The sequence below is a fragment of the Pallidibacillus pasinlerensis genome (genome assembly GCF_009996845.1).
GTDB lineage: Bacteria > Bacillota > Bacilli > Bacillales > Caldibacillaceae > Pallidibacillus > Pallidibacillus pasinlerensis.
Window position 1 is genome coordinate 1 of the sequence record NZ_JAACYS010000006.1, and the last position, 57,671, is coordinate 57,671.

46 protein-coding genes, 1 pseudogene and 3 riboswitches (1 of these 50 running past the window's edge) are annotated in these 57,671 nt (G+C 35.8%); of the genes and pseudogenes, 12 read left to right on the forward strand and 35 right to left on the reverse strand.

Features of this window, described 5'->3' with window-relative positions; all coding sequences use genetic code 11:
* A complete protein-coding gene (locus GW534_RS16880; protein WP_407670432.1) occupies window positions 1–153 on the forward strand; it encodes a VanZ family protein in 153 nt (50 codons plus the stop codon).
* Between the two features lie 685 nt (window positions 154–838).
* A pseudogene (locus GW534_RS02295) lies at window positions 839–1,970 on the forward strand (IS3 family transposase).
* Window positions 1,971–2,439: 469 nt separating this feature from the next.
* On the opposite strand, the gene GW534_RS02300 reads toward GW534_RS02295, so the two are convergent.
* The 3 genes from GW534_RS02300 to GW534_RS02310 are packed head-to-tail and all read right to left on the reverse strand — an operon-like array spanning window position 2,440 to window position 8,448.
* Entirely contained in the window at window positions 2,440–5,778 is a 3,339-nt protein-coding gene (locus GW534_RS02300) for a DEAD/DEAH box helicase family protein (RefSeq protein WP_161919445.1), read from the reverse strand.
* 18 nt (window positions 5,779–5,796) lie between these two features.
* Complete coding sequence (locus GW534_RS02305) at window positions 5,797–6,981, reverse strand: restriction endonuclease subunit S (protein WP_161919446.1); 1,185 nt, start codon at window positions 6,979–6,981, stop codon at window positions 5,797–5,799.
* A gap of 6 nt (window positions 6,982–6,987) precedes the next feature.
* Entirely contained in the window at window positions 6,988–8,448 is a 1,461-nt protein-coding gene (locus GW534_RS02310) for a type I restriction-modification system subunit M (RefSeq protein WP_161919447.1), read from the reverse strand.
* Between the two features lie 595 nt (window positions 8,449–9,043).
* On the opposite strand from GW534_RS02310, the gene GW534_RS16095 reads away from it, so the two are divergent.
* Together GW534_RS16095 and GW534_RS02315 are read left to right on the forward strand one after the other, a co-directional pair.
* A complete protein-coding gene (locus tag GW534_RS16095; RefSeq protein WP_162835916.1) occupies window positions 9,044–9,214 on the forward strand; it encodes a hypothetical protein in 171 nt (56 codons plus the stop codon).
* On the forward strand, window positions 9,211–10,689 hold the full coding sequence (locus GW534_RS02315; RefSeq protein WP_161919448.1) for a recombinase family protein: 1,479 nt from the start codon (window positions 9,211–9,213) through the stop codon (window positions 10,687–10,689). Before GW534_RS16095 ends, GW534_RS02315 begins: the two co-directional genes overlap by 4 nt.
* A 188-nt stretch (window positions 10,690–10,877) precedes the next feature.
* Here GW534_RS02315 and GW534_RS02320 read toward each other — a convergent pair whose 3' ends face one another.
* The 10 genes from GW534_RS02320 to GW534_RS02365 form a co-directional block, all read right to left on the reverse strand.
* Entirely contained in the window at window positions 10,878–11,522 is a 645-nt protein-coding gene (locus tag GW534_RS02320) for a hypothetical protein (protein ID WP_150200129.1), read from the reverse strand.
* 146 nt (window positions 11,523–11,668) lie between these two features.
* Window positions 11,669–12,250, reverse strand: a complete 582-nt coding sequence (locus GW534_RS02325; RefSeq protein WP_161919449.1) for a hypothetical protein — start codon at window positions 12,248–12,250, stop codon at window positions 11,669–11,671.
* A 27-nt stretch (window positions 12,251–12,277) separates the two neighbouring features.
* Entirely contained in the window at window positions 12,278–13,192 is a 915-nt protein-coding gene (locus GW534_RS02330) for a hypothetical protein (protein ID WP_161919450.1), read from the reverse strand.
* A gap of 26 nt (window positions 13,193–13,218) precedes the next feature.
* On the reverse strand, window positions 13,219–14,055 hold the full coding sequence (locus tag GW534_RS02335; RefSeq protein ID WP_161919451.1) for a hypothetical protein: 837 nt from the start codon (window positions 14,053–14,055) through the stop codon (window positions 13,219–13,221).
* Window positions 14,056–14,127: 72 nt separating this feature from the next.
* The gene (locus tag GW534_RS02340; protein ID WP_161919452.1) at window positions 14,128–14,373 is read right to left on the reverse strand and encodes a single-stranded DNA-binding protein; all 246 of its coding nucleotides are present in this window, start codon (window positions 14,371–14,373) and stop codon (window positions 14,128–14,130) included.
* Window positions 14,374–14,514: 141 nt separating this feature from the next.
* Window positions 14,515–15,303, reverse strand: coding sequence for a recombinase zinc beta ribbon domain-containing protein (locus GW534_RS16975; RefSeq protein ID WP_456093664.1), 789 nt, complete (start codon window positions 15,301–15,303; stop codon window positions 14,515–14,517).
* Window positions 15,304–15,341: 38 nt separating this feature from the next.
* The gene (locus tag GW534_RS16980) at window positions 15,342–16,079 is read right to left on the reverse strand and encodes a recombinase family protein (protein WP_456093665.1); all 738 of its coding nucleotides are present in this window, start codon (window positions 16,077–16,079) and stop codon (window positions 15,342–15,344) included.
* A gap of 291 nt (window positions 16,080–16,370) precedes the next feature.
* Window positions 16,371–17,747: a 23S rRNA (uracil(1939)-C(5))-methyltransferase RlmD gene (gene rlmD / locus GW534_RS02355; RefSeq protein ID WP_161919453.1), complete on the reverse strand. Its 1,377-nt coding sequence runs from the start codon at window positions 17,745–17,747 to the stop codon at window positions 16,371–16,373.
* A 201-nt stretch (window positions 17,748–17,948) separates the two neighbouring features.
* Window positions 17,949–18,887 (reverse strand): diacylglycerol kinase, encoded by a 939-nt coding sequence (locus GW534_RS02360; protein ID WP_161919454.1) that lies wholly within the window; start codon window positions 18,885–18,887, stop codon window positions 17,949–17,951.
* Between the two features lie 297 nt (window positions 18,888–19,184).
* Complete coding sequence (locus GW534_RS02365) at window positions 19,185–19,448, reverse strand: hypothetical protein (protein ID WP_161919455.1); 264 nt, start codon at window positions 19,446–19,448, stop codon at window positions 19,185–19,187.
* 308 nt (window positions 19,449–19,756) lie between these two features.
* On the opposite strand from GW534_RS02365, the gene GW534_RS02370 reads away from it, so the two are divergent.
* Window positions 19,757–21,205, forward strand: a complete 1,449-nt coding sequence (locus GW534_RS02370; RefSeq protein ID WP_161919456.1) for an NAD-dependent succinate-semialdehyde dehydrogenase — start codon at window positions 19,757–19,759, stop codon at window positions 21,203–21,205.
* 57 nt (window positions 21,206–21,262) lie between these two features.
* On the opposite strand, the gene GW534_RS02375 is transcribed toward GW534_RS02370, so the two are convergent.
* The 11 genes from GW534_RS02375 to GW534_RS02425 all read right to left on the reverse strand — a co-directional run bounded on the left by GW534_RS02375 (window position 21,263) and on the right by GW534_RS02425 (window position 33,131).
* A complete protein-coding gene (locus tag GW534_RS02375; RefSeq protein WP_161919501.1) occupies window positions 21,263–22,087 on the reverse strand; it encodes an aldo/keto reductase in 825 nt (274 codons plus the stop codon).
* Window positions 22,088–22,248: 161 nt separating this feature from the next.
* Window positions 22,249–22,620, reverse strand: a complete 372-nt coding sequence (locus GW534_RS02380) for a hypothetical protein (RefSeq protein WP_161919457.1) — start codon at window positions 22,618–22,620, stop codon at window positions 22,249–22,251.
* A gap of 256 nt (window positions 22,621–22,876) precedes the next feature.
* Complete coding sequence (locus GW534_RS02385) at window positions 22,877–23,140, reverse strand: hypothetical protein (RefSeq protein WP_161919458.1); 264 nt, start codon at window positions 23,138–23,140, stop codon at window positions 22,877–22,879.
* A 578-nt stretch (window positions 23,141–23,718) separates the two neighbouring features.
* Complete coding sequence (locus GW534_RS02390) at window positions 23,719–24,273, reverse strand: thioredoxin family protein (RefSeq protein ID WP_161919459.1); 555 nt, start codon at window positions 24,271–24,273, stop codon at window positions 23,719–23,721.
* Window positions 24,274–24,286: 13 nt separating this feature from the next.
* Window positions 24,287–25,027: a Bax inhibitor-1/YccA family protein gene (locus tag GW534_RS02395; RefSeq protein ID WP_161919460.1), complete on the reverse strand. Its 741-nt coding sequence runs from the start codon at window positions 25,025–25,027 to the stop codon at window positions 24,287–24,289.
* A 202-nt stretch (window positions 25,028–25,229) separates the two neighbouring features.
* On the reverse strand, window positions 25,230–26,657 hold the full coding sequence (gene gatB, locus GW534_RS02400) for an Asp-tRNA(Asn)/Glu-tRNA(Gln) amidotransferase subunit GatB (protein WP_161919461.1): 1,428 nt from the start codon (window positions 26,655–26,657) through the stop codon (window positions 25,230–25,232).
* 12 nt (window positions 26,658–26,669) lie between these two features.
* Window positions 26,670–28,127, reverse strand: a complete 1,458-nt coding sequence (gene gatA / locus GW534_RS02405) for an Asp-tRNA(Asn)/Glu-tRNA(Gln) amidotransferase subunit GatA (protein ID WP_161919462.1) — start codon at window positions 28,125–28,127, stop codon at window positions 26,670–26,672.
* 12 nt (window positions 28,128–28,139) lie between these two features.
* The gene (gene gatC, locus GW534_RS02410; RefSeq protein WP_161919463.1) at window positions 28,140–28,430 is read right to left on the reverse strand and encodes an Asp-tRNA(Asn)/Glu-tRNA(Gln) amidotransferase subunit GatC; all 291 of its coding nucleotides are present in this window, start codon (window positions 28,428–28,430) and stop codon (window positions 28,140–28,142) included.
* 205 nt (window positions 28,431–28,635) lie between these two features.
* Window positions 28,636–29,109, reverse strand: coding sequence for a YueI family protein (locus GW534_RS02415; RefSeq protein ID WP_161919464.1), 474 nt, complete (start codon window positions 29,107–29,109; stop codon window positions 28,636–28,638).
* A gap of 220 nt (window positions 29,110–29,329) precedes the next feature.
* The gene (pruA, locus tag GW534_RS02420; protein ID WP_161919465.1) at window positions 29,330–30,877 is read right to left on the reverse strand and encodes an L-glutamate gamma-semialdehyde dehydrogenase; all 1,548 of its coding nucleotides are present in this window, start codon (window positions 30,875–30,877) and stop codon (window positions 29,330–29,332) included.
* A 202-nt stretch (window positions 30,878–31,079) separates the two neighbouring features.
* On the reverse strand, window positions 31,080–33,131 hold the full coding sequence (locus GW534_RS02425; protein ID WP_246203865.1) for a peptidoglycan D,D-transpeptidase FtsI family protein: 2,052 nt from the start codon (window positions 33,129–33,131) through the stop codon (window positions 31,080–31,082).
* 327 nt (window positions 33,132–33,458) lie between these two features.
* Window positions 33,459–33,560, forward strand: a riboswitch (purine riboswitch).
* Window positions 33,561–33,711: 151 nt separating this feature from the next.
* On the opposite strand from GW534_RS02425, the gene purE reads away from it, so the two are divergent.
* From purE to purD, 7 genes are all read left to right on the forward strand, one after another.
* Entirely contained in the window at window positions 33,712–34,200 is a 489-nt protein-coding gene (purE, locus tag GW534_RS02430; RefSeq protein ID WP_161919466.1) for a 5-(carboxyamino)imidazole ribonucleotide mutase, read from the forward strand.
* A complete protein-coding gene (gene purK / locus GW534_RS02435; RefSeq protein WP_407670433.1) occupies window positions 34,187–35,335 on the forward strand; it encodes a 5-(carboxyamino)imidazole ribonucleotide synthase in 1,149 nt (382 codons plus the stop codon). Before purE ends, purK begins: the two co-directional genes overlap by 14 nt.
* Window positions 35,325–36,758: an amidophosphoribosyltransferase gene (gene purF / locus GW534_RS02440; RefSeq protein ID WP_161919468.1), complete on the forward strand. Its 1,434-nt coding sequence runs from the start codon at window positions 35,325–35,327 to the stop codon at window positions 36,756–36,758. The genes purK and purF overlap by 11 nt, the downstream gene beginning before the upstream one ends.
* 42 nt (window positions 36,759–36,800) lie before the next feature.
* Window positions 36,801–37,823, forward strand: a complete 1,023-nt coding sequence (gene purM, locus GW534_RS02445) for a phosphoribosylformylglycinamidine cyclo-ligase (RefSeq protein WP_161919469.1) — start codon at window positions 36,801–36,803, stop codon at window positions 37,821–37,823.
* A 16-nt stretch (window positions 37,824–37,839) separates the two neighbouring features.
* Entirely contained in the window at window positions 37,840–38,406 is a 567-nt protein-coding gene (gene purN, locus GW534_RS02450) for a phosphoribosylglycinamide formyltransferase (RefSeq protein WP_161919470.1), read from the forward strand.
* A 33-nt stretch (window positions 38,407–38,439) separates the two neighbouring features.
* The gene (purH, locus tag GW534_RS02455; protein ID WP_161919471.1) at window positions 38,440–39,978 is read left to right on the forward strand and encodes a bifunctional phosphoribosylaminoimidazolecarboxamide formyltransferase/IMP cyclohydrolase; all 1,539 of its coding nucleotides are present in this window, start codon (window positions 38,440–38,442) and stop codon (window positions 39,976–39,978) included.
* 113 nt (window positions 39,979–40,091) lie between these two features.
* Complete coding sequence (purD, locus tag GW534_RS02460) at window positions 40,092–41,363, forward strand: phosphoribosylamine--glycine ligase (protein ID WP_161919472.1); 1,272 nt, start codon at window positions 40,092–40,094, stop codon at window positions 41,361–41,363.
* Window positions 41,364–41,637: 274 nt separating this feature from the next.
* Here the strand turns inward: purD and GW534_RS02465 are convergent, their stop codons facing one another.
* The 11 genes from GW534_RS02465 to GW534_RS02515 all read right to left on the reverse strand — a co-directional run.
* Window positions 41,638–42,765: a CamS family sex pheromone protein gene (locus GW534_RS02465; protein ID WP_161919473.1), complete on the reverse strand. Its 1,128-nt coding sequence runs from the start codon at window positions 42,763–42,765 to the stop codon at window positions 41,638–41,640.
* Window positions 42,766–42,798: 33 nt separating this feature from the next.
* Window positions 42,799–44,814 carry an NAD-dependent DNA ligase LigA gene (ligA, locus tag GW534_RS02470; protein ID WP_161919474.1) on the reverse strand — a complete coding sequence of 672 codons (2,016 nt, stop codon included), beginning with the start codon at window positions 44,812–44,814 and terminating at the stop codon, window positions 42,799–42,801.
* A gap of 165 nt (window positions 44,815–44,979) precedes the next feature.
* The gene (gene pcrA / locus GW534_RS02475) at window positions 44,980–47,226 is read right to left on the reverse strand and encodes a DNA helicase PcrA (RefSeq protein ID WP_161919475.1); all 2,247 of its coding nucleotides are present in this window, start codon (window positions 47,224–47,226) and stop codon (window positions 44,980–44,982) included.
* A gap of 84 nt (window positions 47,227–47,310) precedes the next feature.
* Window positions 47,311–47,997 carry a heptaprenylglyceryl phosphate synthase gene (pcrB, locus tag GW534_RS02480; protein WP_161919476.1) on the reverse strand — a complete coding sequence of 229 codons (687 nt, stop codon included), beginning with the start codon at window positions 47,995–47,997 and terminating at the stop codon, window positions 47,311–47,313.
* Between the two features lie 201 nt (window positions 47,998–48,198).
* Window positions 48,199–48,528, reverse strand: coding sequence for a YerC/YecD family TrpR-related protein (locus GW534_RS02485; protein ID WP_161919477.1), 330 nt, complete (start codon window positions 48,526–48,528; stop codon window positions 48,199–48,201).
* Window positions 48,529–48,591: 63 nt separating this feature from the next.
* Complete coding sequence (locus GW534_RS02490) at window positions 48,592–49,608, reverse strand: DUF3048 domain-containing protein (RefSeq protein WP_312854621.1); 1,017 nt, start codon at window positions 49,606–49,608, stop codon at window positions 48,592–48,594.
* Between the two features lie 46 nt (window positions 49,609–49,654).
* Window positions 49,655–51,400: an adenine deaminase C-terminal domain-containing protein gene (locus GW534_RS02495; RefSeq protein ID WP_161919478.1), complete on the reverse strand. Its 1,746-nt coding sequence runs from the start codon at window positions 51,398–51,400 to the stop codon at window positions 49,655–49,657.
* Between the two features lie 157 nt (window positions 51,401–51,557).
* Window positions 51,558–51,770, reverse strand: a complete 213-nt coding sequence (locus GW534_RS02500; protein WP_161919479.1) for an NETI motif-containing protein — start codon at window positions 51,768–51,770, stop codon at window positions 51,558–51,560.
* A 90-nt stretch (window positions 51,771–51,860) separates the two neighbouring features.
* Window positions 51,861–53,150, reverse strand: a complete 1,290-nt coding sequence (locus tag GW534_RS02505; RefSeq protein ID WP_161919480.1) for an NCS2 family permease — start codon at window positions 53,148–53,150, stop codon at window positions 51,861–51,863.
* Window positions 53,151–53,308: 158 nt separating this feature from the next.
* Window positions 53,309–53,410, reverse strand: a riboswitch (purine riboswitch).
* Window positions 53,411–53,594: 184 nt separating this feature from the next.
* Window positions 53,595–55,115, reverse strand: a complete 1,521-nt coding sequence (guaA, locus tag GW534_RS02510; protein ID WP_210253465.1) for a glutamine-hydrolyzing GMP synthase — start codon at window positions 55,113–55,115, stop codon at window positions 53,595–53,597.
* A 223-nt stretch (window positions 55,116–55,338) separates the two neighbouring features.
* A riboswitch (purine riboswitch) is annotated at window positions 55,339–55,440 on the reverse strand.
* Between the two features lie 30 nt (window positions 55,441–55,470).
* Window positions 55,471–57,671 carry the 3' portion of a transglutaminase TgpA family protein gene (locus tag GW534_RS02515; RefSeq protein WP_161919482.1) on the reverse strand. Its footprint extends 16 nt past the window's final position, so the window shows 2,201 of its 2,217 coding nt (coding positions 17–2,217); the start codon falls outside the window, past its right edge; its stop codon occupies window positions 55,471–55,473.

Genomic DNA, 57,671 nt, shown 5'->3' on the forward strand with positions numbered 1-57,671 from the left:
ATTGAATTTGTTCAACTCGTTTTACATTTACTCGGATTAGGAACTAGAATCATAGATATAGATGATGTTATTCTGAATATAGTAGGAATATATTTAGGTTATTATGTAACAAAGTATTTAACTAAGAGCCTACCTATTACTCAAAAAACATGAGCTTATTTCTCAAGTGACGTGATTCTGAAGTACAAAACAGATACGTGGTAAAGGAGTGTGAATATTTGAGTTGGTAAAATACGCAATACTTTTACCACCGTATTTTTCTCTTTTTGTTGATTGAAGTTTATCCAGAAGATTATACACCTTACTTCGTAATAATACTCATAATGTTTTTTTGGGCAACCTACTATATTTGGGTTTATATAGACAAGAAACGCAAAGAGGATAACATCCCAAAACCTTCATTCAAAGACATGAACAAAAAAACTTAAATCAAAGTTCTCTTTGAATTTAGGCATAAAAAAAGACAAGCATCGCCGTCCCCTTTGTATCCTTACACTTTCAAGTGTTCTTCTACATAACGAACTGCCTGTTCATTGATTTATCGAATGTAATCCAATGCAGAAGTACTTACTTCTTCATCTTCAGCCACTCCAATTGGCAGATAGAATATGACATGAATGCCGTAGTAGTCATGGTCTACATCAAAAAAGACTCGGGTTGACTTGCAATCTACTACCTTATCTTCTTCAAAGAACTCCGATTTTAGGAAGTCTTCAAGGATTTTAGAGAGTCTTAATACAGCTAATTTCTCTACAAACTGGATAGGTTACACTGAGTTGGACAGATTCGTTAAGGTCATATATACTTAAAACTCAAAAAAGTCGGGAGCGAATTAATTATGACCAAAAGATCAAGAAGAACTTTCACGAAAGAATTTAAAGAACAAATTGTCCAACTGCACCTTTCAGGTAAACCTAGAAATAAAATTATCAAAGAATACGAACTAACACCATCTTCTTTTGATAAATGGGTTCGTCAGCATAAAACAAGTGGATCCTTTGAAGAAAAGGACAACAGAACCCCTGAGCAGGAAGAATTAATTAGACTACGTAAAGAAAATCAAAGATTGATGATGGAGAATGATATTTTAAAGCAAGCCGCGCTGATAATGTCTTGATGCGTAGATGTGATTCGGAATAACCGTCATAAATACTCGATATCAGCAATGTGCTCTTGTCTCAACTTCCAAGAAACACGTACTATTATGAGGCGAAAATTCGAGATAACCAAGATGATGAATTAACAGATTTAATTGTAAAAATTTTTAAAGATAGTCGGAACATTTATGGTCAAAGAAAAATAAAAAAGAGCTTCAAAAGCAAGGCTGGAAGGTATCACGTCGCCGTATTGGGCGAATCATGAAAGAACAAGGACTTGTCTCCAAATACACGGTTGCTCAATTTAAGCTTAGAAATACAACAGTAAATGAGTCCGAAGTTGGAAATGTGCTGAATCGTGAATTTAATCAGGACAAAGAATTGAAAGTGATTGTAAGTGATTTAACATACGTTCGAGTAAAGCAGAAATGGCATTATATTTGCGTTTTAGTAGATTTATATAATCGAGAAATTATTGGCTACAGTTCGGGTCCTCATAAGAACGCTGAACTAGTTCAACGTGCCTTTGGGTCAGTGAAATACAATCTAAATCGCCTCGAATTATTTCATACTGATCGAGGAAGTGAGTTTAAAAACCGTTTAATAGACCAAGCATTACAAACGTTTGGCATTAAGAGATCCCTAAGCGAAAAAGGAACACCTTATGACAATGCCGTTGCCGAGGCAACGTTCAAAACAATTAAGACAGAATTTGTTAGCGGTAGAGTATTTGATAGTCAACAAGAGCTTGATCTAGAGCTATTTGATTACGTAAATTGGTTTAATAACATACGAATTCATGGTTCATTAAATTACTTAACACCCAAGGAATTTAAAGAAAAACAACTGGTTAGAACGAATCCCGTTCAGTAAAGAGAGAATCCGGGAATGAGCATAAAAAATCCGAAAAAGCCACAGCGGTAGCTGCTTGCCATTTACTGTAGCGCCCGATTCTTAGTAGGCGATGGAAGGGGTCGGGGCCCCGCCAGCGAATACTTAGAATCGATTTGTCTGTGTTACAATTTGTCTGCAGGTGAGTCCTAAAGGCTGTTCTTTCGCATAACCTGCGTTCATTTCACTACACAGACAAAAGCGAAGTCAATGGTGGCGGACAAACTTATAGCCTTTTTAGACTTTCAATATATTTTAGTTTCACAAAATAAAAAGTTTGAGTTATGTACCTTAAAAAAATTGTTCAATTTTGTGTTGACATACCAGAGAACGCTATAAATGTTTCTTATGAGTTCCCTTAGCCCTATTAATTATCCTTATAAATAAAATAAGACACCTCGAACATATCATATATCCAAGGTGTCTCAATCATGTTTGTACATTTATTGAATCATGCCCCAGCAATATCTTCCGCATTTCGATTGATCTCATCAATAATGCCAATGATTTTTCTTGCATCGTCCATATTATCTTTGAACAATTCAACAATACTTCCAACTGATCTGAATGGTTCTTGTTGTAAGACTTTTTTATCAAGTGTTCCGTTTTTAATGACATAATCAACAATGTGTTTAACAAATCGAATTTGGTTTAGATTTAACCGCTCCTCTGAAAGAAACTCTGAAAATGCTGCATTGGCTGCTTGTGGGTCTAAACCGACTATTTGACGAACGAGTTTGGTAATCGGCGTGTCACCAAAATCTTTTTCGTAATCTTCTCTCGTTCCGAGTTCTTTCCAAAGTATATCTTCAAGCATTTTTACATCTTGGGCTGTTAGTGGTTTATTATGGTACAGTTTGTAAATCGCCATTTGGTCTTTATGTTCATTTAAATAATGTTCTACTTTCTTCCGGTAATTTTGTAAATCATTCACATGAAACATTGGAGTGTTTTCTTTTACTTCAATCACTTCATCTTGGAAGTTTGTATAATAAATCTTTTGTGTTTCTTTTTCGATAAACTTGATTAAATCCCTTAACGCTTCACGCACTTCATCTAATTCAAAGATATCAGCACTATCCCAAAATTCTTCTGTTAACACTTTATCAATGATGTGCTTTTGCTCCAATACTTGTGGGATTGTACCAAGTTTAGATAAGGCTTCTGCCGTTTGAATAACGCTACGAATTGGTTTTGTAGCATTATTCGCTTGTAATTTGGCCAATTCAATCGTATACATTAATAAATCAAAACGTTTAGCAAATTCATCATCTTGAACTGGGACAATGATCGGTGAGATATGTTCTTTAATTTCATTCGTATCAAGAACAGATAATGACACCCAATTGTCCTTATTTTTATATTTCTCCACATATTGCAGATGTTGTCTAACACGGAAATTGTCATTATCAAGGGCAAGAACGTCCCTTGTTACTTCATGGACTAATTCACTGCGATGGTTGATATATTCTTCTGTTTGATACTCAGTTCCTTGTAATTCACGGATAATATCCACTTTGGCATTGAATAGTTTTTCTGTGAGGCTTTTACCAACTTGAGTTTCCATTCCCTTTGGATTTTCACGGAAAAACTCAAAGTTTCCGCAATAGTCAAAGATTAGGAAATGCGTTTTATCTTGTCCAATTCCAAATAAATCTGGACAAAGCCGTGTTCCACGACCAATCATTTGCCAAAACTTTGTTTTCGAACGAACCTTTTTAAAGAATACAAGATTAACCACTTCTGGTATGTCCACACCTGTATCAAGCATGTCCACAGATACAGCAATTTGTGGCATTTTACTTTTATCTGAAAAGTCATCTATTAATGTTTGAACATATTTTATGCTATAATCAATGACTCTAGCAAAATCTCCACCATACTCAGGGAATAATTTATCAAACCGTTCCACAATCCGTTCTGCATGACGATGATTTTTCGCAAAAATAATGGTTTTGCCTAGCTTGTCTCCACCTTCTACATGAATGCCTTTTTCCATTAAGTCTATCAACACCATATCAATTGTATTGTCATTAAAAAGCCATTCATTCAATGCAGAACTATCAATATCTTCTATGAAATCTTCTTCATCAAATAGTTCTTCATATTTTTCTTTATCTTCTTCCGATAAATCATCGTAATGAATACCTTCTTCTAGAAACTTTGTCTTTGTTTCAATTGTTCGGTAATCAACTAAAAACCCATCTTTTACAGCTTGATCCAGCTCATAAGCATAAGTCGGAACACCATTTTCCATTTCAAACACTTCATACGTATTTTTATCAATCTCATCTTTTGGGGTTGCCGTTAAGCCGAGTAAAATTCCATCAAAATAATCGAAAATGCTGCGGTATTTTTTATAGATACTTCGATGCGATTCATCAATGATGATGAGATCAAAGTGTCCAACGGTAAATAGTTTTTTGCCATTTTTTCTTTTCGCCTCATCGATGGCATTCATCATCGTTGGATATGTAGAAAAGACGATTCGGCTTTCCTCTGGGTTATCCTTGTTATCTAAAAGATTGCATAAAGGTATACTTGGCAGTAAGTTATTAAAGTTACGATATGCTTGGTTTATTAAAGCTTTACGATCTGCTAAGAAGAGAACATTTTTCACCCAATTATGCCGAGTCAAAACATCGACAATTGAAATTGCTGTTCTCGTTTTTCCACTACCTGTAGCCATTACAAGAAGTGCTTTTCTTTGATTACGACTCAATGCATCACAAACAGATAAAATGGCTTCCTTTTGATAATATCGGTTACTAATATCATCATTTATTTGTACATTTGATAATGGACGTTTCATTTGCCGGCGTTCGATTAACAAACTTAATTCTTCTTTATTGTAGAAGCCAGAAACTTTTCGTGGCGGATACGGATCATGCCAAATATATGTTTCAAAGCCGTTCGTATAGAAAATCACTGGACGAATACCTGACATTTTTTCAATACAGTCAGCATAAAGTTTCGCTTGTTGACGACCAATTTTAGAATCCTTTGATGTTCTTTTCGCTTCAATTACGGCAAGAGGTTTACCATTATCACCAAATAAAACATAATCAGCGAATCCTTTACCTTCTTTGTTGGGCATACCTACTACTGGATATTCTCGAATGATATCTTTATTAAATTCCCAACCGGCAAGTTTCAAATCTAAATCGATATATTTTAGTCTTGTTTCAAATTCATTTAATTGATCTACTTGGAAATTATTTTCTTTCGTGTTCTGTTCACGTTTTTCTGTGACCTTTTTACGAAGATGTTGATTTTCCTTAATAATTTCTTCAAGTCTCCGGTCCTTCGCACTTAATTGTTCGTATAAATCTTGTAATTCTTTCGGACGGACCTTCTTTTCTTCTCCAACCGGAAGTAGGGATTCATCAAATTCCCCGGCCGTAAATTCATCAGAATAACAATAATCAATCCATGCGATAAATTGGAATAGATGATGAAGGGACAAAACCGCTTCATCTCGAGTAATCGGTGCATTGGTATGGACTGCTTGATTACCAAGTTTCACTACATACTTCATCAACGGTAATAGTTCTTCATCAATAATGCCTAAAAATTCTCGGTCGTGAATCAAACTGGAAAGATTATCTTGATAAGGAACTTTCAAAGCACTGTCATAACTGTATACCCACTTAACTGCCAGCTCCAGCGCACGTCGTGACTGAATCGCGCTGACAGCGGGACTTACAACTAAACCTTTTTCTGCTTCGAAACAGGCATCAGCAAAACTTCGATATTGCTTCTTTTCCTTTAGAAAGTTAAAGTTTGACACATTGCCACCTCCCTTAAATTAATGGTTAGGAACTTTATCTTCGGTAAATAACTCGCCTTTGAAAGCACGTTGCATTATAGAGTTATAAGCATTAACCATCTCATCCAATGATTTATTTAGCAATTTCTTTTTTTCATTTATTTCTCTTATAACTTTAGTAAAGTCTTTTTGCAATTTAATAGGAGGTACAGGTATTTCCATGTTTCTAATATTCTTCAAAGATAAAAATTTCTGTGTTCCTCCACGTCTATTTTTACTTAAAACAAAATCTAAATAATGCGAATCCAATAAATACTTTAGATAAATATTTATTATACAAGTATCTGGATAAAATTTTATTAAGGCCACATTTTTAATTGCAAAATTTGGCTCTACATTAACTATTACTGGATTACCTATAGTTCCAATCATTGGCATAATAATATCACCAATATCTACCTTGGAACGTTGATTAATTTTTTCATAATCTTCCTCAGATATATAGTTAACATTTGTTAAATCAATTTCTCCATCTTTTATATTTTTTGATGTAACTAATGGATAACCTTTTTGAATATATTTAGGTGAGTCATGAGTCCCATCTCTCACATCTGTTATTTCGCTTAATTTTTCTGTTTTCCATTTTGTATTAATTGGATCCCCAAACATCTCCAAAAACACACTTTGCGTTAATTGGTCTAATGCTTCGATTTGGGCTTTCCGTTTATCAATTAATTCTTGAGCTTTATCTAGTATTTGTACAATCCGCTTTTGCATTTCAATATCCGGTATTGGAATTACAATTTCTTTTAAATACTTAAAATGGCGATTATATCCTGTGTCTGGAATATTGATTGTGCAGAGATAATAATAAAGATATTTTGTTAGTACCTCTTTTTCTGAGAATCTATTTTTTAGCAATTTCACTCCGTCGGCTCCTATAAAAATAGGGAAGTCAATGTACTTTAATATTCTAGTGTGATCACCAAAAATTATTAATGGTGTGTTATCATACACCTCTTCTTTTAAATTAGTATATCCTGTAATGTAATCCTTTCCTTGATCAACTATAGGAAAATCTCCTGTCTCTAAATAATCTTCTTTCTTAACTTTTGTTGCTTTCCTTGTATCATCTATAAAAACATCATTAAATGTTAAAATGTCCCATTTTTTCTCATCAAGATTGCTTAAAGTTTTCCTATTTTGATATTTACTCCCTATCATTTTAATCTATCCCTTTATCATATTTTTAATTTCTTTAATACCACTTATAATTTCTGCTTCTATACTTTCTATTTTCCCTAGGATCTTTTCTGGTGCCTCATACTCCACTTCTTCATACTCTATCTCTTTATACTTATTAATCGACAAGTCATAGTCATTTTCCCTTAGTTCTTCAACCGGTACGAAGAAGGATTGTTCTGTCCGTTTCCTTTCTTTTTCTGCTTCTAAATTGTTAAATCGTTTAATAATGTCCGGTATATCATTCTCTTCAACTGGGTTACGTTTGTCGTCCAATGAAAATCCGTCTGCTTTCATATCATAGAACCAGACATTATCTGTACCACCTGCTCCAGTTTTCGTGAAAATCATAATCGCCGTTGAAACTCCTGCATACGGTTTAAACACTCCGCTCGGCATGGAGATTATAGCTTCCAATTTATGGTTATCAATGATTTCCTTTCGTATCGTTTTATGTGCTTTTGAACTTCCAAATAACACACCGTCTGGAACAATAACAGCAGCTCGACCGCCCGGTTTCAAGATACGAATAAATAAGGATAAGAATAATAATTCGGTTTTCTTAGTTTTGGCAATTTTCAATAAATCATTTGAAACTGCTTCATAATCTAATGAGCCTTTAAATGGCGGATTAGCGAGTACCAACGTATATTTTTCTTTATCTTTATTAATTTCAGAAAGGGAATCCCGATAATCAATATTTGGATTATCGACACCATGTAGCATCATGTTCATGGCACCAATACGTAGCATTGTCCGGTCCATATCATTTCCGTAGAACATGGTGTTATGGTAATGTTCTTTTAGTCCTTGAACAAGGAACATATCATTGTGATGTTTACGTAAGTATTCGCTTGCGGCTACTAAAAATCCAGCCGTCCCCATTGCAGGGTCAATAATAATATCCTCTGGTGTTGGTTTCATAAGTTCAACCATCATTTGAATAATGTGTCTTGGTGTACGGAATTGCCCGTTTGTACCAGACGTTGATAATTTGGAAAGTAGATACTCATATAAATCCCCTTGTACATCCCGGTCATCTAAAGGAAGATTGTCAATTCCTTCGACAATTTTTGCCAACATATTCGCTGTTGGGATTAAAAACATCGCATCGCCCATGTACTTGGAGTATGCTGAATTATCTTTCCCATGTAAATTTTTAATGAAAGGAAAAACTTCATCGGAAACAACACGATACATTTCTTCTGGCGATCCGAGCTGTTTAAAACGGTGCCAGCGCAAGTGTTGTTTATCTTCTGGAAAGATTCCTTCAAAAGGAATGCCTAAAATTTCCGCTTCCTTCTCTTTAATCGTTTCCGCTTCATCCAAACTTTTTATAAATAAAAGATAAGTAAATTGTTCAATAACCGTTAATGGATTTGTAATCCCACCTGTCCAAAACGTTTCCCATATTTTATCTACTTTATTTTTAATTTCCCCTGTAATCATATAACTTCCTCCTGCTGCATCTAATATATCTTCATTATACCTATTTATCTCATTTTATTAAAAGGGTAATCTTAGGGACCTATAACTATTTACCCAATTGATTAATCCAAAATATCTTAAAAAATTTTAAAATCCTATTAAAATACATTGAATCGATCAGTATAATGTTTCAGAACAAATCGGTTAATCAATTTTTTTTAAAAAAATCCTATTTCCTCTTCAAATATGAAAAAACGAAAATACAATGCTTTATGCAAAACGGAAAATACAAATAAAAAAGGAGAAGAAAAATGATTAACAACCAAGGAAATCTAAAGGGATTTCTTTATATAAGAGTGAATCATCCATCAAAACTTTCAACAGAAGAACATTCACAGCTAACTAATTTCTTATTTGAGTATAGAAGAAATCGTTACAATGGAAAGGGAAATACCTATAAACATCGCATTGAAGAATATTTGTACAAAGTCAAATAAATAGTGTAACCCAATAAAAAGCGAGATCCGCAGAGGTTACGTAACCATTCACATTGTTGGTTATGTAATTCTGCGGATTTTTTTATATTGAAAAATTATAAAAGGGAGAGCGATAAATCATGAATAGATCAGAAAACACCGTTGAGCGAATTTTTGCAGATACTTCGCTCACTTTCATGGATGTTATAAATTCCATTATTGATCATAAAATTGAAGAACTCGTCAATAATGCTAGTAAGGTAAACACTGCTACATCTCAAAAAGACGAGAAGGAGTATGATTCAAAATGAGATGTGCAGTATATGTTCGTGTTTCTACCGATAAAGAAGAACAAAAAGATTCCTTAAAATATCAGCAAGAACTGTTTTATAATTATATAGCGGAAAAAGGTTGGGATATTTACAAATTTTATATTGACGTTGAAAGCGGGACGACGGCAAAAAGAGAAGAACTTCAAAAACTTATTGAAGATGCTCAGAATAAGGAGTTCGATATCATTCTTGCTAAAGAGTTATCACGTCTTGCCCGCAATGGAGAGTTATCCTATAAAATCAAAAACTTATGTGAAAACCAAGGGATTCACATCATTACATTAGATAATGCAATCAATACATTAACAGGTAACACCCATATGTTTGGCCTTTATGCATGGATGTATGAACAAGAATCTCAAAACACGAGTAATCGTGTGAAAGAGACATTAAAAACTCGTGCAAAAAATGGACTTTTTAAAGGATCAAACCCTCCATATGGGTATGAAGTAAGAGATGGAAAACTGTATATCCGTAATGATGAGACACCAAAGATTGTTAAACGAATTTTCAAAGAATATTTGGAAGGAAACGGACGACAAAGTATTGCAAGACGGCTATATAACGAGGGAATTCCTACTCCTGCTCAAATAGCTGGAAAAGCAAACGCAGGAGATAAGTGGCATGATTCTACCATTAGATGCATCTTGACAAATCCCCATTACGTTGGGGATCTTGTTCAAGGAAGAACAACGACAGTAAGTGTAACAAGTAAAAGAAGAAAAAACGTTCCTAAAGAAAAACAGTTTATTATCAAAAATGCACATGAGCCAATTATATCTAGGGAAACGTTTGATGCTGTCCAAAATCAATTAGAGCAGAGAAGAAAATATATTACAGCACCCAAATTACATCTTTTTACTAATGTCCTCTTTTGCGCCGATTGTGGTACAGGTATGTGGTTCCGAAGCAATCGAGACGGATACATTTGTGGGGCTTATGCGCGTCATGGAAAAAAAGCTTGTACCGCCCACACAATAAAAGAGGATTTTTTAAAAGAAACAATTCTAAATGACATAAAATCCTTAATTCATCAAATTGACAAAGAGCAATATATAAAGAAGATGGAGAGAAAATCGAAAAGTACAAAATCGGATTCTCAAAAGAAAATCAATAAGATTAACAAACAGATGGATGTTTTAAAAAATCGAAAAAGGAAATTCATCAACCTGTTAGCTGACGGAATCATTACCAATGAAGAATATCAAGAGAGTATTGAAGCAACGAACAAGGATTTAACTGAATTAATGGAACAGAAAAATGAACTTCTTTCATTGATGGAAAGCGAGGATGTAATCGAAACAATTGAAAAGCTCAAAAAGGAATTACTTCAATTCCTACATTTCGATGAATTAACCGAGGATATTCTCCATCGACTGATTAATCGAATCGAGGTAAAAGAGGACGGTACACCAATAATTCATTACCGGTTTACCACACCAAAAATTGAATAGAGGCAAGAGAGAAACCTTATCTTGCCTCATTTTTTCATTTTAAAACGATCTGCGAAACGCACTCAACGTGCAACGAGCGGGGTGGATTGATGTCTTTTACATTGTCGGTAGTCGGAAACACGTCATCGGCACTTTTTGCACTATCGGTAGGCGGGAACATATCCACTGAATTTGCATTAAATAGAGACCTACAACATTCCCCAGAAAAAGTTGATTTGAGCGGTAAAGAAATAGAGAAGCGATCCTATGGCCACCACCTTGATTATTTGCTTTGGAGACTGATATAAAACAAAACTCGTGGCTATCCAGAGTATCAATTCCAAGCTATACTTAATATCAAAATACCAAAATCCAAATACAAAAGCCTGTCTTGAAATAAACATAAACACTATAGATGAAATAGAAATAGCAATTATGCCATTCCCTCTTGCATACCAACATATAAAAGCCATAAATGGTGAAATACAGGCCATTATTATCCAAATCATCATATATGATTTAGGAAAAAAGCCAGCTACAAAAACCGTGTATAAGTAATAGCTACCTACCATACCTACAAAAAACAAAAATACATTTATGGCAGACCTGATAGGTGATTTGCTATATACAGATATTAATACTCCAAGGAAAATCCAAACCCCCATGCGAGAAAAGAAGTTTCTTAAATCTAACACTTCTATAAAATAGGGTAATGAATTACTTAGGGTTGTTTCAAGCATCTTAGAAACTGAGCCTAAAATAACCCCTGCGATAAATATTAAAGTTGAATATAAAAATTTCCTTGATAGCGATATACTAATTGGTCTTCGAATTTTATTTAAGAAATCTTTCATTTATTCTCTCCCGAAAAAATCCTTATTTCATATTTTTCTATCAAACCACGGCATAAGATGTAAATAATTCGCTTTCTAAATAAGAATTTATGCCTAGTCTGAATAATAATTGTACACCCTTAAGCCACCTGAATTTGCTATGTATATTAGTATTTGCGCCTTTTCATATCATCTTCGTAGGCGGCTAGAATACGTTGATATTCTTTTGGGTCATCATTCTCACAGTCAAGTTTTATCACTCGATCCACGATAGGCTCTAAAGAATCCGGGTTGTACCAAGGTTCTTTAATTGTAAGATATATAATCTTTTTTGTCTTTTGACGTTGGGCCATTTCTTTCAGCATCTGAATCTCTTTTTCATTTTTTGTTACACTTTGAATTGGCCATATAATCATAAAGTCAAATGCATAATGATCGTATTTTTCACTATTACTTTTCGTGGTTAGATTATCAAAGTAAATTATAAGATTTGATAATTTCATTCCTTGTCCATATTTCTTCGGTACATTAACTTTATATAGTTCCGCCCATCGAAAAAAATTCTCCATTCCATCTTTTGTTGTATGAATTAAATTAATCAGCCCTTTCAAGTTTCCTTGAGCGTTCAAGGCTTTAAGAAGAGTCTGATGTTTTTCCTTGTCAGCAATACCCCGTAGCAATAATGTTTTATCTGTTTCATTGTTCAAGAAATCAATAATCTGATCATATGCATTTTTTACGTCGGACATATTATTCACCCCTTCATTTAAAAATCACTATTTGTTTTTTGAATATACCCAAAATAAAATGCTATCTGTTAGTCTCAAACAAAAGAGTGCATCTTCAATTGTTGGAGATTCAATAGTATTCTCATTCCTATGGGTTCCATAATCAGACATCATAGAATAAATCATATAAATCGTTTTTGTCTTTGTCAGCTTTCCATCTTTATTTTCATTAAAAAAATCTGCTAAATCTTCTTTTTTCAGATCTGATTTAAGAGCCCTATCTAAGTCAGCAACCGTTGCTGTTTCACTGTCTCCGCTAGTGTTAAATACACCTCTCATCCACTTTGCGAAATTTTCAGTCCCCTTATATTTTGAAAATATACTTACAATACTTGTCCTACATGATTCAATACAAGCTCCTGAATGCCCCTGTGTATAAGCATCAATAGCAGATTTGTAAGCATCATATACTTCTTTATGGTTATTTTTTATCCATGACTCAACAGAAAACATCTCACTTACTCTGGAAAAGTCGCTTTCCATACAAGCAGAAACTTTAACTTTATCAAATTCAATGGCTATACTTAACCCTAAAATTTCGTATAGTTTAGCTAGCTCTTCAAAATCTTCATTGCTATCTTCAGAAATCCATCTTACATTGAAGGATTTAGTTATTTCTTTTAGCAGATTGATAATATCTTCATGCCTATTTTCCTTATACAAATCCGAGAAAATACTATCTAAACCTAGAAACACATCGTATTCCTCGTTATTATTCTCAAATTTGTGTGCATAGCCTTGATTGTAGAAATACGGCACTAGGTAATCCATATATTTTTCATAAAGATCATTAAGTCCAACGCATTTTAATCTAGCCTTAAATTCTGAATTTTTCCTTATAAAAAAGCCTGGTCTACTAAGAATTTCCGCAATTTTTGAAAGAATTATTTCTTTATCATTCATTTTTTCACCCCATTAATGTTTAATATCTATTGCTTTTTCAAAGCAGGTAACACCATTTCTAAATACTCCTGCCAGTAATCATTATCGCCTTCCATGTCATGAAGCCAATAGTACATAAACAGTATTTCAAATTCTTGCTTTTTTCCTTTTGTAAAGGATTTTTTCGGCATCTTTCTATATAGTGAATCTAGGTTAAAGAGGTTACTTTTCTGCTTATAATCGTAATCGTACTTCCTCCAAGTATATTGACTCTTCTTTCTATGTGTTGACGGCCAAACATCCTCGTTGTCATAAAAACTATTTATCCAACTATAGGCAAAGGCAAGAAGATTAACCTGATACTTTGCCCAGGTTTTATCGATCCAATCAGTTATTTCTTCTGTTATTGATGGCATTCCGAAATTAAACCTTTGTTCGCTTTCTACCCTATGATAGTCTTTTATAAAAAGAAAAAGAAACTCTGTTTGGTCCTTAAGAAACGGAAACTTTTTAATTAGTTGCGAATAGCAATCATAGGAAGCATTTCTAAATTCACTATCAGTACTATACAGAAAGAAAAACTCATTCTCCTTCATGATGTTTCCAATGTACCTATGTATTTGCTTCCCATACTCATTATAAATACTAACAGCCCATTCTCTAACTTCAGGATCATACTCTCTTAGCTGCTTACGATATTTCTCTAATTTTTCATTATGGAGTACTGTTTTTTCCTCAGCTTCCGTTATATTCAGATAGTTGTTGAAATACTCAAATACATAATCAACACAGATTTTCATATTTTGTGCACGCGCATCAATGTCAAATTCATTGAGTTTATCTTCCTTTTTCCTTCGTGCAATGTATTCCTCAATGGTCAGCATTCTTTCACCACCTCTCGCATGTGATTTTGCTATTCTTAGGAAGATTAATATAAAGCCAATAAATCATTTCGGCTAGTATCTAGAGTTAATCTTTTTATATCTCTGCTGATTAGATGAAGTCTTTTCAATAGCCTTTATATTACCTTCCATTTTATTTACGTAGTTTAAAAATAAAGTCCCAAGCAGAAGTCGATCCTTTCTGGGTATTCTATTCCATACATAACCCTTGAACAGGTCTTTAACAAGAAAGACTTCACCTTCATTCAAGTTTTCAGTTTCCTTAATAGCTTCTTCTAGTAGCTCATTAACATCACTCATGTTGTCATCTCCTTATCAATAACAATATCAACAACATTGTTAATAAGATTATATGCCTTTTACCAATTCCAGTCAATAAAAAGAAAACCACCAATCAAGAGAATATATCTCCTGAATGGTGGTCATTTATGAAGGCTATGTTTATACATCTACTTCTACACCAGATTTAAATTCAATAGTTAGTTTATCATCATAGACCGTTATTTTCTCTATAAGTCTCCTTACTAGTTGCTCATCATACTCCTCAAGGAGGGTGGATTGTTCATTAAGGAATTTTTCCATCTCTTCTAGTCTTTGCTTGGAACCCTTTTTGCCTGCTTCTTCTGCTAAAGCCTTATGTCTTTCCTCTCTGAGCCTGTATATCTCATCGGCTATATCGTTATAATCTTCTTTGGAATTGGCCAGTCTCAAAAGGTCTTTTTGTAATTCCTCTAGCTTTTTATCTATCTCGGAAACAATATTATTGTCTGTTTCACTTATCACTGTTTCTATATTTTCCTTTAAGATTGTTAAAAAGCCATCCTTTTGCCCTATTAGTTTATTAATTGCATCCACCGTAGCAAGGCCTATCATATCCTCCAGCACGGTTCGGGAATGACAAGTTAACCCTGTATTCTCAAGTCTACTGACGCATCTCCAAACAATTGATTTTTTACCTCGGTTATTCCAATGAACTCTACGGTATATTTCGCCACACTCACCACAGAAGATAATTTGCGAAAATACATGATTTGAACTAAAGTTTCTTTTCTTTCCACTAGTACTTATATGTCCTCTACTTCTACGAACTAACTCTTCTTGTACCTGCATGAAAATTTCACGCGGGATAATGGCTTCATGGTTATTCTCTACATAATACTGAGGTACGATTCCGTTATTCACAACCCTCTTTTTTGTAAGAAAATCTACCGTATAAGTTTTTTGGAGCAATGCATCACCAATGTATTTTTCATTGCTTAATATTTTCCTTATAGTACTGGTATGCCACCTTTTTTCCCCGCTCCCGTAAGTATGCCATCAGCTTCAAGTCCTTTTTTGATTTTATCCATACTTGAGCCTTCAAGATACTCTCGGTAAATCCTTTTGACTATTTCAGCTTCCTCCGGTACAATTACTAATCGCTTATTTTCATCTTTGGTATATCCTAAAAACCTAGAACAATTGACCATTACCTCTCCCTGTTGGTATCGGTATTGATAGCCAAGCTTTACATTCTGGCTTAATGACTGGCTCTCTTGTTGCGCTAAGGATGCCATAATGGTAAGCATAATTTCACCTTTGGCATCCAGTGTATTGATATTTTCTTTCTCAAAATATACCGCAACATTTTTATCTTTAAGTTTTCTGATGTATTGTAGACAGTCCAAGGTATTTCTAGCAGATCGGCTTATTGATTTGGTAATAACCATATCAATTTTCCCAGCCATGCACTCATCAATCATTCGATTAAATTCGTCGCGATTTTTTGTATTTGTGCCTCTGATACCATCATCAGCAAAGATCCCTGCAAATTCCCACTCTGAATTCTTCTTAATAAACTCTGTATAGTGTTCAATCTGCACTTCGTAACTACTAGCCTGCTCATCACTATCTGTAGAAACTCGGCAATAAGCAGCGACCCGAAGTTTTGGTGTTTCATCTTCTTTTCGGCTGTTGCCTACACGTTTAATTGCAGGTATAATCATTACATTTTTATTAACTGCCATCTTGCTGCACCTCACTTTCTATTAAGATGTATACATATTCAGCTTGTGTAAAAGGATTTGTATACTTCTGAATTACTTGTCCTATGGTATCTTTTTAATTATCTATCCTGCCTTCTCAACCCCAATAAAAAATCTAACCTATCAACTCAACCCCTATCACTTTCATGGTAGTTGACATGTTTCCTCAAAGAATAAAAATAAGGGTTTCCCGACATTAACGTCCTCGACAAAGATGTCATGAGAAAAATTCAATGTCAGGAAACCCTTTATCTATAAGTGCTTAAAGTATCTTTATTTCTCAACCCTTGACATCAATACCACGCACTCCACATGTGAGGTATGCGGAAACATATCCACCGGCTGGACTTCTATTGTTTTATATCCCCCATCTTCCAAGATTCGTAAATCCCTTGCGAGGGTCGATGGGTTACAGCTAACGTAAACTACTTTTTTCGGTTTCATTTCAATAATCGTTTTTAATAATGATTCGTCGCAACCTTTCCTTGGTGGATCAACGACTAGGACATCGGCTTGAATCCCTTTTTCTGCCCATTTTGGAATGACCGTCTCAGATTCACCAACTTCAAATTCCACATTTGTCATCCCATTTAATTTTGCGTTTTTCCGCGCATCATCAATCGCTTCCGGTACAATTTCTACACCATATACTTTTTTCGCCTTTTGTGCTAAAAATAATGAAATCGTCCCAATTCCACAGTATGCATCAATCACTATTTCTTCACCAGATAAATCGGCATATTCTAATGCTTTATCATATAATACCTTCGTTTGGACAGGATTTACTTGATAAAAAGATAATGGTGAAATCCTGAACTTAACATCACCAATTTTATCGTAAATCACTTCTTCCCCCCAAAGTAGTTTCGTCTTTTTCCCTAAAATGACATTCGTCTTCTCTGAATTTATATTTTGTACGATGGATTTTACTTTCGGCAACCGCGCCACTAATTTTTCAACAATCTCATCTTTATTCGGTAACTTTTCCGTGCGCGTAATTAGGACGACCATTAATTCTCCAGTTTGCTTACCGTAGCGAGCCATTATATTTCGTAAAATTCCTGTATGATTCTTTTCATCATAAGCTTGGATTTTAAATTCGTTACAAACTTCTTTTACAACTTGAATTGCATCATTTACCTCTTTCATTTGAATAACACTTTCATCCGTTGGAACGATTTCATGGGATCTCGGCTTATAAAATCCAGAAATTAGTTTCCCGTTCTTTTCACCGACAGGCTCTTGTGCTTTGTTCCGGTAATGCCACGGGTTATCCATTCCGATAATAGGATGAACCTTTACATCCTCAAGCCCACCAATGCGAACTAACACTTGTTCAACATGATTTTGTTTAAATTTTAACTGCCCATCATAAGTCATATGATGAATTTGGCAGCCGCCATATTTATGTTCTTCCTCTTTCGGAATATCAACGCGAACTGGACTTCGTTCTATAATGTTAATTAGTTCGCCATGAGCATAATTCTTTTTTGCTTTAACGACTTTGACTGTCGCTTTTTCACCAGGTAACCCATTTGGAACAAATATAGGGTAACCATCCAATTTCGCTACTCCTTGTCCTTGATGAGTCAAATCTACAAATTCTATATCAATTAAGTCATTTACCTTTACAGGCGCTTTTTGCTTCATTTCATTCACCTTCATCTGTTAAAAATTCCGTTATGGTGTTATAGTCAACAACTTTCATTATACATTGTTTACTATTTTGAGAAAAAATCCTCTTTAAAAAACTACACAAAGTTGTAAAATGCACTAGGGTTTGTGGCTGATTTTTTTCAAAATAAAAAAGGGCTTACCCATCCACATAAGTGGTAAGGGGGAAGAGCCCTTTTAATTAGATTCCGTTTCCGATTCTAAATCAACGCGATCTTCTTTTCGCAACTGGTCAATTGGTGCAAAAATTTCAAAATGGCGATATAAATTTTTAAATTCAGCTGGGGTTTTTCCACCTAGTTCACCATCTAAATTTATAAGAACTTCATCTTCAGATGTTACTTTAATATAATTTGCCTTCGTATAAATAACATTTGGATCTTTAATATGCTCACCACGAAGAGCCAGCGTCGCTAATCGAACAAATTCAGCTAAATTTGTTTTCTTTAAAATTAATAAAGTAAAATAGCCATCATTAATGGAAGCATCTGGGGCAAGTTTTTCAAAGCCACCAACTGAATTTGTAAGAGCAATTAAAAATAACATTACTTCGCCTTCGTATAATTTACCATCATATTCTAAATGAAGATTGTATGGCTTTAATGAAGGCAACATCTCAATCCCTTTTATATAGTAGGCAAGTTGACCAAGCATCGTCTTTAATTTAATCGGAACTTCGTACGTCAATTCAGTAAGACGTCCACCACCAGCGATATTAATAAAGTATTTGTCATTCATTCGACCAATATCAATAGGTATAGATTGTCCATCTACAATGATGTCTGTCGCAGCAAAAATATCTCTTGGAATATGTAACGCCCTTGCAAAGTCATTCGTTGTCCCAACAGGAATTAAACCTAATTTTGGACGATACTCCTGTTCAGCTAATCCATTAACAACTTCATTAAATGTTCCGTCTCCTCCAGCTGCAATTACGAGATCATATCTTCTTTCTACAGCTGTACGAGCAGCCTCAGTCGCATCTCCTGGTCCTGTTGTTGCATGACATGATGTTTCATAGCCAGCTCTTTCTAATTTAGCTAAAACATCAGGTAAATGCTTTTTAAAAATTTCTCTACCCGAAGTCGGATTATAAATAATTCGAGCTCTTTTCATTAAACATCATCCATCTCAATTTAAATTTTTTTCTATAAAACATCATACTTCATCAGTAATTTCAAGGCAAATTTAATTTACTTTTATTACATTATGACCAAGAATTCTTTATTATTACACATTAAAAATTAGAATTTTCAATAATATAAACTTCTCGCTCTATTTTCGTTCAAAAAAATATGGGCATTTGCCCATACACCTGTTTGTTGGGACACATACACTAGGGTGAACACACATGAGGAGGTAAAAGTATGGAAAGACAGATATTAGGAGGCCCTTTTGGTTTTGGAAGTTTTCCTAGTTATGGTATGGGATACGCAGGATTTTATGATTTCGGAGGAGGATATGGTGGCAATCCATTCCAACAATATTACGGATATGGAGGTCAGCCATTCTATCATGGGCATGGGCATCACCATGGACACCACCATTACGGACATCATCACCATCATGGGCACCTTCATCACCATCATGGGCACCTTCATCACCATCATGGGCACCATCATCACGGACACCACCATGGACACCATCATGGATACGGAGGTTACCAAACCCAACCATGGTTCGGTCCACGTGAGGAGTACGGTCCAGCACCCTATTAGGAATTAATATAACGTTCGTGCAAAGTAAAGACTCTTACTTTTTTAAATATGATAATACTTCATTTTTACCCTTCGTAAACTACATCGCCCAGTTAGGAAACTGGGTGATTTTATTTTAAAGTGTACAGTGTTTTTTACTCTTTACATATGCACTCAATTAACTCAACAGTTTTATATTCAACAATCTAAAATTCGAGATTCTAACTCCATGCTAGTTTTTATAAAATTTAGTATAATGAATTATATAACAAGTATGGGGGTGGGATGATGGCAGCTCGTACTGTTTTATTAGATCGAATGTATGTAAATGGAGAGTGGGTAAAAGCAATTTCAAACGAGAGCTTTGCGATAACAAATCCAGCAGACGGTGAACATATCGCTTCCGTTCCTAACGGTGACAAGGAAGATGCAATTTTAGCAGTAGATGCAGCTTATGACGCTTTTAAAAAGTGGTCCCAAAAAACGGCAGATGAACGTAGTCATCTTTTACGTCGCTGGTATGACAATATTTTAGATAGTAAGGATGAAATCGCAGAAATATTAACCCTTGAACAAGGGAAACCATTAAAAGAAGCTCTTGGTGAAGTTACCTATGCTGCAAGTTTTATTCAATGGTATGCAGAAGAAGCAAAGCGGGTTTACGGGGAAACGATTCCTGCATCTGCAGTTGATAAACGATTACTTGTGTTAAAGCAACCTGTTGGGGTCGTTGCAGCAATTACACCTTGGAATTTCCCTGCTGCAATGATTACACGAAAAGTAGCACCGGCTTTGGCGGCTGGCTGTACTGTTGTTATTAAACCAGCAGAACAAACTCCACTTACGGCCTTGAAATTAGCAGAAGCTGCAGAACGGGCCGGTTTTCCAAAAGGTGTTATTAACATTGTTACAGGTGATGCTCAAGAAATTGGTGATGCATGGTTAAAAGATTCGCGCGTCCGTAAAATCACCTTTACTGGATCAACGGAAGTAGGTAAACTTTTAATGCGCGGAGCAGCTGACAATGTGAAGAAAGTCTCGCTAGAGTTAGGTGGGCATGCACCATTTATTGTATTCCCAGACGCAGACATCGATGCGGCTGTTCAAGGTGTCATGCAGTCAAAATTTAGAAATAATGGGCAAACTTGTGTATGTGCAAACCGAGTTTACGTCCACTCATCCATTGTCGATGAGTTTGTTCGGAAGTTTGCTGAAGAAGCGAAGAAGTTAACGGTTGGTTTTGGTTTAGAACCAGAAACTCAAGTGGGACCATTAATTGATGAACAAGCATACATAAAAGTAGAGTCCCATATTCATGATGCCGTAAGTAAAGGCGCAAACATTGAATGCGGTGGTCGTCGTATCGAGGATTTAGAAGATGGGTATTTTGTTGAACCGACTGTTTTAAGTAATGTGACTGAGGATATGCGCATTATGAAGGAAGAAACCTTTGGTCCAGTTGCGCCAGTCATTACTTTTGATGATACTGAAGATGTAATTGAACGGGCAAACAATACTCCGTACGGACTTGCTGCTTATTTATTTACAACAAACTTAAAAACAGCAGTAACTGTATCAGAACAACTTGAATATGGAATTGTCGGTATTAACGATGGACTTCCTGCTGTCGCACAAGCACCATTTGGTGGATTTAAGGAAAGTGGACTTGGTCGTGAAGGTGGACACCACGGTATTGAAGAGTTCCTAGAAGTAAAGTATGTTTCAATTAAACTTTGATTTCATAGAAAAACGCAAAGACTCGCTGAAAAAGCGAGTCTTTTCTATGGCTACTTTTTATACTCGATGGTAAACATTAGGGTCATTATTAATTCGAACGTTCCGGTCAAGGGTTGAAATTTTCTCCATATCTTCATCTGTTAATTTAAAATCAAAGACATTGAAGTTTTCTTCAATTCGTGATGGTGTTACTGATTTAGGAATTACAATCGTATTGTTTTGTAAATGCCAGCGTAAGATAACTTGTGCAGCAGTTTTATTATGCTTTTCTGCGATGTTTGTAATCACTTCATCATTTAAAACATCTCGTCCATTCATCAATGGACTGTATGCTTCGATGTAAATATTGTGTTTAGCGCAAAATTCTTTCAATTCTTTTTGCTGTAAGTATGGATGGCATTCAACTTGGTTCACGACAGGAACAACTTCACATTCTGCGAAGATTTTTTCCAAATGCTCAATATTAAAGTTTGATACACCGATTGCTTTAACACGTCCATCTTTATACAGTTTTTCTAACGCTTTATATGTTTCTATGTATAAACCGAAATCTGGACATGGCCAATGAATTAAATATAAATCGACATAATCTAGTCCTAAACGATCAATACTTTCTTCAAAGGCTTTTAGTGCTTTTTCATAACCGTGATCTGCATTCCAAAGTTTAGTAGTAATAAATAGTTCTTCTCGTGGAACTTGTGAATTAGCGATTGCTTTCCCAACGCCTGTTTCATTTTGATATACCGTTGCTGTATCAATCAAACGGTATCCTACCTCAATTGCTTTTTCTACAGCTGGTGTTGCTTCTTCGTTTGGTACTTGCCATACTCCAAATCCAAGCTTCGGCATGTGTACCCCATTATTTAATGTTACATATTCCATCGCTGTCATCCCTTTCAATTTGTTCAAATTTAGTATAACAAAATGGGAAGGTGATGATAAATTTGATGCATTAGGGGGAAGGAGAAATTTAAGCACGTTCGATCACATTTCTGACTAGTCTCTGCATCTATTTGTCCACGAAAACGCCTGTCGATGACATTTCATGTATTCCTTCTTCGCTTTTTGTCTTCGAGAACGCCTGTCGATGACATTTCATGCATGCCTTCTTCGCTTTTTGTCTTCGAGAACGCCTGTCGATGACATTTCGGACATGCTTTCTTCTCATTTTGTCTTCGAGAACGCCTGTCGATGACATTTCGGACATGCTTTCTTCTCATTTTGTCTTCGAGAACGCCTGTCGATGACATTTCATGCATTCCTTCTTCGCTTTTTGTCTTCGAAAACGCCTGTCGATGACATTTCGGACATGCTTTCTTCTCATTTTGTCTTCGAGAACGCCTGTCGATGACATTTCGGACATGCTTTCTTCGCTTTTTGTCTTCGAAAACGCCTGTCGATGACATTTCGGACATGCTTTCTTCTCATTTTGTCTTCGAGAACGCCTGTCGATGACATTTCAGACATGCCTTCTTCGCTTTTTGTCTTCGAGAACGCCTGTCGATGACATTTCGGACATGCCTTCTTCTCATTTTGTCTTCGAGAACGCCTGTCGATGACATTTCGGACATGCCTTCTTCTCATTTTGTCTTCGAGAACGCCTGTCGATGACATTTCGGTCATGCCTTCTTCTCATTTTGTCTTCGAAAACGCCTGTCGATGACATTTCGGTCATGCCTTCTTCGCTTTTTGTCTTCGAAAACGCCTATCGATGACATTTCGGTCATGCCTTCTTCGCTTTTTGTCTTCGAGAACGCCTATCGATGACATTTCGGTCATGCTTTCTTCCCATTTTGTCTTCGAAAACGCCTGTCGATGACATTTCATGCATTCCTTCTTCGCTTTTTGTCCACGAGAACGCCTGTCGATGACATTTCGGTCATGCTTTCTTCTCATTTTGTCTTCGAGAACGCCTGTCGATGACATTTCGGTCATGCCTTCTTCGCTTTTTGTCTTCGAGAACGCCTATCGATGACATTTCGGACATGCTTTCTTCTCATTTTGTCTTCGAGAACGCCTGTCGATGACATTTCGGTCATGCCTTCTTCTCATTTTGTCTTCGAGAACGCCTGTCGATGACATTTCGGACATGCTTTCTTCTCATTTTGTCTTCGAGAACGTCTGTCGATGACATTTCGGTCATTCCTTCTTCTCATTTTGTCTTCGAAAACGCCTGTCGATGACATTTCGGACATGCTTTCTTCTCATTTTGTCTTCGAAAACGCCTGTCGATGACATTTCGGACTAGTCTCTGCATCTATTTGTCCACGAAAACGCCTATCGATGACATTTCGGTCATGCCTTCTTCGCTTTTTGTCCACGAGAACGCCTATCGATGACATTTCTAACGAGTCCTCACTTCATTTTATCCGCGAGAATCTGGAACAATGACATTCCAACCAATCCTAAATCAAAATTTATCCACGAAACAGCATTCACACATCACAATCAAAAAAAGCTCCCTCAACTAAACATTGAAGGAACTTCATTCATTTGAGTAGTAACACTCGCTACTATTTAACTAATCTCTCCACAATACTATCCGCAATTCTTTCCCACAGCTCGTCATCTTCTAGGAATCGCTTCGTCATTTTGCGGTACATATCTTTTTGTTTATCTGCAAAGTCTGGAGCATCTTTATCCGGCAGAGCTGCGCGTTCTTCATCAACAAATGCTTGAACTTCCGGCGCGCGGGGCCCCCACACAGCTACTTCATTTCCAGCTTCATCTATAAATATATAAATTGGAATCGAGCGAGATGTCCCATTCGTTAAGTATTGATCCATTAATTCTAAGTTTTGATCACGCAACAGATAACGTACTTCAATATCAGCAACTTCAGCAATTTTCATTAAAATTGGATTGTTGACCATCGCATCACCGCACCAATCTTCTGTCAGTGCAATTGCCCGCAACTTTCTATTACGTAACCCTTCTAGCTTTCCAACATGCTCAGCTTTCAACTCAAATCGCTCATAAATTGACAGCATTTTTTCCTTGTTTCTTGTCATCTGTTCAACATAATCGTTATAGCTCATCGCTTTTTCAAACCAATCATTTAACTGCATCCATTTTCACCTCTTAATTCCGATTTGCAAATATTTTGTACAACAAACGGAGAATTTCTAAATACAGCCATACTAAAGTGATCATTAATCCAAAGGCACCGTACCATTCCATATATTTCGGTGCACCAACTGCAGCTCCTCTTTCGATAAAATCAAAATCTAAAACGAGATTTAGCGCTGCAATAAAGACAATCACTCCACTTACTATTATACCTAAAGTTCCCGTTTCATGAATTAATGGGACTTGGATACCGAAAAAACCTAATATTAAACTTAATAAGTATGTTAAAAAGACACCTAAAGTTGCTGCCGCTACTCCTAAGCGAAAATTATGGGTTACTTTAATAAGACCACTTTTATATACGAGGAGCAGACCAAATAAAATCGAAAAAGTTAAAGAAACCGCCATGAAGGTAATTCCTTGAAATTGAGCTTCGTACATCGCCGAAACCCCACCAATCACAAACCCTTCTAAAATTGCATAAATCGGTGATAAAACAGGGGCCAATCTTTTTACGAAAATAGTAATTAACGCAACAATTAAACTACCCAAAACACCAACGGTAATATAAAGGCCAACATTTTCACCAGCAAAATATTGGGACCATGTAAAAACTGCACTTACAACAATTAAAACGAGTAAAATAAACGTTTTATTAACGGTTCCCTGTATAGTCATTGTATTACCGCCATATGCATGACCTGTATAAGACTCAAAAGTTTTATCCGTTAAACTTGGGTTTCCACTTCGCATCGTTCTCCTCCTTTTATAACTATACATACGATTATTTCAATCAATAGTTTCAAAAACTTGATCTCTCAAACAACATTCGCATTGACCACTAAAAAACTTCTCTATTATCCATTCTATTATTTTCTATAATTTTACATTCAATTTTTAAAAAATAAAAGGGTAACCAGAAGTCACCTTGACTTCGATTACCCTTCTTACATTTTTATCGCTTTTTAATTTCTTCAAGTAAAATTTTATTAAGTAATGGTGGGTTGGCTTGTCCTTTTGTTTTTTTCATTATTTGACCAACTAGGAAGCCAATAGCACGGTCTTTACCGTTTTTAAAGTCTTCAATAGATTGTGGGTTGTTATCCAACGCTTCTGTAACAAGCGCTAATAATGTAGCCTCGTCAGAGATTTGAACTAATCCTTTTTCTTTTACGATTTTCTCTGGATCTCCGCCTTTTTCCACTAGTTCACTGAAGACTTTCTTCGCCATTTTTGAAGAAAGTGTGCCATTATCAATTAACTTAATCATCCCAGCTAAACTTTCTGGAGTAAGTGCAATTTCATGCAATTCTTTTTGTTCCGCATTTAAGTATGCAGACACATCTCCCATTAACCAGTTTGATGCTTGTTTTGCATCCGCTCCAGCAGCAACAGTTGCTTCAAAGAAGTCGGACATTTCTTTTGTCATCGTTAAAACTTTCGCATCATATTCTGGTAAACCTAATTCTTCAATATATCGTTTTTTCCGTGCATCTGGAAGTTCAGGAATCGATGCTCGAACACGTTCTTTCCATTCATCATCAATGTAAAGTTCAACAAGGTCTGGTTCCGGGAAGTATCGATAATCATCCGATCCTTCTTTTACACGCATTAAAATCGTTTCTCCAGTTGCCTCATCATAACGGCGTGTTTCTTGGTTAATGACACCGCCAGCAAGCAATACTTTTTCTTGTCGTTTAATTTCATACTCCAATCCTTTTCGAACAAAGTTAAAGGAGTTTAAGTTTTTCAATTCTGTTTTCGTGCCGAACTTTTCTTGACCGATTGGGCGAAGGGAAACGTTAGCGTCACAACGTAAAGATCCTTCTTCCATTCGAACATCGGAAACACCTGTGTATTGGATAATAGCTTTTAATTTTTCTAAATAAGCGTATGCTTCTTCTGGTGTACGAATATCTGGTTCTGATACGATCTCAATTAAGGGTGTTCCTTGACGGTTTAAGTCAACTAAAGACCCGTCTTCTGTATGAATTAGTTTTCCGGCATCCTCTTCTAAATGTAAACGATTGATACCAATTCGCTTAGTCTTGCCGTTCACTTCAATTTCTATCCAACCATTCCTACCAATTGGTTGTGCATCTTGCGTAATTTGATACGCTTTCGGGTTATCCGGATAAAAATAGTTTTTTCGATCGAAACTTGATTCTGTCGCAATGTCCATATTTAATGCCATTGCCGCTTTCATAGCAAAATTAACTGCTTCTTTATTTAATACGGGTAAAACTCCTGGATAACCCCAGTCAATCACATTCGTATTTGTATTTGGTTCTGCTCCGAATTGGTTCGGGGATGGTGAAAATACCTTCGATTTCGTTTTCAATTCTACGTGTACTTCAAGTCCAATTACCGCTTCAAAATTCATTTATTTCACCCCTTACAATTGTGGTTTTTGTTTATGGAAATCTGTCGCTTGTTCAAAAGCATGGGCTACGCGATAAACTGTACCTTCATCGAAATGTTTACCAATGATTTGAAGGCCAATTGGTAATCCATTATTAAAGCCACATGGTACAGAAATACCTGGAAGACCAGCAAGGTTGACTGGAATTGTTAACAAATCGTTAACATACATCGTGACTGGGTCGTCAATTTTTTCGCCAATCTTGAATGCCGTCGTTGGATTTGTTGGTCCAATTACGACATCATAGTTTTCAAATACTTTTTCAAAATCTTGTTTAATTAATGTACGAATTTGTTGAGCCTTTTTATAGTAAGCATCATAATAACCTGAGCTTAAGGCAAACGTTCCGATCATAATCCGACGTTTCACTTCGTCACCGAAGCCTTCAGAACGTGATTTCTTATACAATTCCATTAAATTTTTTGCATCTTTTGCTCGATAACCATAACGAATACCGTCAAAACGGGCAAGGTTTGCCGATGCTTCAGATGAAGAAAGAATATAGTATGCAGATACTCCATATTTGGAATTTGGTAATGATACTTCTTCCCAGGTCGCACCTAATCCTTCTAACACTTTCAATGCTTCAAGTACCGCATTACGTACGGATTCGTGAACACCTTCACCTAAATATTCTTTCGGAACGGCAATCTTCAAGCCTTTTACATCACCTGTTAATTGCTCCACATAGTTTGGTACTGGAACATCTGCTGAAGTGGCATCATTCGGATCAACACCAGCAATTGTTTGTAAAATATAAGCATTATCTTCTACATTACGTGTAATTGGTCCAATTTGATCTAATGAAGAAGCAAATGCTACTAATCCATAACGGGATACACGACCATATGTTGGTTTCATTCCTACAACGCCACAGTATCCTGCAGGTTGGCGAATAGATCCACCCGTATCAGAACCTAGTGAAAATGGAACTTCACCAGCTGCAACAGCTGCTGCAGAACCACCTGATGAACCTCCAGGAACATATTCTAAATTCCATGGATTGTAAGTTTTATGGAAATATGAAGTTTCAGTGGAGCCACCCATTGCAAATTCATCCATATTTAATTTACCAATCATAACAGCTCCAGCATTATGTAATTTATTCATTACGGTCGCATCGTAAATTGGATCAAAGTTTTCTAACATACGGCTTGCACAAGTCGTACGTACATCTTTTGTTATGATATTATCTTTAATTCCAATCGGCATTCCGAATAGAATATTGTTCGCTTCTTCTGTACTAAGTTTTGCATCTAACTCTTTTGCTTTCGCACGAGCATTTTCTTCATCAACAGTAATGAATGCTTTAACTTTGTCCTCAACTTCGTGTATACGTTTAAGGGATTCATCAACTAAATCTGAAACTGTAATTTCCTTTTTACGTAGTAACTCTTGTAAATCTTTTAATTTATGATCAAATAGTCCCAAAGTTTTCCCTCCTTACTCGATAATCGATGGAACACGAATTTGTCCATCTTTATGGTCTGGTACATTTTTTAATAATTCTTCTCGTGGTGTGCCTGGTTCAGATACATCCTCACGCATTACATTTTTCATATTTAAAACATGTGACGTTGGTTCAACATTTGTCGTATCTACTTCGTTTAACTGTTCTGCAAAACGAATAATCTCATCTAACTGAGTTGTAAATTTTTCGATTTCCTCTTCTTCAAATGTAAGACGAGATAAGTCCGCCACACGTTTAACATCTTCTTTTGAAATTCTTGACATTTAATTCACCTCCAAAGTAATTAAACAACGGAATCTGTTACAATACAATTGCTTAAAGCAAAACTAATTTATATTTTACCATGTTTTGACTAATTTCAGAAATACTGTTGTCAAATTCTTTTATATTATTACATAAAATAAGTTTACTCCACCTCCAATATAAAAAAAGAAGATCGCTGATGTAGACCTAGCAATCTCCTCCGCATTATTTTTTCAATTTACCTTTTGAAAAAAGTTTTTTCAAAATCCGCTTTGTTCGCGGTTTTGTTGTTGTTTTTTTCGGTTTTGTCGATTCGATTTCTACTTTATCTTTTACATAAATTTCTTCTTTTTCAATTGCATAATTATCATATGTTAAAACTAAACCAATATCTGTATTACTTTCTTTATTTTCTACAATCGTAAATGGAATATTATTTTCGTTAGCAACCTTAATGTATTTTCTTAAAATCTCATAAGAAATTGTTCCATTTAAAAGCAATTTTGTTTTTGGATGTTCTTTCATTTCCTTTTCGACTTCGTTATATATTTTTGACTCAAATATTTGATCCTTTGTCAAAGCAATAACGATTCTTTCACGGATTGTACCTAAAAATTTTCTCCGTTCTTCAGGGTTAATTTCCTTTTTTCCATGTATCCCCTGTTCTAAATACTCTTCCAACGTTGACTTTTGTGACATTTAATTATTCACCCTTATATCATATTAATTCTATTGTAGTATATGCAAAGTATCGTTTCAATAAGCTTTTCCATACGGAAAATTCATGCTTCTAAGTAAAAATTTCCTTTTATAAAAAAATTTCACGCTCATAATTAAAAAATAATACATCTAATTTAGTCAATAACAAAAGCAGGCTGATTTCAACTCATAATTTCAGCCTGCCCATTAATTTCATTTTTTAAAACTGTTCCGCAATCGACTTTGCCTGCATATGAAGAAGTAAGTAATCTGGCCCCCCTGCTTTTGAATCCGTTCCTGACATATTGAATCCGCCAAACGGTTGGTAGCCAACAATTGCGCCCGTACAACCACGGTTTATATATAAGTTTCCAACATGGAAATCTTCTTTTGCTTTTTCAATATGTTCACGATTATTGGAAATCACAGAGCCAGTTAAACCGTACTCCGTATTGTTCGCAATCTCAATAGCTTCATTGAAACTTTTCGCCTTTGCAAAGGCAACGACCGGACCAAATATTTCTTCTTGCATAATTCGTGCTTTTGGATGGACATCAGCAAAAACCGTTGGCTGAACAAAGTAACCTTTTGAATCATCACCTGTGCCGCCGACAATTAATTTTCCTTCTTTTTTACCAATTTCGATATACTTTGTAATCTTGTCAAACGCTGCTTGATCGATGACTGGTCCAACAAAAGTTTCACGATCTAATGGGTCACCGACAACTAATTCATTTGTCCGTTGTACGACCCGATCCAATACTTCATCATATACATCTTCTAAAACAACCGCCCGTGAACAAGCTGAACATTTTTGACCTGCAAACCCGAAGGCAGATTTTACTATTGAATCAGCTGCTAAATCTAAATCGGCTTCACTGTCCACTACGATTGTATCTTTCCCACCCATTTCGGCAATAACACGCTTTAACCAAATTTGTCCTGGGTGAACGATGGAGGCCCTTTCATATATACGTGTACCAACCTCTCGAGAACCTGTAAAACTAATAAATCTTGTTTTCGGATGATCAACTAAATAATCCCCAATTTCTGAACCGCTACCAGGAATATAGTTAACAACCCCTGCTGGTAAACCTGCTTCTTCTAATACTTCTACAAACTTTGCAGCAATAACAGATGTTGCGGATGCAGGTTTCAATAACACTGTATTTCCGGTCACAATCGGCGCAACTGTTGTACCTACCATAATTGCAAAAGCAAAGTTCCAAGGTGGAATAGTTACACCGACTCCAAGAGGGATATAACCATATGTGTTACGTTCACCTGGTCTTGATAAAACTGGTGCCCCATCTTTTATTTCTAGCATTTGTCTGCCGTAGTACTCCATAAAGTCAATTCCTTCTGCAACATCGGCATCGGCTTCATGCCAAGGTTTTCCCGCTTCTTTCATTAGTAATGCACTAAATTCATGTTTTCTTTTCCGAACGATATGCGCTGCTTTAAATAATATTTCAGCTCGCATTTCTGGTTTTGTTTTACGCCATGTTTCAAAAGTTTCTAGCGCCACTTGTATGGCTTCTTCCGCATGTTCTTTCGAAGCTTTAGAAACATAACCAATAATTTCAACTTTATTCGCAGGATTCGTTGAAACAATTTTTTCTTCCGTTTCTATTCGATTTCCACCAATGACTAAATCATACGATTCACCTAAATAACTCTCTACCTTTTTTAAGCCTTCTAAAAAGGCTTCCTGATTTTCCTTCTTTGAGAAATCTGTAAAAGTTTCATGTGCATATGGTTTTACCATGTCATATCCCCCCTGCAGAAAGTTTTGAATAAAAAGATTATTCAAATCTATTTTAGCTTTTTTACTTAGAATCTTCAATGAATTATAGATGTTGTAAAACAAACTAAAAAAAGGAGAGACCATTATAAAACTATTAATCAGCTAAACTTTATATGACGCTAATAGTCTCTCCTTATCATTCACCTTGTATTATCTATTATATTTACTCAAAATACGCGCTAAATACCCGTTGAGCAACATGCGCACCAATAGTGTAGCCATACGGTTGACTTCCATAAAAGGCATGCGGAACAGTAACAGAAATTGCAACTTCTGGATTATCAAATGGTGCATAACCAACAAAAAGTGAATGACTTGTATCGACACCATTTTTAAAACGATTGTCATCTACGTAACGAGACTCGGCAGTTCCTGTTTTCCCTGCCACAGGTAAACTAGCAAGATATCTCCGAGCTGTTCCTTGCGAGCCATGGGTTACTTGCCAAAAACCTTGTTGCACTCGTTCAATCCATTCCTGTTTCATATCAAGGCGATTTAATAACGTCGGATGAAACTCTTGAATAACCGGACTTTCCCCATCCTTATCCAAATCTGCCTCACGAATTTCTTTTACTAATATCGGCTTCATGCGATTCCCGTCATTGGCAATTGTTGCGACATAAGAGGCTAACTGTAAAGGAGTGTACGTATCAAATTGACCAATGGCAATATCAAGAAAAGCAGCTTGTTCTCCTGGATCTTTTTTTGCTTTCAATCCTTCAATTTCTTCTTTAAAACCAATACCTGTTTTTGTTCCAAGTCCGAATTGACCGAAATAATAACGAATAGTTTCAATTTTTTCTGGGTTTAATGAGAAGCGACTGCCCGGTACAAAGTATCCATCCATAATATCTAAGGCGATTAACCACATATAAACGTTTGATGATCTTTCAATGGCCTTCAAATCATCCATCACACCTAAAGCATTGCCCCCATAGGAAGACTTTGGTTCTTTCAGACCTGGAATATCCATCGGCTTATCCTCTTTTTGGTCTCCAGGTTTAAGTACTCCGGTTTGATAGCCAGTTAGTACCGTTGCACCTTTCACTGTAGAACCTGCCTCAAATGCTTGCGTAAAAGTTCCATGGGAAAACTCTTCAAAGGATTGTGTTTCCCGATTATATCTTTTTCCAGCTAGAGCAAGAATTTCACCTGTTTTAGGATCCATGGCAACGACAAACATTCGATCTAATGTATCGGTTCTTGGATGTTTTATTGCCCGCAACAGTTCTTCTTGAATAATTTGCTCCACTTTCTCTTGGAATTCAATATCAATTGTTAATATTAAATCTCTCCCGCGTTCTTCTTCAGATATAATTTCAGAGCTAACAAAATTTCCGCGATTATCAGTTATAACCTTCTCTTGAATTTTTACACCACTTAAAACATCTTCATAAAGTTCTTCTAAATAACTAGCACCATATCGATCATTCAATGCATAGTCTTTCGTTGCAAAATAATCAAGTTTTTCAGTAGGAAGCCCTTCTTTCGTTCGTCCAAGTACACTTCGGAACACTTGTCCAAACGGATAATCCCGTTGCCAATCTGTTGTAATTGAAACACCTGGCAAATTTTCTAGGTTTTCGCTGACACTGGCAAACTCTACTTCCGTTACCCCTTCATTTTTAATTATTGTTGGGGTAAAAGCGATGGCAGACCTCAATTGTTGATATATCGCTGCAACATTCCCATTTATAGGATCAATATCTTCTTCCGTTATTCGTTCGAGTATTAACTGATATAAGTCTCGATCTGATAACTCTTTTTTTCTAACTAACTCTTCTTCTTCTTTCGTTATTTTTTCGTTCCCGTCATTATTTTGGATAATCCATATTTCTTTTTTTACCCATTCGGGAACTTTGTTTATATCATCTTCATTCATTTGAATATATCCGGAAAGTTTTTCAGCTAAATTTAGTAGATCTTTCGGTTGTGGATTTTTTGGAGGTGTATATGTAATCGCCTTTAGAGGTTTATTATTAACTAACAGATTACCATTTCGATCGAAAATTTCTCCCCTCGGAACAGGATGATAGACAATATTATCATCCGTCCGTTTAATTTTGTTAATATAACTTTTTCCCTCGACCATTTGCACATAACCTAAGCGAAGAATTAGAATTGAAAATAGAAAGAAAACGACTACAAATAATAGATTCGCTCGCAATAACATTTTACGACTTTGTCTTCTCTTCCTTCTTTCCATTTCAACCATAGGCACTCTTCCTTTTTATAGTATTCATTATAACTATTAATATGCAGTACATATTAAAGTATGATAGAATATCTCAAAATATGATCCCATGATTTATTAAACTACTATATTCTACAAACATCCGTGTTTCCCTTTTTATCTACCTTATTTTTCAGAAATATTAAAAAACAGTTGATTTTTTTTCTTTTTCTTTCAGCATTTTTTACTATAACTTTACTTAGCAAACAACTCTCGCCCCTAAAACACGAACATTATTTAATAACTTGTAATTATTTGTTCGATTTTTTTATTGACAATGACTTGTTTCAATTGTTAAGATGTAGATACAAAATCAAATACATTTTCTCTCATATATTTATGGGAATACGGCCCATAAGTCTCTACCCGATAACCGTAAATTATCGGACTATGAGAGAAAGTAGGAAACCATAAACCGATGAATGTACAACTTAATTTTGTACAAAATAGGAATATCATTGTCTTCTACAGGTTTGGACTGCTTTCTCTCAATTAATTTAAGCAGACCAAGCCTTTTTATATTTCTTTTTTAAACGTAGAAAAATAGAAAAGGGGTTTAATTATGAAACCACAAGTTGCCGTAATTATGGGCAGTACTTCTGATTGGGAAACAATGAAAAATGCTTGTGATATACTAGATCAATTTGAAGTTCCATATATTAAAAAAGTTGTTTCAGCCCATCGCACTCCTGATTATATGTTCGAATTTGCAGAAAATGCTAAAAAGCAAGGATTAAAAATTATAATTGCTGGCGCAGGCGGAGCAGCTCACTTACCTGGTATGGTTGCTGCAAAAACAACTCTTCCTGTCATTGGTGTGCCGGTACAATCAAAGGCTTTAAATGGTTTAGATTCTTTACTTTCAATAGTACAAATGCCCGCTGGAATACCAGTAGCAACAGTTGCCATCGGAGATAGCGGAGCAAAAAACGCTGGTCTTTTAGCAGTGCAAATGTTAGCTGCCTTTAATGAAACTCTCGCTGAAAAATTAGAACAATTTCGTGAAGAAAATAAAAATCGTTCGATAGAAAGCAGTGATCAACTTGTCTAAAGTTATTCTTCCTGGGCAAACAATCGGGATTATCGGTGGCGGTCAACTTGGCAAAATGATGACTTTATCTGCTAAAGCCATGGGATATCGAGTAACCGTCCTAGATCCAACTCCTGATTGTCCTTGTGGTCAAGTTGCTGATGAGCAAATCGTTGGAGCTTATAACGATTTATCAGCAATAGAACAGCTCGCTAGAAAATGTGATGTAATCACATATGAATTTGAAAATATCGATGCTGAAGCACTTGAGTGGCTTACAAACAATACTTACGTCCCTCAAGGAACTGAAATTTTACGAATTACACAAAACCGAATTTACGAAAAAGCAGCGATTCAAGAAGCCGGGGCTCCCGTTGCTCCTTATCGTGTTATTGAAAAAAAGGAAGATCTTGAATTAGCTATTGGAGAATTACAACTTCCTGTTGTTTTGAAAACTGCCACTGGTGGCTATGACGGCAAGGGGCAAGTCGTGATTAAAACAATTGAAGACGTTAAGCAAGCTTTACCACTAATTCAACACGGTGCTTGTGTACTTGAAAAATGGATTGCATTTAAGAAAGAACTTTCTGTTATTATTACGAAAAATTCAAACGGTGATGCGACCGTATTTCCAGTCGCTGAAAATATTCATAAAAACAATATTCTTCATATGACCATTGCACCAGCTCGAATTAATGATGCAATTAAAGAAGAGGCAATACGGGCAGCAAAACAAATTGCCGATAAGTTGGAACTCGTTGGTACATTAGCTGTGGAATTGTTTCTAACTGAGGATGACAAAATATTTATCAATGAATTAGCGCCAAGACCACATAACTCTGGTCATTTTTCGATTGAAGCATGTATTACATCACAGTTCGAACAACATATTCGAGCTGTTTGCAACTTGCCTTTAGGCTCAACTGAAATTGTTAAACCTGCTGTAATGGTCAATATTTTAGGTCAACACGTTGAACCACTTTTGACGAACTTAAATAATTTTAAAGAATGGAAAATTCATTTATACGGAAAAAGTGAAGCGAAACATAATCGTAAGATGGGACATATTACTCGTCTATGCGAGACACATGAAGAAGCTTTAGCTGAAATAGACAATGACATGACGTTCGGAAAGGAGCAATCCCATGCTAACTGAAATAAAAGGGCTTAACGAAGAATGTGGCTTATTTGGTATTTGGAACCATGATAATGCCGCCCATATTACGTATTATGGCCTTCAAAGCCTGCAACATCGTGGGCAAGAAGGTGCAGGGATTGTCATTAATGATGGTAATAAATTAATTGTAAAAAAAGGAGAAGGTCTTGTTACTGAGGTCTTCTCCAAACAAGTAATCGACGAAATGCCCGGACATAAGGGCATCGGACACGTTCGCTATACAGTAAATGGTGACCGTAGCTTTGAAAACATTCAACCACTATTATTTCACTCCCATACTGGAAACCTTGCTTTAGCACTGAACGGAAGCATTATTAACGCAGGGCGTATGCGAGCTTTACTTGAAGCACAAGGGAGTATTTTTCAAACTACATCGGATACAGAACTTCTTGCCCATTTAATTAAAAGAAGTAAACATCCGAACTTTATTAGTAAGGTGAAAGCTGCATTAAATAGTTTAATTGGGGCTTATGCCTTTTTAATTATGACTGATAACGAATTAATGGCTGCACTTGATCCAAATGGCATACACCCTTTATCCATCGGTAAACTAGGTGAATCATATGTAATTGCTTCGGAAACATGTGCTTTTGACATTATTGGTGCTGAATTTATTCGTGATGTCGAACCCGGTGAACTGATCATTATTAATGACGAAGGTATCCATTCTGAAATGTTTGCACCAAAGGAAAAAATGGCATTGTGTGCAATGGAGTATGTTTACTTCGCAAGACCAGATAGTAATCTTCGTTCTCTGAATGTTCATACAGCTAGAAAAAACTTAGGTAAACAACTAGCAATCGAAGCTCCAATTGAGGCCGATGTTATTACAGGTGTACCGGACTCAAGTATATCTGCTGCAATTGGCTACGCTGAACAATCTGGTATCCCTTACGAACTCGGTTTAATCAAAAACCGCTACGTTGGCCGTACCTTTATCCAACCAACGCAACAATTACGTGAACAAGGTGTAAAAATGAAATTATCTGCTGTTCGTGGTGTTGTAGATGGTAAACGAGTCATAATGGTCGACGATTCGATTGTACGGGGTACAACTAGTAAACGAATAGTTAAGTTGCTTAAGGACGTTGGTGCAAAAGAAGTTCACGTAGTAATTTCTTCACCACCAATTGAACACCCTTGTTTTTACGGAGTTGATACAACGAGTAAAGACGATTTAATTGCTTCCGGAAGAACCGTTGAAGAAATTAGAGAAATAATCGGTGCTAATTCATTAACCTTCTTGAGTGAAGAAGGCATGTTAAAAGCACTCAAACAAGATGATTCAAGTAAACTTGAAGGAGCTTGCCTCGCTTGTTTCACTGGTGAATATCCAACTGAAATAAACATTGATGAGCCAACTGTAGCTACTACTATTAATAAAGTTTATCGAATTTATTAAAAATTTCTCATGAGACCTTATGCATTGAATGGAGGTAAAAAAATGGCGAACGCCTACAAACAAGCCGGAGTTGATATTGAAGCCGGGTACGAATCCGTTAAACGAATGAAAAAACATGTTGAACGAACAAAACGTGCGGGTCTATTAAGTGGTCTTGGCAGTTTTGGTGGAATGTTCGATCTATCCAGTTTAAATATGAAAGAACCAGTGCTCATTTCTGGTACAGATGGTGTCGGTACGAAATTAATGATTAGCTTTTTAACGGGAAAATACGACACGATTGGTATTGATGCTGTTGCAATGTGTGTAAACGACATTGTTGTACACGGCGCAGAACCAATATTCTTTTTAGATTACCTTGCTTTAGGTAAAGCCGTTCCAGAAAAAGTAGAACAAATCGTAAAAGGTGTTGCTGATGGCTGTGAAATGTCAGGCTGTGCTTTGATTGGTGGCGAAACAGCAGAAATGCCAGACATGTACAGTGATGACGAGTTTGACATTGCGGGCTTCGCTGTTGGTGCTGTTGAAAGAGCAAATATCATTACAGGAGAAAAGATCCAAGAAGGCGATGTTCTAGTTGGATTATCATCCAATGGTATTCATTCCAACGGATATTCCCTTATCCGGAAAGTATTTTTAAAAGACAGTAATTATAAACTTGATACTTACATTCCAGAACTAAATTGTACCCTTGGTGATGAATTATTACGTCCGACAAAAATTTATGTAAAACCAATTCTTGCTGCTTTAAAACAATTTAATATTAAAGGCATGGCTCATATTACTGGTGGTGGTTTTATTGAAAATATACCACGTATGTTACCTGAAGGGTTAGGAGCAAGTATTCAAAAAGGGTCTTGGACTATCCCACGAATTTTCCAACTTTTAGAAATAGAAGGAAATATTGAACACGATGAAATGTATAACATTTTCAATATGGGAATCGGTATGGTCCTTGCAGTTCAACCTGATGAAGCAGAAAATATTGTGCAATTTATGAAGCAACAAGGTGAAGAAGCGCAAATTATTGGTAAAGTTACAAATCAATCTGGTGTTACCATTTAACCCTTTGGAGGAAATCATGAAAAAGATAGCCATTTTTGCATCAGGAAATGGGAGCAATTTCCAAGCTATTGTCGATGCTGTAAAGTCTGGAGACTTAAAAGCAGAGATTTCATTACTCATTTGTGATAAACCGGAAGCTTACTGTGTTGAACGAGCAGAGAAGGAAAATATTCCGTGCTTTACCTTTTATCCAAAGGAGTTTCAAAATAAAGAAGCTTACGAACAAGTAATTTTGAAAAAACTTGAAGAATATGAAATTGATTTTATTGCCTTAGCTGGTTATATGCGGCTTGTTGGACCAACTCTATTAAATCAATTTGAAGGGAAAATCGTTAATATTCACCCTTCCCTTTTACCAGCCTTTCCTGGAAAGGATGCCGTCGGTCAAGCGCTAGCAGCTGGCGTTACAAAAACTGGAGTAACTGTCCATTTTGTTGATGAAGGAATGGATACAGGGCAAGTGATTGAGCAACGATCGGTTGATATTGACGAAGGAGAAACCCATGAGTCTTTACAACAAAAAATTCAACGAGTTGAACATCAACTTTTCCCTGACGTTTTAAATAAACTATTAAACTCTTGATTATATCCAATTTTATTATGGGGGGCTTTTACATTGACTAAAAAACGCGCACTTATTTCCGTATCTGATAAAACTGGCATTGTCGATTTTGCAAAAAAACTTTTAGAACTTGACTTTGAAATTATTTCAACTGGTGGAACTTATAAAGCATTGGAAGAAGCTGGAGTTCCAGTTATTGGAATTAGTGAAGTTACAAACTTCCCAGAAATTTTAGAAGGTCGTGTTAAAACATTACACCCAAATATTCATGGTGGTTTACTTGCAAAATTAGGTGATGAAAACCACGCAAAACAAATCGCTGACCTTAATATTAAACCTATTAACCTTGTTTGCGTAAACCTATATCCATTTAAACAAACAATTGAAAAACCTGATGTAACGGTTGACGAAGCTATCGAAAATATCGATATAGGCGGACCATCCATGTTGCGTTCGGCTGCGAAAAACCATCAGTATGTAACGGTTGTAGTAGATCCTGCCGACTATGCGACAGTGATTGAAGAGTTTTCTACAGAAGGAAATACAACTTTTGCAACTCGTCAAAAACTTGCTGCAAAAGTATTCCGACATACAGCGGCATATGACGCATTAATCGCAGAATACATGACTGAATTAACTGGTGAAGAATTACCAGAAAAACTAACTGTAACATATGAGTTAAAACAAGCTCTTCGTTACGGTGAAAACCCACACCAAAAGGCTGCGTTTTATCAAAAACCTCTAGGTTCTAAGTTTTCTATTGCTAATGCAACACAACTTCATGGAAAAGAACTTTCCTATAACAATATTAACGATGCAGCTACTGCATTACAAATTGTAGCGGAATTTGATGAACCAGCTGCAGTGGCGATTAAACATATGAACCCATGTGGAGTTGGTACTGGTTCAACGATCTTTGATGCATATGTAAAAGCCTTTGAAGCAGATCCTGTTTCAATTTTCGGTGGTATTGTAGCGTTAAACCGTGAAGTTGATAAAGCTACAGCTGAAAAGCTACATGAGATCTTTTTAGAAATTATTATCGCTCCTTCCTTCAGCGAAGAAGCTTTAGAAATATTAAAAGCGAAGAAAAACATCCGTCTATTAACAGTTCCATTTGATGAAATAGATGAAAAAGAATTACGTTATACATCCATTGAAGGTGGAATGCTCGTTCAAGATTATGATCGCCATACACTTGAACATGCAAATGTTACAGTTCCTACCAAACGTCAACCAACAGAAGAAGAATGGCAAGCTCTGAAATTCGGTTGGAAAGTTGTTAAACATGTTAAATCTAATGCAATTGTAGTTAATGGAAAAGACCAAACATTTGGTGTTGGTGCAGGTCAAACAAACCGTGTTGGTGCAGCGAATATTGCTTTAGAACAAGCAGGCGAAAAAGCAACAGGTGCGGTTTTAGCATCAGATGCCTTCTTCCCATTTAACGACACAGTGGAAACCGCTGCAAAAGCTGGTATTACTGCTATTATTCAACCAGGCGGGTCCATTCGCGATGAAGACTCCATAAAATTAGCCGATGAATATGGCATTACTATGGTATTTACTGGCGTTCGCCATTTCAAACATTAAGATTTTCTTACTTAGGAAGGTGTCAAGATTGGCACCTCCTTTAACAATAATTTTTCAACCTTTGATTCGTATTTGTGTATTCTTTCTCATATTAATATAGGGATGGTGTAAAAATGAAGGTTCTAGTTGTTGGTCGCGGTGGTCGCGAACATGCGATTTGTCAAAAAGTTAGTGAGAGTCCCCTTGTTGATACGGTTTATGTAGCACCTGGAAATCCAGGGATGTTAAATTGTGCCACACTAGTTAACATCGATGAAAGTAACCATGAAGATTTAGTCAATTTTGCAAAAGCAGAAAATATCGGGTTAACAATTATTGGCCCAGAAGCACCGCTTCAAGCAGGTCTAGCAGATAAATTTAATGAAGCAGGATTAAAAGTATTCGGTCCAAGCAAATTAGCAGCGGAAATTGAAGGTAGTAAGTCTTTTGCTAAAGATTTAATGAAAAAATACAATGTTCCAACTGCTGCATACGAAGTATTTACCGATTATGAAGCAGCAAAAGCATATATTATAGAAAAAGGCGCACCAATTGTTCTTAAAGCTGACGGTTTAGCAGCGGGAAAAGGTGTAGTTGTTGCTACTGAATTAGAAGAAGCTTTAGATGCTTTGGAAGATTATTTTATCAATAGTAAGTTCGGTGACGCAGCTTCTAAAGTCGTTATTGAGGAGTTTTTAGAAGGTGAAGAGTTTTCTTTAATGGCACTTGTTAACGGTACGACTGTACTTCCACTTGAAATTGCACAAGATCATAAACGTGCCTTTGATGGTGACGAAGGTCCAAACACAGGTGGAATGGGGGCATATTCCCCAGTTCCTTTTATCGGTGATGAGGTCGTTCAAACTGCCATTGAAACAGTTTTACATCCAGTTACAGAAGCAATGATTAAAGAAGGACGCACTTTCACAGGTATTCTTTATGCAGGATTAATTTTAACTGCTGATGGACCGAAAGTGATTGAGTTTAACGCTCGATTTGGTGACCCTGAAACACAAGTTGTTTTACCGCGAATGAAATCAGATTTAGTTGATATAATTTTACGTTTATTAAATGGTGAAAAGCCGGTTATTGAATGGGATACAGAAGCCATGCTTGGAGTCGTGATTGCAGCTAGTGGATACCCTGAAAATTATGCAAAAGGTTTTGTGCTAACAGATTTAGAAAATGTGACGGAACCATTGACAGTATTCCATGCAGGAACTGAATTAAACGAAGAAGGACACTATACCGCAAATGGTGGACGATTATTCTTAACGGCTGTAAAAGCTCCTTCTATCGCTAAGGCACAAGAAAAAGTTTATGCTGAATTAGAAAAATACCATTGGGATCAAACATTTTATCGAAAAGATATTGGGCATAAAGCTGTAAAACATGTGTTAAATTAATAGATTAATTTTTCAGTTGAAACCGAGTATATTTATGCTCGGTTTTTCTTTTGAAGTCTCAGTAATTAGATAAGGTGTTAAGCGTTAGGTTGAACGATGTTTTCAACTTCATATAACAAAAATAGCGTTCTTTAACGCAATGAGTCGTTTTAAAACTACTTAGTAAAAAAGTCGTTTTTTTCATTTCCCAATAAAAATGGGGAGATCTGCCTCTTATCAAGGCCTATCTCCCCTACATATTACTAATAGTTACCAATGCTGTTTAATAAAACACTTAATAAATGTGCACAAACGGTTCTTTCATATCCGGTTTTTTCAAAATAAGTGCTTCTTGACCGGCAACTGATTTCACATTAATCTCTACAATAACGTAGTCTGGAAAAGCTTCCACCACTAATCCAGCTATGTATTGTGTAAACCCAATTACTTCCGTTTTTCCATAAAATTGGAAGTCAATATCAATTGAGATTTTTTGTAACTCATCATTAATATATAATCCTCTTCCTACTACACCATTATGGTTTGGATAGTACATACTAACATCTTCTTTAAAGCGAGAAAAACGCTCTGCATCATCACGATTATAATTGGTTGCATCATTTGAAGGGAAAAGTACATACTTTTCATTTACATTATTCCACTCCAATGATTTACCACCGCTTTTAACCGTAGCATATGCAAAATAGCTTCCCGGAATTATTGACGTTCTTGGTTGTTGCTTAAATAAACCAATCGTAACCGGAACTTCTTCTAAACCTTCAACTCCTCTAAGAAGATGTATCAATTCTTCAGCAATTCGTTTTCCTTCTTTTTCAATCGTACTGTCTGAAATTGGTGTTTCGAAATTATTACCTTCGATACGAAAATAATCTACTGAATTTAATGCTAGGCCAATAGAAATTCCTGCTAACTTAACTTTATCATCTTCTTGAATAAGGAAATTATGTTCTAAAATATGGGCTAAATATCTCGGCGCTTGCTGTCTCGCTTCTTTCCTATCTTCAATACTAGCTTCACTGCCAGGATCAGCAATAGTTGGATTTAAAGCTTTTATCCATTCAGAAATTGTTTCTCTTTCTAAATACTGACCTTCTTGGAAAATATATTTATCGGTACTAAAAGTCTTTTGTGAAATACGTAAAAGCCCCTCTTCAAATTCATCACTATCAAATCTAGAACTCATATTGCTAGTAATTTGACCTCTTGCACCTGAAGGTTTAAAAGGAGTCAATGTCCGATAATAATCTTCCGAAATTTGAAATTTAGGAACAATCGCCCTTTCTTCATTATTATTATTGTTGTTATTATCTTCTTGAACAACCTCATCCTGTGAACCAAAATTAGGTAAACAACCCGATAGTAAAAAAAGGGTAGAAACTACTAACAAAAGTATCTTCTGCACTATTACACCTCCCTTTGCCATAAAAATTGGCATTTACATATTCACGTCTTTTATAACTTCAACTAACTGATCTTCATTCCACACTTCGATACCGAGTTCCTGTGCTTTTTTCAACTTTGAACCCGCATCCGCTCCAGCGATAACGACATCTGTATTTTTACTTACACTTCCTGTTACTTTTGCACCTAGAAGTTCCAGTTTTTCCTTCGCTTCACCTCTTGAATATTGTTCAAGCTTCCCAGTTAAAACAATCGTTTTACCTGCAACTGGTGACTCTATTTCTTCACTAGAAGTAACTTTCGGTCCTTTATAAGATACGTTAACTCCTAGGTCCTTTAATTCCTTAATTAACTCTTTTACCTCTGGTAATTGGAAAAATTGGACAACGGACTTCGCCATTTTTTCGCCAATCTCATTAATCGATTGTAATTCTTCTTCTGTCGCTTCCATTAAATGATCAATATGTTCATATTGTTCCGCTAAAATTCTTGCCGCCTTCGCTCCGACATGACGGATACCTAAACCGAACAATAAACGTTCTAATGAATTCCCTTTAGAAGCTTCAATTGCGTTTAATAAATTATTGACTGATTTATCACCCATACGCTCTAATACAATTAACTGGTCATATTCAAGTTTATAAAGATCAGCAACATCTTGAACGAGATTGTTATCAAACAACTGTGTAATTACTCTTTCGCCTAAGCCATCAATATTCATCGCGTTTCGAGACACGAAATGAATGAGACCTTCTCGAATTTGTGCCGGACATTTTGGATTTAAACAACGAAGTGCCACTTCCCCATCTAAACGGACTAACTTACTGCCACATTCCGGACATTCTGTCGGCATTGTAAATGGCTCCTCATTGCCTGACCGCTTTTCAGGTAAGGATCGAACCACTTCAGGAATAATATCGCCAGCTTTTTTGATAATTACATAGTCACCAACACGAATATCTTTTTCTTTTATTAAATCTTCGTTATGTAAAGAAGCACGTTGCACTGTTGTTCCGGCAACACGAACAGGTTCTAAAATCGCTGTCGGTGTAATTACCCCTGTTCTTCCAACACTTAGTTCAACATCGATAAGTCTTGTTTCAACTTCTTCAGCTGGGAATTTATACGCAATCGCCCAACGTGGAGATTTAACGGTAAAACCTAATTTTTCTTGTTGATCAAAACGGTCAATTTTTATAACAATACCGTCAATTTCATATGGTAAATCAGGTCGTTTACTTTCCCATTCTTCAATATATCTTAAAACATCATCAATTGTTGGACATACTCGTCGTTCTTTATTTGTCTTTAAGCCAAGTTCGTCAAGGTAGTTTAAAAACTCACTATGTTTCTGTATTTGTGGCAAAGTATTTTCGCCTATGGAGTATAAAAAGACATCTAAGTTTCTTGAAGCTGCAATTTTCGGATCTAATTGACGTAAGGAACCAGCAGCCGCATTTCGTGGATTTGCGAACAATTCTTCCCCATTAGCTTCTCGTTGTTTGTTTAATTCCTCAAAGGACTTTTTCGGCATAAAACATTCGCCACGAACTTCAATCGTTACATTTTCTTTCAATTTCAATGGGATTGATTTCACTGTTCGTAAGTTCTCAGTGATATCCTCACCAACGGTACCATCACCGCGGGTTGCTCCTTGAACAAATTTCCCATCTTCATAACGTAAAGAGATGGCTAGACCGTCAATTTTCAATTCACATACATATTCATAGTCTTCTCCGATGGCTTGTCTTACTCTTCGATCAAAATCACGTAAGTCTTGTTCATTAAAGGCATTGCTGAGACTAAGCATCGGTACACTGTGTTCAACCTTTTGGAAACCATCCAAAACTTGTCCACCGACCCGTTGTGTTGGGGAGTCTGGTGTAACAAACTGTGGAAATTGTTCTTCTAATTGAATTAGTTCTTGTAATAATTGGTCATACTCACTGTCTGCAATAGTCGGTTTGTCCAATACATAATATTCATACCCGTATTTTGTTAGTACCTCTTGCAATTCTTTAATTCTTTTTTCTGCTTGATTAATATCCATAAAGAATCACCTTCAACCACTTTTTATGTATCATGATGACTTTGAAAAAGTTGCGCTCAATACAATCTTAAAAATTCCCTCTAAAAATACTGTCAAAATACAACAGCATAGAATTAATTTATTTTATATTGAGACGCAAACTTTATTTACAAAGCCACCCTAAATTTATTGCTTTTCAATCGGTGCAAATTTCGCTAGTAGTCGTTTTATACCGACAGGACTTGGAAAGGCGATATCAAGTTCCATATTTTCACCTTCACCACGGACACTAACTACAGTTCCAACGCCCCATTTTTTATGAACGGCTTTGTCGCCAGCTTTCCAGCCTAAACTTTCTCCGCCAGTACCTGATGGAGTAAATACAGGACGTTTAACACCCGTTTGGAATGTGCTGACTTGGCGTGAGCCTGTAATTCCTTGGCTACTAGTTGAGCCAAATACAGATTTCCGTTCACGCTGAATTTGTTCATTCTCATTAATAATTAACTCTTGCGGAATTTCCTCAATAAAACGAGATGGCGAGTTCATATTTCTTCGACCAAATAACGTCCGCATTTGTGCATTTGTAATGTATAATTCTTCCTCAGCGCGAGTAATTCCAACATAGGCAAGACGACGTTCTTCTTCCATTTCAGACTCTTCCATTAAACTACGGGAATGTGGGAAGACACTTTCTTCTAAACCTATTAAGAAAACGACCGGAAACTCTAATCCTTTTGCAGAGTGCAGAGTCATTAATACAACAGCCTCGTTATTTGTATCCTCTTTATCCATTTGGTCAATATCTGCGATTAGCGCTAAATCAGTTAAGAAAGCAACTAACGTTTTATCTTCGCTTTGATCTTCAAAGTTTTTTGTAACTGTTAAAAATTCCTCAATGTTTTCAAGGCGACTTGCAGCTTCCAACGTTTTTTCCGCTTCTAACATTTCTCGATAACCAGACCGTTTAATTACTTCTTCCGTTAATTCAGTAACAGATAAATAATCTTGCATTTGGTTTAAATCCGTAATTAACTGATAAAATTCTTCACATGCTTTTAAAGCTTTACCTGTTAACCCAATTAAAACTGCATCACCTAATGCTTCATACATCGACATATCATGTTGCACTGCAAATTGAGCGATTTTTTCAACAGAAGTTGCACCAATCCCACGTTTTGGCACATTAATGACTCTTTGTAAACTTATATCATCGTCTGGATTGGAGACTAATCGTAAATAAGCTAATAAGTCTTTAATTTCTTTTCTGTCATAGAATTTAGTTCCACCAACAATGTTATAAGGAATATTCGATTTAACTAAAACTTCCTCAAGGGCCCGCGATTGAGCGTTAGTTCGATATAAAACAGCAATATCACTATATTTACGATTTTTTTCTTTTACTAATTCTTGAATTTTGCCCGAAACGAATAATGCTTCACCTTGTTCTGTGTCTGCACGATAATAACGAATTTTCTCACCTTGTTCATTTTCTGTCCATAATTTTTTCGGTTTCCGCTGCATGTTACGAGAAATTACACCATTTGCTGCTTGTAAAATATTTTTCGTAGAACGATAATTTTGTTCGAGTAAAATAACCTTCGCATCAGGATAATCCTTTTCAAAGGACAAAATATTTGAAATATCCGCTCCACGCCAGCCGTAAATCGACTGGTCAGAGTCACCTACGACACAAAGATTTTTAAACTTTTCAGCTAATAATTTTACTAGAACATATTGCGCACGGTTTGTATCTTGATATTCGTCCACGTGAATATATTGAAATTTATTTTGATAATACTCTAATACTTCCGGAACCCGTTCAAACAAGTGAATTGTTTTCATAATGAGGTCATCAAAGTCGAGGGAATGATTTTTTAACAAACGTTTTTCATATTCTTCATACACTTCACTAACAACCCGTTGGTAAAAATCACCAACATGTTTAGACACATCACTTGCACTTTTTAGTTCATTTTTCGCATTACTGATTGAACCTAAAATGCTTCGTGGGTCAAATTTTTTCGGATCAAGGTTTTTATCCTTTAAGATTCCTTTAATTACTGACAATTGATCAGACGAATCAAGAATTGTAAAGTTACGATTAATGCCAATCCGATCAATATCTCGTCGTAAAATCCGTACACACATCGAGTGAAATGTGGAAATCCAAATATCATCTGCTGCCCCGCCTAAAATGCCATTAATCCGTTCTTTCATTTCTCGTGCAGCTTTGTTTGTAAATGTAATGGCTAAAATATTATATGGATTTACACCTTTTTCCACTAAAATATATGCAATCCGATGGGTTAATACTCTTGTTTTCCCACTACCTGCACCTGCCATAATTAACAACGGGCCATCGGTTGTTTTCACTGCATGTTGTTGCTCTTTATTTAGTCCGTTTAGTAGCCGATCCTTTAAGTATTGCAAATTTTATCACCCTTTTAATTACGGAACATTTGTTCTGTTTTACATTTATTATACCTATTATATTGTTTTTATCTAGACCCTTTTTTACTCTTTTACAGCTTTAACCGTCCGTAATGCCTCTTCCAAATTTTCATATATAACATTTCCTACAATGATACAGTCAGCATATTGTTTCATTTCCTTCGCCTGTTCAACTGTTTCAATACCTCCGCCATAAAACAACCTCGTATTCTCTAACACATCTTTCACTTGTTTAACAATCTTTGGGTCACCATATTTACCACTATATTCGATGTAAAAGACAGGCAAATGGAACATCTTTTCCACCATTAAGGCATATGCTTCAATATCTTCTTCAGATAAATCACAATTGGCTTCGGTTAATTGGGCCACTTTACTATTTTCGTTCAATATACAATATCCTTCAACAATCATTTCTTTCCAATCAATCATATACCCGAATTCTTTTATAGCTAGATGGTGTTTCCCTAAAATCCAATCCCGTTTCGGACTATTTAATACAGTAGGAATAAAATACATGTCGAACCCTGGTGAAATCGCGTCAACTTGTGAAACTTCTAAAACACAAGGTACCGTGTATCTACGCACTCTCGCCATTAAATTCAATACCTTTTCTAATGTAACATTATCAGTTCCACCAATCATAATGGCATCCGTACCAGATTCACAAATTTGTTCGATTGCGTGATCATCGATTTCCTTATCCGGATCCAATTTAAAAACATGTTCCCATTCCCGAATATTTAGCATGCTTCTTCCTCCAAGCCTATATGTATTCCATTTTTCAATTATACCATTCATTTATAACTAGGAAAAATAGGAGTAACAACAAAATAATTTATTTGTTATTTCTTGTTAACACTAGTACACTACTTAATCGTAAAACCTATTATACAAACGAAAAAATCCCTTCTGTAAAGGGATTTTCCTTATTAAATCATTATTCTTTTATTAAACGTTCGTTTCTTCTTCTTTCACTTCAGGTTGTGATTTTTCCTCTAAACGTTCTAAAACCATTTTATAAGCATCATTTCCATAATTTAAACAACGTTTCACTCGAGAAATAGTCGCTGTTGATGCTCCTGTTTCCTTTTCAATCTCATGATACTTTCTGCCCTTTTGTAATAGTCTTGCTACTTCTAAACGTTGGGCCAATGATTGTATTTCATTTATTGTACATAAATCATCAAAAAACCGATAACATTCTTCTAAATTATTTAACGTTAAAATTGCTTCAAATAATTGGTCTAACTCTTTCCCTCTTAATTTATCAATTTGCAAAGCAAATGCCTCCTATGTTAAAAATTATCATTTATTTTATAAATAAACAATGAACTTATCTGCTCATTCGTAACTTACCATTTTTTCTATATTTGGTACGATATTAATCCATGTTTTCCCCGGAACTAAGCGGACTTCTCCCCCATTCAAATAAGGAACAATTCGTCCATCCACGTTTTCCCATATAACCTCTCTCAATTTCCCATCTTGTAACAGAAGTGCTTTACCACCAGATGTTAAATCTACTTTTCTTCTACCAACATCATCAATAACTGTGTGATCCATTTGTACAATGAAAATGTTATTTAGAAGAACCGGCTCATTCGTTTCATAATCCACCGTTTGCTCCCCACCTGAGAAACGTAAATATTTCTTTAAAGATGGATTGTATTCATAGTGGACTTCAAAATCTTTATTTGAATAAGAAATAGTCACATTGGATTGCGCGGTTCCGTCTATTTCATCATTTTCAGACAAGAATTTGTATGATGTCGGTGCACCTTCGAGCGTGTATCCGTTCTGTTCTGCACCTTTAATTATATTCTCATGTGTAATATAGGAATTATGTGGTGCCTTTCTAAAGGACGCCCGATTAAATAATGTACCATCATAATACAATCCGTTCAAATCATCGACATATCCAGATTGGATGAGTTTTTGAGCATCAGGACTCCAACCATGGAAAATATAAATTGCATCTAGCCCTTTTGCCAATTCAATATAATACGGTCTTGCACTACGAACTGGACCTACCTTCTCCGGCATTTCACTCTGGAATACCGCTAATAGTCTTGTAATACCGCCTTCTGCAAGCACTTCAAAAACTAAATCTGCTTTATTTAATCCTGATTGAGGTCTTGCTGCAGGATGGTTATTAATCATTACGCTAACAGCACGATTCGTCGATTGTATTTCAGTCGGTTCACCCGTCAGTGGATAAGAATACATTGGTTTTCGTTCGACTTCTTCAGCGACATTATCGTCTAAATCTGGCTTAGGCTCCGCCTTTTCTTTACTGCATCCAACTAGTAGGAAAAGAAGAACAATGATTGTTATGACTTTCCAATGTTGTCTAAACACAAGTCAACCTCTTTTCTGCATATTGTTTTCTGTTGTCTTTATTATTTTAACGCATTATAGAAGGAAACAAAACTTTTTTTTGCATAACATCAAATAATCCAATCGGTGTCAAACGGATATAAGGTAAATGAGTCGATGTAAAAAATAGTAGTGTATATATTGGATCATTGTATGGGTAACCTAACTCGGATATGATTTTTTTAAATTCTTTATCTTTCTCAATCAAAGTTTCGAAGTCTAATGTACTTGAATGGCCACTTAAGGATAATGGAAGCTCATATATTATATTGTTATCATTAGAAATAACAATTCCGCCCCCTAACTCCTTTAAACGTTTAAAAGCTTTTAGCATATCTTTTTTATTTTTACCAATTAATAGTATATCACCTGTATTCGTGAAAGTGGTAGCAAGGCCCCCAAGATTTTTCGCAAACCCTTTTACAGCTATGTTCATCCGGAGTTCGCCACTCCGCTGAATATACATAAAGAAACATTCATCATTACTTTCATCCAGTTCATTACGATATATGTCAGTCGTTATTGAATAAGGTTTTGTAATTACGGAACTTTCTAAACTAATGCCAACTGGCATCGAAAATTGCAAGTCTTTTTCTGTTAATTCCCAATTCAGTTTTATTGGATTAAATCCATAATCATTCAAATTTAATTGATAATAATCGTCATTAACTTCATTTTTTCGTTTAACCCATTTCCCTTTTGCTAAAACAGAAACAGGTGTAGGATTATCTTCAGCTTTAAGGAAATTTATATCGGCTACCCTTCCTGTTGCTATTAAACCGTGTAAATGTTCAAGATTATAATATTTAGCTGGATTATACGTTGTCATTAAATAAGCATCGATAGGTGGAATACCATGTTCAATACAAATTTTAATTAAATAATCCATAACGCCTTTTTCATAAAAGGATGGAGTGGAACCGTCAGTCGTCAACATAAGATGGTCGTAATTAGGTAGATTTTCTTTCTTTATATCCTTTATAATCTGTGGTAAATCTGGTCGAATCGATGAATGTCTTAGTCCCACCATGTAACCTTGCATTAACCGGCGCATAACTTCCTTTCCATTTATCGATTCATGATCGCTATCCGCTCCTAGGAGTTTTAACTTTGCCAATGTTTTCTCTGATGCGCCTGGGAAATGCCCCTCAACTTTTTTATTCATCCGCTTCGTTTCTTGAATCCAATGAAGTTTTAAATCATCGCCTTCTAATAGTTTTGGCCAACCGGTTAATTCACCCGCTTGAACGACTGATTCATGCTCTAGCCAACTTTTAACTAAAGCATTTGAAAAAATAAGCTCTTCATCAATGATTTCGGTCTGACTATCTAATCTGCCCCACCAGTATATCGTCGATGGTAGTGATTTTAAGTCACCCAACAAAGAAAACGCTTTCTTTTTGTCGGTGAATAAAAACATTTGTAAATTATCATTAATAAGCACTGTCGTTCCAGACTTAGCTGCATATTGTGCAAAGCTTACTGGATTGTATAATTGAAATGGATGGACATGAGGTTCAATATATCCCGGTACTAGAAAATAATTTGTACAATCTACTACTTCACAAGATTCATCAATTTTCTCAGGCAGTTTTTCTCCTACATATACAATTCGATCGTTGTAAATCCAAATATTCCCCTGCATCCATTGTTTAAAAACACCATTTAAATACGTAGCGTTTTTTAACAATAATGTCAGTGACCTTTTACCATCTAATACATCTACATGTTCCCTTAGTTCCCGGTTTCTCCAGCGATACTTCGACTCAACCATTTGCCTCCACCTTTTGCATATTTTTATTTAAAAGCAATCCTAATACTTATCGAAAGATTATGTCTACAAAGTTTCGATTTTAATTATAACATATTTCCCTTTTTAAAGTACTATAGTTATTTGAATATTCCTAAAAACAAAACACAATTTACTTTTTTTATTTTTCATCTATTAATTTTCCTTCGAAGATAATTTGCTTTTTCACCGGTTCATACTGGACTGTACCGTCACTATGTTTTATTTCTTTAAAAATCGGCTTTTCATATTTACCAACCGGTACATATCCTTCTTTTTTCATGCGATTTAACAATTCGTCAACTGTTTCATGATCTTGCAATTCAAACCGTAATTTCTTTTTCTTTTTTCCCAACTTCATCACCTCAAAATTTTTTCGTTAGTTTTATTTTAATACAAAAAGCTGTCCCATAGTCTATAAGACTTAAGGACAGCTTCTTCAGAATTAAACCATTGCATCGAAAATGAAATATAAGATAAATAAAATACCTAATACATACATTACTGGATGTATTTCTTTTGCACGACCTTTAACTATCATTGTTAATGGGTAGAATATAAACCCTACCGCAATACCAGTTGCAATACTACCTGTTAGTGGCATCATTAAGAATGTAAAGAATGCAGGTACTGCAGTTTCAAAGTTTTCCCATTCAATTCCTTTCAATTGAACAGCCATTAACACACCAACTAAAATTAAAGCAGGAGCTGTTACCGCACTCGTTACAACAGCTAATACTGGTGAAATGAATAAAGCAATAAAGAAAAGAATTGAAACAACTACAGCTGTAAATCCAGATCTACCGCCTGCACCAACACCAGCAGTTGATTCGATATAAGAAGTAGTACTTGATGTACCTAAAATAGCACCTATTACTGTACCAGTTGAATCAGATGTTAATGCACGACCAGCTCGTGGAAGTTTGCCATCTTTCATAATACCTGCTCCACTCGCAACCGCCACTAAAGTTCCTGCTGTATCGAAAAAGTCAATAAAGATAAATGTTAAAATAATGATTAACATATCTAGTGTAAAAATATTACCTAAATTGAAAAATGCTTGACCGAAAGTAGATTCAATACTTGGTGGTGCAGAAAAAATTGCTTCTGGAAGTGGTACTAGACCAAAAATCATCCCTACAATTGCTGTTATCACCATTCCATAGAAAATACCAGCATTGATTCCACGGGTTACGAATAAAACTGTTACAAATAAACCAAAAATAGCAAGTAAAGTTTGTGGATCTGATAAGTCACCTAAAGCTGCTTCAGCTGTAACAATACCAGCATTTTTCAAACCAATGAACGCAATGAATAAACCAATCCCTGCACCAACTGCAAGTTTTAAGTTGTTTGGTATTGCATTAATCACAAGTTCACGAACTTTTGTTAATGTAAGAATAACCATGATAATACCAGAAATTAAAACACCGGCTAATGCAGTTTCCCATGGGATTCCCATACCAAGAACGGCTGTGAACGTAAATGCAGTGTTAAGTCCCATACCTGGAGCTAACGCCACCGGATATCTCGCAACGACCCCCATCACTAATGTACCTAATGCAGCTGCAAGACATGTTGCTGTAAACACAGCACCCCAATCCATCCCAGTTTCTGATAAAATCATAGGGTTTACTGCTAAAATATAAGCCATAGATAAAAACGTTGTAAGACCAGCAATGATCTCGGTCTTATAATTTGTACCGAGTTGTTCAAACTCAAAATACTTTTTCATATTAATTTCCCTTACCTTTCTAATAGAATTTGTGCTTTGAAGTATTTCCAATATCGAAAAAAATACTTCAAAAAAGAAAAAAGCTCCTGTTTCCACAGAGCTTTTACGAAAGGTATTGGTTTATAAGATATTATCCTAAAAAAAGAAAATATATCCTTACAAAACGAATAACCTCTCGTAGTCGTGCTATTTACGGTAGCTCGGTAGAAACTTACAGGCCATATTCCTGTAAATATACGAGAAACAGAGAATATTATTTAATTAGTACGAATACATATTACCAAGTTTTAATTACGACGTCAACACTAAATACGAATATTTTTAATAAAAACATAAAATTTTGTTCGTATATTTCGTTGGAAATACGTATTTTTTCTGTTTTTCTAAAAATATATACGCAAAACATGAAACCGCCTGTTTCAATTACTGAAACAGGCAAGTTTTTTATTCCCACTCAATTGTTGCTGGTGGTTTACTTGTAATGTCATAAACGACCCGATTCACGTGGGGAACCTCATTAACAATACGTCTTGAAATTTTCTCCAACACATCCCATGGAATTCTTGCCCAGTCGGCTGTCATTCCATCGATAGAATTTACCGCTCGAATACCTACCGTATAATCATAAGTACGAGCATCTCCCATAACGCCTACACTACGAATGTTTGTCAGTACAGTAAAGTATTGCCAAATTTCTCGATCAAGTCCTGCGTTTTTAATTTCTTCTCGTAAAATATAGTCAGACTCACGTACAATTTCCAGTTTTTCCTCGGTTATATCACCAATAATACGGATTCCAAGACCAGGACCTGGGAACGGTTGACGCCAAACGATTTCATCTGGAATTCCTAGAGCTGTTCCAAGTTCACGAACTTCATCTTTAAATAATGTTTTTAATGGTTCAATCAGTTCAAATTCCATATCCTCTGGAAGACCGCCAACGTTATGATGCGATTTAATCGTTTCTGCAGTTGTTGTACCACTTTCAATAATATCTGTATAAAGTGTTCCTTGAGCAAGGAAGTCAATTCCTTCTAATTTTGCTTGTTCATCATCAAACACGTAAATAAACTCGTTACCGATAATTTTACGTTTTTGTTCCGGATCTGTAACACCAGCTAATTTATCTAAGAAACGTTTACGAGCGTCAATTTTGATTACATTCATATTGAATTGTTGACCGAATGTTTCCATAACACTTTCTGCTTCACCTTTACGTAACAGGCCGTGGTCAACAAACATACATGTTAATTGATCACCAATTGCTCTATGGATAAGTACGGCAACAACGGAAGAGTCAACCCCACCGCTTAACGCACATAAAACTTTTTTATCGCCTACTGTTTTACGAATTTGTTCAATTTGAACATCAATGAAATGTTCCATCGTCCAATTTGCTTCACATCCGCAAACATTTAATACAAAGTTTTTCAACATTTCATTTCCATACTCTGTATGACGCACTTCAGGATGGAATTGAACACCGTATATTTTTTTCGCTTCATTACTCATTGCTGTAATTGGACATGAAGGGCTTTTCGCATCTACAACAAATCCTTCTGGTACCTCAGTAACAAGGTCACCATGACTCATCCACACAACTTGTTGTTCTGGAGTATTACGGAATAATGTAGCATCAGTTAACACTTCTATTTCCGCTTTTCCGTATTCACGATGTGCAGCTTTTTCAACTTTGCCACCAAACTCTTTCGTCAACAGCTGCATACCGTAGCAAATACCAAAGATTGGTAAACCTAATTCAAAAATCTCTTTATCGCAAGTAAATGCATTTTCATCGTAAACACTGTTTGGACCACCAGAAAAAATAATCCCTTTCACATTCATCTTTTTTATTTCTTCTGCCGTAATTGTATGAGGATGTAACTCACTATATACACCGAACTCACGGATTCGTCGGGTAATTAATTGATTAAATTGACTGCCAAAATCCAAAACGATAATCATTTCTTGATTCTCTGCTTGTTGAGTCAAACTATTCACCTCTTTAATTTTTTCCATTTATGTAATGAAAATTGATTCACCTATTATCTTTACCTATTATGATACTTTTGTACAATATTTTTTTCTAAAATATACAAAAAACTAGAAAACTACCACAAAGGCAGTATTCTAGTTTACACATCAATTATATAACTAATTAAGAACGTTACATAACGTGATTCTTGTGCAATATAGAACCCGCCTTCATAGTCAGGCTATTTACGGTAGCCCGGTAGAGACTCTCGAACCATATTATCGAGGATATATGAAGGAAAACATCTTTAAAACGTTCTTATTGTAAAATAAAAACAGAATATGGTCAAGTCTGTTTTTTCTTTGCCACTTGCTTCATTAAGCTTTCCCATATCTCTTTTAAACTTTCCCAACTAACTTGCTCAGGTCCATTTCGATATAAAAATCGCTCATAATAATTCGTTAATTCACTCATTTTTTCATTTCCTAACTGTCCGTCAACATATTTTGCATATTGACGTAAAGTTGCCCCGTCTTCAATTTTTAGTCCTGAACGTTCAAGTGACTTTATTAATTGTAAATAAGCATTCGCAAAAGATTCACCATCTTCCATGTTCCGGAATCTAAAAATTGTCATATATGGAAGCCAGCGATTTTTAGTCAAAATTAATATGAGCATAGTAATAAGCGAAAACACGCCACTTCCGAACCACCACCATTTTGTATCATCCCAAAACGAACCCCAAGAAAAAGTACTTTGTTGCTCAGTTTTGTTTTGTTCAGATTCTTTTTCTTTTTTCTCTTCTTTTTCTAATTGTTCTTTTTCTTCTTCAGGAGGTGGTTGTACATCTTCTGCTGTCCGAGAATTTTCATGTTGATCAGATTGCAAATCGTAATAAAACTCTGTCGGATTATTAAACCCTTTTGTCGGTTCAAAAGGGACCCAACCTATATTTGGAAAATATACTTCTACCCAAGAATGGGCATCATTATTCGTTAATTCAAAATACGATGTATTCTCATCATGACCTACCATTGTTCCTTTTGTATACCCTTTCGCCCACCGGGATGGAATACCAAGCGTACGAAGTAACACAACCATTGAAGTGGAAAAGTTGTCACAATAACCAATCATTGTTTCAAATAAAAATTGGTCGACATAATCTTGATCTTTTCCGGGATACTCAACATTTTTCGTATCATACGTAAAGCGATAACTCGACAAATAACTTTCAATCGCTTTTGCCTTTTCGTAAATATTTGTTTTACTCTCCGTTAACTCCACAGCTAAATCGCGGATTCGCCCCGGTAAGTTTTCTGGTAATTGTGTGTATCGCTCATAAAATTCAAGATTATTGTTAATTAATTGTGTGTAATTTTCAACACTTCTTAATGTGTAAACTTCATAAGCTGGCCGGTTATATTGAACTTCATAACTATTCGCATTTTGTAAAGACCCCGTATAAATTTTTTCATTGCCGGGACTATAATCAAAAGTATCTTCCGTATCAAAAGTAAGTTGTTTTACACCATAAGGATACACAATATGATCTTTTTTCGATTGAAATTCAATTTTTGCTGCCTCATCTTTTTCTTCAAACGAAGGTTCAACTGTATACATCGGGATTTCCATTTCATCCACAATTTCCACTCGCTCATGTAGATTGGAGGATTCCCAGCCCTTTCCTGTATACATATCCTTCGTTTCCACCCGCCAATATTGGGCATGGGACGATTCGATTCGAAAGACTGGTGTATTATCAGCTTCAAATGGACCACCGAGTCGTGAATCATCTTCATCGTAACCAATCCTTCGCATATTTCCAGTACCTTCCCCTTCACTACTCGGATGATGGTCAGCCATCGATTGAATAAAAGGAACAGGGTCAGGCCAAACCGGACCAGCCTTTGGTATCATAACCCCAATCGTTATACTAAATAAAACAATTGCAATTAACGGTATAACCCAATTTTTAAACTGTTGTAAAAAAAGGATTTTTTCTTGTTCAATTAATTTATAAACAAATAATAATCCAACAGCTAACAGCCCGATAATCATCGTCCGAACAATTGCCCAATTTGCTTCATACGGGAAAAACGTATCTACTACAGCTAAATAGACAATTGTTAAAACGAGGAAAAAGAAAATCGTTTTCCGAATCACGAGCCAATAATTAAGCAAATAAATTAATAACCATAATAAAATGAACAATAATAAAGTGCGGAAGGCATCGGTTATTGCTAACCAGTCCCCAGCGAAAACATGCCCAATATTATTCGCAATTTCTGCTAAAAAACGGACTGGAAAAATAATCGTAATAAATGGCTCATTGAAAAAAATATGGTTAATCGTTAACACCATATACACACTTAATATTATTGCTTTAAAAATCCATCTCAATTGAAAAAAATATAAAAGAAAACCGATTGCTAAAAACACGACAAAAACTTGTAAATTCTGAATTTGTACAATGACTTCCAGTGGGCGTAACCATTCCCATAAAAGTAAAAAACCGGTCATATATATAAGAAACACTTCTAAACTTT

Coding starts and splice junctions, on each gene's coding strand:
- guaA (WP_210253465.1), bottom strand. CDS start 55,115: ATGATTATCGTTTTGGATTTTGGCAGTCAATTTAATCAATTAATTACC.
- GW534_RS02390 (WP_161919459.1), bottom strand. CDS start 24,273: ATGCAGTTAAATGATTGGTTTGAAAAAGCGATGAGCTATAACGATTAT.
- GW534_RS02375 (WP_161919501.1), bottom strand. CDS start 22,087: ATGGAATATGTAACATTAAATAATGGGGTACACATGCCGAAGCTTGGA.
- purD (WP_161919472.1), top strand. CDS start 40,092: ATGAAGGTTCTAGTTGTTGGTCGCGGTGGTCGCGAACATGCGATTTGT.
- GW534_RS02325 (WP_161919449.1), bottom strand. CDS start 12,250: ATGTCCGACGTAAAAAATGCATATGATCAGATTATTGATTTCTTGAAC.
- gatC (WP_161919463.1), bottom strand. CDS start 28,430: ATGTCAAGAATTTCAAAAGAAGATGTTAAACGTGTGGCGGACTTATCT.
- GW534_RS02425 (WP_246203865.1), bottom strand. CDS start 33,131: ATGGTTGAAATGGAAAGAAGGAAGAGAAGACAAAGTCGTAAAATGTTA.
- GW534_RS02370 (WP_161919456.1), top strand. CDS start 19,757: ATGGCAGCTCGTACTGTTTTATTAGATCGAATGTATGTAAATGGAGAG.
- GW534_RS02315 (WP_161919448.1), top strand. CDS start 9,211: ATGAGATGTGCAGTATATGTTCGTGTTTCTACCGATAAAGAAGAACAA.
- GW534_RS02415 (WP_161919464.1), bottom strand. CDS start 29,109: ATGTCACAAAAGTCAACGTTGGAAGAGTATTTAGAACAGGGGATACAT.
- GW534_RS02340 (WP_161919452.1), bottom strand. CDS start 14,373: ATGAGTGATGTTAATGAGCTACTAGAAGAAGCTATTAAGGAAACTGAA.
- gatB (WP_161919461.1), bottom strand. CDS start 26,657: ATGAATTTTGAAGCGGTAATTGGACTTGAAGTACACGTAGAATTGAAA.
- purF (WP_161919468.1), top strand. CDS start 35,325: ATGCTAACTGAAATAAAAGGGCTTAACGAAGAATGTGGCTTATTTGGT.
- GW534_RS02495 (WP_161919478.1), bottom strand. CDS start 51,400: ATGGTTGAGTCGAAGTATCGCTGGAGAAACCGGGAACTAAGGGAACAT.
- purN (WP_161919470.1), top strand. CDS start 37,840: ATGAAAAAGATAGCCATTTTTGCATCAGGAAATGGGAGCAATTTCCAA.
- GW534_RS02365 (WP_161919455.1), bottom strand. CDS start 19,448: ATGGTTGGGTTTGGTAACCTCCGTATCCATGATGGTGTCCATGGTGGT.
- GW534_RS02505 (WP_161919480.1), bottom strand. CDS start 53,150: ATGAAAAAGTATTTTGAGTTTGAACAACTCGGTACAAATTATAAGACC.
- GW534_RS02360 (WP_161919454.1), bottom strand. CDS start 18,887: ATGAAAAGAGCTCGAATTATTTATAATCCGACTTCGGGTAGAGAAATT.
- GW534_RS02305 (WP_161919446.1), bottom strand. CDS start 6,981: ATGATAGGGAGTAAATATCAAAATAGGAAAACTTTAAGCAATCTTGAT.
- rlmD (WP_161919453.1), bottom strand. CDS start 17,747: ATGAAGCAAAAAGCGCCTGTAAAGGTAAATGACTTAATTGATATAGAA.
- GW534_RS02385 (WP_161919458.1), bottom strand. CDS start 23,140: ATGACCGAAATGTCATCGACAGGCGTTCTCGAAGACAAAATGAGAAGA.
- GW534_RS02395 (WP_161919460.1), bottom strand. CDS start 25,027: ATGCGAAGTGGAAACCCAAGTTTAACGGATAAAACTTTTGAGTCTTAT.
- purE (WP_161919466.1), top strand. CDS start 33,712: ATGAAACCACAAGTTGCCGTAATTATGGGCAGTACTTCTGATTGGGAA.
- GW534_RS02330 (WP_161919450.1), bottom strand. CDS start 13,192: ATGAATGATAAAGAAATAATTCTTTCAAAAATTGCGGAAATTCTTAGT.
- GW534_RS02320 (WP_150200129.1), bottom strand. CDS start 11,522: ATGAAAGATTTCTTAAATAAAATTCGAAGACCAATTAGTATATCGCTA.
- GW534_RS16980 (WP_456093665.1), bottom strand. CDS start 16,079: ATGGCAGTTAATAAAAATGTAATGATTATACCTGCAATTAAACGTGTA.
- ligA (WP_161919474.1), bottom strand. CDS start 44,814: ATGGATATTAATCAAGCAGAAAAAAGAATTAAAGAATTGCAAGAGGTA.
- pcrB (WP_161919476.1), bottom strand. CDS start 47,997: ATGCTAAATATTCGGGAATGGGAACATGTTTTTAAATTGGATCCGGAT.
- GW534_RS02310 (WP_161919447.1), bottom strand. CDS start 8,448: ATGATTACAGGGGAAATTAAAAATAAAGTAGATAAAATATGGGAAACG.
- GW534_RS02335 (WP_161919451.1), bottom strand. CDS start 14,055: ATGCTGACCATTGAGGAATACATTGCACGAAGGAAAAAGGAAGATAAA.
- GW534_RS02380 (WP_161919457.1), bottom strand. CDS start 22,620: ATGTCCGAAATGTCATCGACAGGCGTTTTCGAAGACAAAAAGCGAAGA.
- purM (WP_161919469.1), top strand. CDS start 36,801: ATGGCGAACGCCTACAAACAAGCCGGAGTTGATATTGAAGCCGGGTAC.
- GW534_RS16095 (WP_162835916.1), top strand. CDS start 9,044: ATGAATAGATCAGAAAACACCGTTGAGCGAATTTTTGCAGATACTTCG.
- pruA (WP_161919465.1), bottom strand. CDS start 30,877: ATGGTAAAACCATATGCACATGAAACTTTTACAGATTTCTCAAAGAAG.